At 45.7% G+C, this 57,671-nt stretch carries 46 protein-coding genes (2 of these 46 only partly in view); 15 read left to right on the top strand and 31 right to left on the bottom strand.

Going from position 1 to position 57,671, the window contains the following annotated elements; genetic code table 11:
- The 3 genes in view from ACRD67_RS20445 to ACRD67_RS20435 are tightly spaced (at most 55 nt apart) and all read right to left on the bottom strand, a layout consistent with a single transcriptional unit that may run on beyond the window.
- A protein-coding gene (locus ACRD67_RS20445; protein ID WP_430969152.1) for a 4Fe-4S dicluster domain-containing protein crosses the window boundary here: on the bottom strand, window positions 1-725 show its 5' portion. It extends 601 nt beyond the left edge of the window; 725 of the gene's 1,326 nt are visible here — the first part of the coding sequence; its start codon is at window positions 723-725; the stop codon falls past the left edge of the window.
- Window positions 726-1,694, bottom strand: a complete 969-nt coding sequence (locus ACRD67_RS20440; protein WP_430969151.1) for an MlaD family protein — start codon at window positions 1,692-1,694, stop codon at window positions 726-728.
- Between the two features lie 55 nt (window positions 1,695-1,749).
- Window positions 1,750-3,084 carry an N-acetylmuramoyl-L-alanine amidase family protein gene (locus ACRD67_RS20435; RefSeq protein ID WP_430969150.1) on the bottom strand — a complete coding sequence of 445 codons (1,335 nt, stop codon included), beginning with the start codon at window positions 3,082-3,084 and terminating at the stop codon, window positions 1,750-1,752.
- Between the two features lie 131 nt (window positions 3,085-3,215).
- Here ACRD67_RS20435 and ACRD67_RS20430 point away from each other — a divergent pair, with 131 nt between their 5' ends.
- Window positions 3,216-5,918 (top strand): putative LPS assembly protein LptD, encoded by a 2,703-nt coding sequence (locus tag ACRD67_RS20430; RefSeq protein WP_430969149.1) that lies wholly within the window; start codon window positions 3,216-3,218, stop codon window positions 5,916-5,918.
- A 43-nt stretch (window positions 5,919-5,961) separates the two neighbouring features.
- Complete coding sequence (locus tag ACRD67_RS20425) at window positions 5,962-6,348, top strand: RidA family protein (protein WP_430969148.1); 387 nt, start codon at window positions 5,962-5,964, stop codon at window positions 6,346-6,348.
- Between the two features lie 21 nt (window positions 6,349-6,369).
- Here the strand turns inward: ACRD67_RS20425 and ACRD67_RS20420 are convergent, their stop codons facing one another.
- From ACRD67_RS20420 to ACRD67_RS20405, 4 genes are all read right to left on the bottom strand, one after another.
- Window positions 6,370-7,221, bottom strand: coding sequence for an N-acetylglucosamine kinase (locus ACRD67_RS20420; RefSeq protein ID WP_430969147.1), 852 nt, complete (start codon window positions 7,219-7,221; stop codon window positions 6,370-6,372).
- An 81-nt stretch (window positions 7,222-7,302) separates the two neighbouring features.
- Entirely contained in the window at window positions 7,303-8,304 is a 1,002-nt protein-coding gene (gene gap, locus ACRD67_RS20415; RefSeq protein ID WP_430969146.1) for a type I glyceraldehyde-3-phosphate dehydrogenase, read from the bottom strand.
- Window positions 8,305-8,327: 23 nt separating this feature from the next.
- Window positions 8,328-9,314, bottom strand: a complete 987-nt coding sequence (gene pfkA / locus ACRD67_RS20410; RefSeq protein ID WP_430969145.1) for a 6-phosphofructokinase — start codon at window positions 9,312-9,314, stop codon at window positions 8,328-8,330.
- A gap of 144 nt (window positions 9,315-9,458) precedes the next feature.
- The gene (locus tag ACRD67_RS20405; RefSeq protein ID WP_430969144.1) at window positions 9,459-13,892 is read right to left on the bottom strand and encodes a translocation/assembly module TamB domain-containing protein; all 4,434 of its coding nucleotides are present in this window, start codon (window positions 13,890-13,892) and stop codon (window positions 9,459-9,461) included.
- Window positions 13,893-13,989: 97 nt separating this feature from the next.
- Here ACRD67_RS20405 and tsaD point away from each other — a divergent pair, with 97 nt between their 5' ends.
- The 3 genes from tsaD to ACRD67_RS20390 are packed head-to-tail and all read left to right on the top strand — an operon-like array spanning window position 13,990 to window position 16,076.
- Complete coding sequence (tsaD, locus tag ACRD67_RS20400; protein ID WP_430969172.1) at window positions 13,990-15,012, top strand: tRNA (adenosine(37)-N6)-threonylcarbamoyltransferase complex transferase subunit TsaD; 1,023 nt, start codon at window positions 13,990-13,992, stop codon at window positions 15,010-15,012.
- Window positions 15,013-15,024: 12 nt separating this feature from the next.
- Window positions 15,025-15,351 carry a TfoX/Sxy family protein gene (locus ACRD67_RS20395; RefSeq protein ID WP_430969143.1) on the top strand — a complete coding sequence of 109 codons (327 nt, stop codon included), beginning with the start codon at window positions 15,025-15,027 and terminating at the stop codon, window positions 15,349-15,351.
- 17 nt (window positions 15,352-15,368) lie between these two features.
- Window positions 15,369-16,076, top strand: a complete 708-nt coding sequence (locus tag ACRD67_RS20390; RefSeq protein ID WP_430969142.1) for a 16S rRNA (uracil(1498)-N(3))-methyltransferase — start codon at window positions 15,369-15,371, stop codon at window positions 16,074-16,076.
- Between the two features lie 71 nt (window positions 16,077-16,147).
- Here ACRD67_RS20390 and ACRD67_RS20385 read toward each other — a convergent pair whose 3' ends face one another.
- On the bottom strand, window positions 16,148-16,939 hold the full coding sequence (locus tag ACRD67_RS20385) for a DUF1223 domain-containing protein (protein WP_430969141.1): 792 nt from the start codon (window positions 16,937-16,939) through the stop codon (window positions 16,148-16,150).
- A gap of 41 nt (window positions 16,940-16,980) precedes the next feature.
- Between ACRD67_RS20385 and ACRD67_RS20380 the strand changes: the two genes are divergently transcribed.
- Genes ACRD67_RS20380 through ACRD67_RS20370 form a run of 3 tightly spaced genes read left to right on the top strand, consistent with a single transcriptional unit; the run spans window position 16,981 to window position 19,918 of the window.
- Window positions 16,981-17,631 carry a DUF4159 domain-containing protein gene (locus ACRD67_RS20380; protein ID WP_430969140.1) on the top strand — a complete coding sequence of 217 codons (651 nt, stop codon included), beginning with the start codon at window positions 16,981-16,983 and terminating at the stop codon, window positions 17,629-17,631.
- Window positions 17,632-17,634: 3 nt separating this feature from the next.
- Window positions 17,635-18,723, top strand: a complete 1,089-nt coding sequence (locus ACRD67_RS20375; RefSeq protein ID WP_430969139.1) for an AI-2E family transporter — start codon at window positions 17,635-17,637, stop codon at window positions 18,721-18,723.
- A 7-nt stretch (window positions 18,724-18,730) separates the two neighbouring features.
- Window positions 18,731-19,918: a THUMP-like domain-containing protein gene (locus ACRD67_RS20370; RefSeq protein ID WP_430969138.1), complete on the top strand. Its 1,188-nt coding sequence runs from the start codon at window positions 18,731-18,733 to the stop codon at window positions 19,916-19,918.
- A 9-nt stretch (window positions 19,919-19,927) separates the two neighbouring features.
- Here the strand turns inward: ACRD67_RS20370 and ACRD67_RS20365 are convergent, their stop codons facing one another.
- Window positions 19,928-20,662, bottom strand: a complete 735-nt coding sequence (locus ACRD67_RS20365; protein ID WP_430969137.1) for a M15 family metallopeptidase — start codon at window positions 20,660-20,662, stop codon at window positions 19,928-19,930.
- A gap of 137 nt (window positions 20,663-20,799) precedes the next feature.
- Here ACRD67_RS20365 and ACRD67_RS20360 point away from each other — a divergent pair, with 137 nt between their 5' ends.
- Window positions 20,800-22,197 carry a GH1 family beta-glucosidase gene (locus tag ACRD67_RS20360; protein ID WP_430969136.1) on the top strand — a complete coding sequence of 466 codons (1,398 nt, stop codon included), beginning with the start codon at window positions 20,800-20,802 and terminating at the stop codon, window positions 22,195-22,197.
- Here the strand turns inward: ACRD67_RS20360 and ACRD67_RS20355 are convergent.
- The 3 genes from ACRD67_RS20355 to ACRD67_RS20345 form a co-directional block, all read right to left on the bottom strand.
- Window positions 22,186-22,902, bottom strand: a complete 717-nt coding sequence (locus ACRD67_RS20355; protein WP_430969135.1) for a gluconate 2-dehydrogenase subunit 3 family protein — start codon at window positions 22,900-22,902, stop codon at window positions 22,186-22,188. The genes ACRD67_RS20360 and ACRD67_RS20355 overlap by 12 nt on opposite strands.
- A 3-nt stretch (window positions 22,903-22,905) precedes the next feature.
- Window positions 22,906-24,624, bottom strand: a complete 1,719-nt coding sequence (locus ACRD67_RS20350; RefSeq protein WP_430969134.1) for a GMC family oxidoreductase — start codon at window positions 24,622-24,624, stop codon at window positions 22,906-22,908.
- Window positions 24,625-24,696: 72 nt separating this feature from the next.
- A complete protein-coding gene (locus ACRD67_RS20345) occupies window positions 24,697-25,575 on the bottom strand; it encodes a helix-turn-helix domain-containing protein (RefSeq protein WP_430969133.1) in 879 nt (292 codons plus the stop codon).
- 581 nt (window positions 25,576-26,156) lie between these two features.
- Here ACRD67_RS20345 and ACRD67_RS20340 point away from each other — a divergent pair.
- The 4 genes from ACRD67_RS20340 (at window position 26,157) to ACRD67_RS20325 (ending at window position 35,681) form a co-directional block, all read left to right on the top strand.
- Window positions 26,157-29,369 carry a SusC/RagA family TonB-linked outer membrane protein gene (locus ACRD67_RS20340; RefSeq protein ID WP_430969132.1) on the top strand — a complete coding sequence of 1,071 codons (3,213 nt, stop codon included), beginning with the start codon at window positions 26,157-26,159 and terminating at the stop codon, window positions 29,367-29,369.
- A gap of 5 nt (window positions 29,370-29,374) precedes the next feature.
- Window positions 29,375-31,060: a RagB/SusD family nutrient uptake outer membrane protein gene (locus tag ACRD67_RS20335; protein WP_430969131.1), complete on the top strand. Its 1,686-nt coding sequence runs from the start codon at window positions 29,375-29,377 to the stop codon at window positions 31,058-31,060.
- Between the two features lie 109 nt (window positions 31,061-31,169).
- The gene (locus tag ACRD67_RS20330; protein WP_430969130.1) at window positions 31,170-34,496 is read left to right on the top strand and encodes a VCBS repeat-containing protein; all 3,327 of its coding nucleotides are present in this window, start codon (window positions 31,170-31,172) and stop codon (window positions 34,494-34,496) included.
- A gap of 141 nt (window positions 34,497-34,637) precedes the next feature.
- On the top strand, window positions 34,638-35,681 hold the full coding sequence (locus ACRD67_RS20325) for a glycoside hydrolase family 26 protein (protein WP_430969129.1): 1,044 nt from the start codon (window positions 34,638-34,640) through the stop codon (window positions 35,679-35,681).
- Between the two features lie 12 nt (window positions 35,682-35,693).
- On the opposite strand, the gene ACRD67_RS20320 is transcribed toward ACRD67_RS20325, so the two are convergent.
- From ACRD67_RS20320 to ACRD67_RS20280, 9 genes are all read right to left on the bottom strand, one after another.
- Window positions 35,694-37,811 carry a thioredoxin domain-containing protein gene (locus ACRD67_RS20320; RefSeq protein ID WP_430969128.1) on the bottom strand — a complete coding sequence of 706 codons (2,118 nt, stop codon included), beginning with the start codon at window positions 37,809-37,811 and terminating at the stop codon, window positions 35,694-35,696.
- Between the two features lie 111 nt (window positions 37,812-37,922).
- Entirely contained in the window at window positions 37,923-39,566 is a 1,644-nt protein-coding gene (locus ACRD67_RS20315) for a glycoside hydrolase family 9 protein (RefSeq protein ID WP_430969127.1), read from the bottom strand.
- Window positions 39,567-39,649: 83 nt separating this feature from the next.
- The gene (locus tag ACRD67_RS20310; RefSeq protein ID WP_430969126.1) at window positions 39,650-40,396 is read right to left on the bottom strand and encodes a carboxylesterase family protein; all 747 of its coding nucleotides are present in this window, start codon (window positions 40,394-40,396) and stop codon (window positions 39,650-39,652) included.
- Window positions 40,397-40,508: 112 nt separating this feature from the next.
- Entirely contained in the window at window positions 40,509-41,144 is a 636-nt protein-coding gene (locus ACRD67_RS20305; RefSeq protein WP_430969125.1) for a hypothetical protein, read from the bottom strand.
- Between the two features lie 86 nt (window positions 41,145-41,230).
- On the bottom strand, window positions 41,231-41,800 hold the full coding sequence (locus ACRD67_RS20300) for a hypothetical protein (protein ID WP_430969124.1): 570 nt from the start codon (window positions 41,798-41,800) through the stop codon (window positions 41,231-41,233).
- A 1-nt stretch (window position 41,801) separates the two neighbouring features.
- Window positions 41,802-42,845 carry an ATP-grasp domain-containing protein gene (locus ACRD67_RS20295; RefSeq protein ID WP_430969123.1) on the bottom strand — a complete coding sequence of 348 codons (1,044 nt, stop codon included), beginning with the start codon at window positions 42,843-42,845 and terminating at the stop codon, window positions 41,802-41,804.
- Window positions 42,842-43,570 (bottom strand): NRDE family protein, encoded by a 729-nt coding sequence (locus ACRD67_RS20290; RefSeq protein WP_430969122.1) that lies wholly within the window; start codon window positions 43,568-43,570, stop codon window positions 42,842-42,844. Before ACRD67_RS20290 ends, ACRD67_RS20295 begins: the two co-directional genes overlap by 4 nt.
- Entirely contained in the window at window positions 43,558-44,043 is a 486-nt protein-coding gene (locus tag ACRD67_RS20285) for a DinB family protein (RefSeq protein ID WP_430969121.1), read from the bottom strand. Before ACRD67_RS20285 ends, ACRD67_RS20290 begins: the two co-directional genes overlap by 13 nt.
- A gap of 4 nt (window positions 44,044-44,047) precedes the next feature.
- On the bottom strand, window positions 44,048-44,740 hold the full coding sequence (locus ACRD67_RS20280) for a LysE family transporter (protein ID WP_430969120.1): 693 nt from the start codon (window positions 44,738-44,740) through the stop codon (window positions 44,048-44,050).
- 308 nt (window positions 44,741-45,048) lie between these two features.
- On the opposite strand from ACRD67_RS20280, the gene ACRD67_RS20275 reads away from it, so the two are divergent.
- Both ACRD67_RS20275 and ACRD67_RS20270 read left to right on the top strand, forming a co-directional pair.
- Window positions 45,049-45,507, top strand: a complete 459-nt coding sequence (locus ACRD67_RS20275; protein WP_430969119.1) for a YHS domain-containing (seleno)protein — start codon at window positions 45,049-45,051, stop codon at window positions 45,505-45,507.
- Between the two features lie 190 nt (window positions 45,508-45,697).
- Entirely contained in the window at window positions 45,698-46,015 is a 318-nt protein-coding gene (locus ACRD67_RS20270) for a hypothetical protein (RefSeq protein WP_430969118.1), read from the top strand.
- A 78-nt stretch (window positions 46,016-46,093) separates the two neighbouring features.
- Here ACRD67_RS20270 and ACRD67_RS20265 read toward each other — a convergent pair whose 3' ends face one another.
- The 10 genes from ACRD67_RS20265 to ACRD67_RS20220 form a co-directional block, all read right to left on the bottom strand.
- A complete protein-coding gene (locus ACRD67_RS20265; RefSeq protein WP_430969117.1) occupies window positions 46,094-46,462 on the bottom strand; it encodes a DUF7009 family protein in 369 nt (122 codons plus the stop codon).
- Window positions 46,463-46,487: 25 nt separating this feature from the next.
- Complete coding sequence (gene dsrP, locus ACRD67_RS20260; RefSeq protein WP_430969116.1) at window positions 46,488-47,732, bottom strand: sulfate reduction electron transfer complex DsrMKJOP subunit DsrP; 1,245 nt, start codon at window positions 47,730-47,732, stop codon at window positions 46,488-46,490.
- A gap of 498 nt (window positions 47,733-48,230) precedes the next feature.
- A complete protein-coding gene (locus tag ACRD67_RS20255) occupies window positions 48,231-49,310 on the bottom strand; it encodes a 4Fe-4S dicluster domain-containing protein (RefSeq protein ID WP_430969115.1) in 1,080 nt (359 codons plus the stop codon).
- Window positions 49,311-49,340: 30 nt separating this feature from the next.
- Window positions 49,341-49,955: a cytochrome c3 family protein gene (locus ACRD67_RS20250; protein ID WP_430969114.1), complete on the bottom strand. Its 615-nt coding sequence runs from the start codon at window positions 49,953-49,955 to the stop codon at window positions 49,341-49,343.
- Complete coding sequence (locus tag ACRD67_RS20245) at window positions 49,948-50,643, bottom strand: cytochrome C (protein ID WP_430969113.1); 696 nt, start codon at window positions 50,641-50,643, stop codon at window positions 49,948-49,950. Before ACRD67_RS20245 ends, ACRD67_RS20250 begins: the two co-directional genes overlap by 8 nt.
- A 111-nt stretch (window positions 50,644-50,754) precedes the next feature.
- On the bottom strand, window positions 50,755-53,085 hold the full coding sequence (locus ACRD67_RS20240) for a molybdopterin-dependent oxidoreductase (RefSeq protein ID WP_430969112.1): 2,331 nt from the start codon (window positions 53,083-53,085) through the stop codon (window positions 50,755-50,757).
- Window positions 53,086-53,090: 5 nt separating this feature from the next.
- Complete coding sequence (locus ACRD67_RS20235; RefSeq protein WP_430969111.1) at window positions 53,091-53,330, bottom strand: hypothetical protein; 240 nt, start codon at window positions 53,328-53,330, stop codon at window positions 53,091-53,093.
- A 1-nt stretch (window position 53,331) separates the two neighbouring features.
- Complete coding sequence (locus tag ACRD67_RS20230; protein ID WP_430969110.1) at window positions 53,332-54,597, bottom strand: alginate export family protein; 1,266 nt, start codon at window positions 54,595-54,597, stop codon at window positions 53,332-53,334.
- A 246-nt stretch (window positions 54,598-54,843) separates the two neighbouring features.
- A complete protein-coding gene (pckA, locus tag ACRD67_RS20225) occupies window positions 54,844-56,478 on the bottom strand; it encodes a phosphoenolpyruvate carboxykinase (ATP) (protein WP_430969109.1) in 1,635 nt (544 codons plus the stop codon).
- A gap of 26 nt (window positions 56,479-56,504) precedes the next feature.
- A protein-coding gene (locus ACRD67_RS20220) for an SLC13 family permease (RefSeq protein ID WP_430969108.1) crosses the window boundary here: on the bottom strand, window positions 56,505-57,671 show its 3' portion. The gene runs 672 nt beyond the window's last position; only the last 1,167 of its 1,839 coding nucleotides appear in the window; its start codon lies beyond the right edge, outside the window; its stop codon occupies window positions 56,505-56,507.

Here is a 57,671-nt window from a genome sequence, read left to right as displayed (position 1 = left end):
AAAGCCAATAAAATATGAAGGTGCTTGGAGTAATACAGGTAATTTAAGAAGAACAATATGCCCATGATATGCAACCACCAAGCGCTGCGTTCCACAAGGATCAGATCGCCAATGGACATCCCCTGGAACAAGGGCGCCAAAAACTGGCTTACGGGAAAGGAGCCTGCCTGTACGTAATGTGCCGCCCCTTTCAGCTGAAGTTGGTAATCCGCGGCGTTCATCACCAGGAAAAGACCCATCAATATCAGTTCAAAATAAAGAATAAGATTGGCATCCCTTTTTGGCCAGCCTTTCATTTCCGGTTTTATAAAGCGCTGCAGGCGAATAATGTTCCTGCGTACCCAAAAGGCAAGGATACCAACAATGACCAGTACGGCCAATATTTCGAAAGCCGCTATGAGCACATCGTACAGGACTCCTAAGGGTGAAAAAACCCTGTGGGTACCCAAAATACCATCGATAATGATTTCCAAAACCTCAATGTTGATAATGATGAACCCCAAATACACGATGATGTGCAGGATTCCGGCTATGGGCCGCACTACCATTTTGGTCTGGCCCAGTGCAATCCGGGCCATGTTTTTCCATCGCAGGGGTTTATTATCGCTTAGGTCAATGTCCTTACCCAATTTAATACTCTTGCTTAGCCGTTTCACATTCCTGGCAAAAAAGCCGATACCAGCTATAAGCACTATTCCGAATAAAATATTGGGAAGGTATTCCATCTACTGCTTTTCGGTTTTTTCCGCGGGATCATTGTCCGGGAGGGTATATTCTTTTTGTTTCTTGCCAAACACGGATACGTTCACATATCGCTTGGGATTTAAGCGGAAATCCTGCAGCAATAGGTCCAACTCCTTTGAGGCATTGGAAAGATTGTTGTACAGCGCCTCGTCCTTGACCAATTTTCCCAAGGAACCTTCCCCCTCGTCAATTTTTGCAAGCACCTTGTTAAGATTCCCAATGGTAGTTTCCAGATTTTTCACGGTACCCGCCAGTCCGGCATTGGCTAGGGAATCGGAAAGTTTTGAAAAATTCCCTGTGATATGGTTTATATTGGTAATGGAACTGTCCAATTGCCCTTTGTTTTCGGCCAACAGGTTGTTCAACGTATTGGCGCTACCCTGAAAACTTCTGATCAGCTGATTGAGTCCGGCGATACTCTGTCTCAGATTCAGTTTGGTGTTGTCATCCAGTATTTCATTAAAATTGACCAGCAGCGAATCGGCATCGGAAACGGCGCCTTCGATCTTTAACTGTAACGGAGCCAGGTTTTGCTGCACCAATTCGGTCAAACCGGGTTTGGAGGTGGTGGCCAGCGTATCCCCTGATTTTACCATCGGAGCTCCATCAAAGACGGGCTGTATCTGGATGCCCTTTCCTCCTATTATCCCCGTATCGTACAACTGGGCCTTACTATTCCTTGAAAACTCAAAACTGTTGTTCACGGAAAAGGTGACCAACAAATTTCCCGCGGTATCCTTAAATTGGATACTCTGCACCTTCCCGACCGCAAAGCCGTTGATCGAAACTTGGGTGCCCGGTTGCAGTCCCCCCACATGGTCATAGACCGCGTAAAGGATTTTACTGTCATCAAAAAGTGGGGCCGATTTTAAATAGCTAAAGCCTAAGATAAACAGGAAGATACCACCCAAAACGATAATCCCTGTTTTAATTTCCCGAGATAGTTTCAAAAAGATCAGTTTACGGTTCCAAACAAAATTAGAAATAATTTTGAGAAGAGGGCCATTATTGGGAAACGTATTTTAGCGCTTCGGGCATAGGGATGCGCTTACCGTCTTTATACGCAACGATGTATGAAGAAGTATACCCTTTTGCATCGGCGTTGGACTTCAATAGTTTTGCCTCAAAATGGGTGCTGACATTGCCGTACATGTATCGGAAAAGGTTTTTGTACGGTTCTTTGGACAGTCTATTCAGACCATGGAAATCTTCGGCCCTTAACGGTAAATCTTTGGAACTGGCCAATATTTGCACCTTAAAAATGATATCATGCATCTTTTCTGCCGGCGCCTGTTTCCCGTTGGTGGCCATCTCGGTAACTTCCTTTTTTTCTTCGGGAATACCAGCCTCCTCCTTTGGCGGTTTTATGGCCTCCACGGCTAGGGCGACCTCCTTTTTAGGCAGGTCCTTGATCTCCTTGGCCTCCATTTCATCCTTGGCAACCGTCTTTTCCGTTACCGTTTGCGCGACCTGCTCCTCCTTTGTGGGCGTGGGATCCTCCTTTACGGGATCGGGTTCTTCCTGGTTTGAGACAATCTCGGCAGGGTTTGGGATATCGACCACTTTTATGTTTTCCTTGTAGTTTAGAATAGCTTCGGCAATGGCCCTGCCCATTTCTGACTGTCCGGTCCTGGAGTTAAGGTAGCTTCCCTCTGATTTGTTGGTCAAAAAGCCCGTCTCTATGAGCACACTGGGCATAAAGGTTTGATGAAGCACGATAAATCCTGCCTGTTTCACCTTTCTATTGTTCCGTTTTAACTTCTTGGAAAAATTATCCTGCATTAATTTCGCCAGCAGGATGCTCTGATCCAAAAACTCCTCTTGCATAATGGTAAGGCCGATGACCGATTCAGGAGAATTGATATCATATTCGGCATAGCGGGATTCGTAATTGTCCTCCAGATAGATTACTGAATTTTCCTTTTTGGCAATCTCAAAGTTCTGTTTGTTGGCATGTAGTCCCAATACAAAGGTACCAGCCCCATGGGCATCGGAGGTATGCGAATCGCAATGTACGGACACAAAAAGATCGGCATTGGCCTTATTGGCAATCTCCCCCCTCACGTACAAGTCCACAAAGGTGTCGTCCTTGCGCGTATAGATTACCTCTACTCCGGGGTTCTTGGATAAGATTTCGCCCACTTTGAGGACAATGTTCAAGGCGATGTTTTTTTCCAGGTACCCGTTTCCCAAATTTCCAGGATCGTGCCCCCCGTGGCCCGCATCGAGAACAACGATGAATTTATCCGAATCCCGATTTTCGGCATCATTGTCGACGAAAGATGTCAACAACCACATGAGCAACAAAAAGGGAATAAAAAAAATCTGCTTCATTTTCATGTCAACCAAGGTGTTTTGATGCTTTTATTATGGTTAAATTTATTGTAATACGCTACAGGCGGAATAAAAAATATATGTAAGTTTGGTCCCAAAAACTAGGCCAAACCTTTACAAAAATAGGATATAAAGCTTTGCAATCAAACAAACATTATCTACTTTTCCTATTGCTGCTCTTGTTTGGCACCCTTTTCATATTTGCTCAAGAAGATCCCATTAAGCCCCTCCCTATTAAAGCGGTGAACGATAGCATCGTAGCACCACTACTCCCTCCGGATATCATCAGGGATAGCACTGCGGTAGACTCCACAGAGGTAGATTCCTTGAACGCAAAGCAACCTTTATTGCTCGATAAAATAAAATACAAGGCCAAGGATTACGTGAAATTGAGCCAGAAAGACCAAAAGATATATTTGTACAACGAGGCCGAGATCTATTACCAAGATACAGAACTAAAGGCCGGGGTCATTGTAATGGACTACATCAACAATGAGGTATATGCGGGGCGTATTAGGGACTCTTTGGGCAATTATACACAAATCCCGTATTTTAAGCAAGGTACCAACGAGGTCTACCCCGATTCCATCCGTTTTAACTTTGATACCCAAAAAGCGCTCATCTGGAATTCCAGGACAGAGCAGCAGGCGGGCCTGGGCCAATTGGGCAGTGATGCCATGAAGGTATATGCGAAAATCACAAAAAAAGAGAACGATTCGGTCTATTTCCTAAATGAGGGCAAACTTACTACCTCAAAGGATACGGTTGACCCGGACTACTATATCCGGGTAAAAAAGGCAAAATTTGTTCCCAAAAAGAAGGTCATCGCCGGGTTCAGCAATTTGTATATCGTGGATGTTCCCACACCCATTGCCTTGCCCTTTGCCTATTTCCCTTTGACCACAGGGCGCACCGCAGGGCTTATATTCCCTACTTTTGGTAACGACCCCGATCGCGGCTATTTTCTGCAGAACGGTGGCTATTATTTTCCGTTCAGCGACTATGCCGATCTCTCGGTGCTGGGGGATTTTTACACGAACGGTAGTTATGGTTTTCGCGGGGAAAGTGTCTATGCAAAACGTTATAAGTTTAGAGGAAGGGTATATTTCAGTTTTGAAAACATCATTAACAGCCAAAAAGGTTTTGATGATTTTAGTCGTACCACCAGTTACCAAATACAGATAAGCCATACACAGGATCAGAAGTCCAATCCCAATTCCAGGCTTTCCGCCTCGGTCAATTTGGGAAGTAGCAACGTTTTCAGAAATTCGCTCCTACAGCAAAATTTGCCCAATACACAGATCAACAACCTATCATCTTCGATCTCTTATTCCAAGACATTCCCGTCCTATCCATCGGTAAATTTGAGCCTAACCGCTACACATAATCAGAACACCAATACAGAAATCATAAATCTCACCCTGCCTACCCTGCAGGCCAGTATGGAGCGGATCTATCCCTTTGCCAAAAGGGACGGAATAAAAAAGGGAGTAGTTCAGAATATCAATTTTCAATATGATGTCAATGCCCAAAACAGTATACAGACCAACGACGATGACTTTTTCACCGCAAAGATGTTCGATGATGCGCGGGTTGGTGCAAGACATCGCATCCCTTTCAATACGAACTTTAAATTGGCCAAGTACTTCAGCGTGAGTTTGGGAGGGTCTTATGAGGATGTTTGGACACTGGAGACCATTGACCAGAGTTTGGACCCTAACACCTTAACAGTGGTTAGGGATACCATTAGCGGATTTGACCGCTTTAATCAATACAACTTTAGCGCCAGTGTGGGAACCACGCTCTATGGAACCTTCAATTTTGGGGAGGACAAAAAATTTCAGGCGCTACGCCATGTAATGCGGCCCAGTGTCAGCTACGGCTACGCGCCCTCTTTTGAGCAATTTTATGACGAATACTTGGATGCAAGCGGTAATTCCGTGCAGTTTACTAGGTTTCAGGGCGGGATATACGGTGTCCCTAGGCTTGGTAAATCCAATTCGCTGAGTTTCTCCCTGGCCAACACCCTGGAAGCCAAAGTGCGCGACCGCGATTCTACGGCTACTGAGCCCAAAAAAATATCGATCTTGAACAGCTTTAATTTATCCTCGGGCTATAACTTCGAGGCCGATTCCTTGCGGATCAGTCCGGTGAGCATCACCGGTGGAACCGTTTTGTTCGACAACAAAATGAACATTAATTTCGGGGCCAGCCTAGATCCCTATGCCATTGACAACAACGGCAGGCGCATCAATACCTTTAATATCGACAATGGGGGAAGCCTCTTTAGACTTACTACTGCGCGATTAAACGTGGGCTATTCCCTAAGCAGCGAATTGTTCAACAAGCAAAAGGGGAAGAAGGATGAGGAAGAAATACAGGACGAGTACTCGGCTACCAGTGGGGGCCGAACGGACGATCTTTTTGGACGGGCGACCAATTTTAACGATAGTAGAAACTTCCGAACCAGAAAGGATGATGACGGGCAGGTCGAAAATCCGGTCTATGGTACCAAAATCCCATGGGACCTGAGGTTGCAGTACGCGGTTACCTATAGCAACTCCAACAGACAAAATGAATTTACCAACCATTCCCTGATGTTTTCGGGAAATGTTACCCTATCCCCCCGTTGGGAAGTGGGGGTCTCCTCCGGTTACGATTTTAGGAACAAGGGGTTTACCCTTACCCAACTTCGCTTTGCGCGCGACCTCAAAAGTTTTAGGCTCAACTTTGATTGGACGCCTTTTGGAAACTTTGAGCGATGGTATTTCTTTATTGGCATAAAGAGCTCCATTCTCAGTGACCTAAAATGGGAAAATAGGAGTCAGCCCATACGTTAGTAGGTATTTTTAAGTTTAATTTTATTCGCTAAACCCAATATCAATGAAAAAAATTATCACCACCCCGAACGCTCCGGCGCCCATAGGACCTTATAACCAGGCCGTACTAAGCGGCAACACCCTTTATATTTCCGGTCAGACGCCAATAGATCCCGCCACGGGAGAATTGGTAAAGGATAATATAAAATTAGAGACCAAACAGTGCATGGAAAATTTGAAGGCTATCCTTCTGGCGGCCGGCATGAGCTTTGAACATGTAGTTAAAACTTCCATTTTTGTAAAGGACATGCATCAGTTTGCAGCGGTGAACGAGGTCTATGGCGCTTATTTTAATAGCGATACCGCACCAGCAAGGGAAACCGTAGAAGTGGCCAATTTACCTATGTTCGTACATGTGGAAATTTCCATGATCGCGGTAAAGGACGAATAATATAGGGGTTCCCGATCCGATCTAAACGTTCCCCTTGTGAAATTCCATAAGGCCTTCTATGGGTCTTTGCCGGATTACCCCGAGTATTAGGTCGTTCCTTTCGATTACGGCCGTGAGTTCTTCCCTGAGATAATGGGCTATACTGCCTACAAAATTGATAGGTACCTTGGTGGCCAGTTCAAACTGCATGATGTTGTTGTTCACAAACTGCTGAAACCCCTTGTCTATTACACCCTTGCAGTAAGGATGGTCTTTGTTTTCCACAATAAATCTGGCAAAAGTGGCCAAATAGGTATTGGGGTTCGGCTGCTTGTACAGATTTTCCTTAATGACATCGGGACCTAGATCATACTCGCTGGCAAACTTTAAGGCCAGCGTCTGGGGCATTTTGTGGAAGTAGTAATCGCGTAGCAGCTTTCTACCAAAAAAATTACCGCTGCCGTCATCCATAAGAATATATCCCAATGCGGTCACTTTTTGAAAAAGCTGATGTCCGTCGTAATAACTACAGTTGGATCCTGTACCCAAAATGCATACAATGCCCTGATGACCGATTTTGGTTGTGGCGAACACCGCTGCATAGGTGTCTTCCTTTACCTCACATACCGCCTTGGGGAAGAAGTTTTTAAAAATATCCTTCAAGAACTGCTTCATCCTATCCGTACCACAGCCCGCACCGTAGAAATGCACGTGTGTTACCTCCATTTTGTTCTCGGAAAGTTCAAAATTATTGGCCAAGCGATCTTCTATGACCTCACGGGTCAGCACTTCCGGACTTAATCCCAGGGTACGGGTAAGGAATAGCTGATTTCCCTGGTCATCCAGGGCGATCCAATCCGACTTTGTGGCACCACTATCAACGATTAATATCATATATGCGCATTTAAAAGCGCTTCCTGAAAGGAAGAAACTCGAAAATCTCTCGCTTTCAGGAAGTTAGCTCAAGCAAAGGTTTTATAACTCGTTTACGTACTGGGCAAGGTCTACCAGTTTATTGGAATATCCTGCCTCATTATCATACCAGGATACCACCTTGAAGAACTTGGAATTCAGCTCGATCCCCGCACCGGCATCAAAAATGCTGGTCCTGGCATCGCCTATGAAATCCTGGGATACCACGGCTTCATCGGTGTATCCCAAAATACCCTTCAATTCGCCTTCCGAAGCCGATTTAATGGCCTTTTTTATGCCTTCATAGGAAGTATCTTTCTGCAAACGCACGGTTAGATCCACCACGGAAACATCGGCTGTTGGTACCCTAAGGGCCATCCCGGTAAGCTTTCCTTCCAATTCTGGGATAACTTTGGTCACTGCCTTGGCAGCACCGGTAGACGCGGGAATAATATTCAAAAGTGCACTCCTTCCTCCACGAAAGTCCTTTCTGGACGGTCCGTCCACGGTCAATTGGGTAGCGGTAGTGGCGTGTACGGTGGTCATCAAAGCCTCTTCGATGCCAAAATTGTCATTGAGCACCTTGGCCAAGGGGGCCAAGCAATTGGTGGTACAGGACGCGTTGGAAACAATGGTATCGGAAGCTTTTACCTCCTTGTGGTTTACGCCCATAACAAACATGGGAGCGTCCTTTGAGGGGGCGGAAATTACGACTTTCTTGGCGCCGCCATCAATATGGTACTGCGCTGTTTCCAAGGTGGTAAAAATACCGGTGCACTCGGCTACAATGTCCGCACCTACTTCGTCCCATTTTAGATTTTTCGGATCTCTTTCCGCCGTAATGCGAATCGTTCTTCCATCCACAATCAAATTCCCGTCCTTTACGGTTATGGTACCATCAAATTTGCCATGTACGGAGTCGTATTCCAATAAATATGCAAGATGCTCCACATCCAAAAGATCGTTGATCGCCACGACATCTACGTCATCCCTTTTCAGGGTAGACCTGAAAACCAATCGTCCTATTCTTCCAAATCCGTTAATTCCTATTTTTAAGCTTGACATTTTTCTTTGTTTTAGTTTTAAAATTAAGTGGTCATTATATCGGATACCCTAATGAGTTCCTTATCAATTTTCGTATGCCCTTTTATGGCCTGGGCTATCGGGGTCAGGATAATCTTATTGTCCTGTATACCCACCATCAGGTTGGTTTTTCCCTCCAACAGGGCCTCTACTGCCCTCACACCCATTCGGCTGGCCAACACCCTATCGAAACAGGAAGGTGCCCCACCACGCTGCATGTGGCCCAGAACAGAAACGCGAACGTCATAAATAGGAAGATGTTCCTCTACATATTCCTTGAGTTCAAAAACATTTTTTCCAATTTTATCGCCTTCGGCTACCACCACGATACTGGATGATTTTCCCGATTTTTTACTGCGCTTTAGCGAATCGAGCAAACGTTCCAAGCCCAGGTTCTCTTCAGGAATTAAAATTTCCTCGGCACCTGCCCCTACCCCTACATTTAGGGCAATATGGCCAACATCCCTCCCCATTACCTCCACAAAAAACAGGCGGTTATGGGAACTTGCGGTATCGCGTATCTTATCAATGGCGTCTACCACCGTGTTCAGGGCGGTATCGAAGCCAAGGGTATACGTGGTTCCGAAAATATCGTTGTCTATGGTCCCTGGAATTCCGATTACCGGGAAATCAAATTCTTTGTTGAAGGTCAATGCTCCCGTGAAGCTTCCGTCACCTCCGATGACCACAAAGGCATCCACTCCCTCTTTTTTTAGCTGCTCGTGGGCCTTTTGCCTGCCTTCCGCCGTTCTAAATTCCTCACATCTGGCCGATTTTAAAATGGTACCTCCCTTATTGATGATGTTATTAACGCTCCTGGCGTTCATGGGTTTAAAATCGCCATCGATCATACCATCATAACCCCTATAGATCGCCACGCACTCTACCTTCATATAAGCACAGGTACGCACTACGGCCCTAATGGCTGCATTCATACCCGGAGAGTCCCCACCAGAGGTAAAAACCGCTATTTTCTTTATGTTCGTCGCCATTAAAAATTTTAAGAAGGTAAAACTAGCAAACTTATTTTAATTACGTGAAGTAGGCCCACCCTATTTTAGGGTTCCTTGAAACTTCAAACGTTTTCGTTAATAATTTTTATCCTACCAGGCGAAAAAAATAACAAAAAAGGAGTGTTAAGGACGATTATTCAGCGTTTTTGGCTTCTGCGTAAATTGGATGAGACTATCCTTCCCCATAATGTTTTGAGGTTTGAGATCAGGTTCGGGGGCTTGAACTTCCGGTTTGGGTTTCTTTTTAAAAATTTTCCCCATCAACTCCTTAAAATTATTGAAGTCTACCTCGTACGAAAGTCCCACACCCTGGGTATACCCCTGTCGGTCCGCCAAAAACTGCTGTATCTCATTCTCGCGGTTAAAAATCTTGGCCCGTAAGGTACCATCCTCGTTAAGCAATACCTGAACTTCCACATCGCCGGCCACAATGGTTTCGCTTACTCCGCCAACAGGCACCCCAAACTCCCCGTTCAAAAGGATACGGTCACTTATTTGGGTAGATACGGTTACGCCGATGCGGTTCTCGGTCTGCACATCGGCACTGGGGTCCAGATACCCCTGCTCATAGGACACGCCAAGGTCAAATTTACTATTGTCTCCTGCCAAAACCTGATTCAAAAGGCCCGAAGCGGTCTGTATAAGGTTCCCGGTAACAGCTTGCTGGTTAATACCGGTGCTTTCATTGACAAAGGTACCCTGGGCCAGCAGAAAAAATGCGTTTCTTTCCTCTACCGTAGGGTCCTGTAACCGATACTCCAATTCGGATTTAATGATCGAATTGGTCCCTGGAAACTCAATGTTGAACTCAAAATTGGGCCGTTCCAGTTCCTCTGTCAGCCTTACGACCACATCGGTGGGTATACGGCCGGTAAAACCTGCGTTATCCAATAGCGGGGATGGATTCGCATTTAAGGAATATACCGCTTCCATATTCAATCGGGCCGCCAAGGGATCCCCTTCCCATAAAATGGTACCTCCAGGCCTAACGGTAAAAGTCTTGTCTATAACGCCCCCAAACCTATAGTTGTACTCTCCGGTCACCGCCACGAACTCACCGTACATATTGAACTTCCCGTTGGTGTTAATTTCGATGAGCAGGATACCCTCTCCGGTTCCCTTGAGGGAACTGCCCGTTTTCTGATCTACCACGATCTCTACTTCTGCATCTGGTGTAACGTCCAGGTCAAACACCAGTTCCAGTCCCTCATAGTCGCGCAGCACCCGCTGTTCTTCTATGGTCCTTATATCGTTCCGTTCAATAAAATTGATAAAGGAGTAATCCCCTACACTTGCAATATCGCTCAACGGTATTTTCAGGGATGTTCCCGGGGCTGTAGATCCGTCCACATTAATGGTCAAAGCGCTCGTTGGGCCAAATATCCTACCGGTACCGTTAAAAAACCCGGTACCGTAGTACAGTACCTCTTCCTCAAATTCCGTGTTCAGTATCAGAAACCTATCATTATTGGAATCCAAGTCCAGATCCAAGCGCCAGTCGCCAAAACCGGTGTGGCTTATCGTGCCATCAATATTGGCCTTGGTATCGTAGGCCACGTCCGTTAGCCCTATATTCTCAAAATAAAAGGTTTGATCAAAAAGTCGCACCCTGGAATTGGGTGCAAAAGCATAGTCCACATTTAAATACGGTATCCCCAAACCAGCATCGTTCAGGGTCAATTGGCCGCTAATATCCGGGTTTTTGATATCCCCTATGATCCTGGCGCTGCCGTTGATATATCCCCTGATATTTGTAATTACCCCCTCGCCCAAGGGACTAAAGGGCGCCATTTCAAAATCATTGAAATTGGCCAATAAGTTGGCCTTGGGATTATTGTTCTGATTGGTGATATTGCCTATGACACTTAGCTTCTCCCTGCCATTATCCGTAATTTGGGTATTCACCACAAAATCCGTTAGGTCCCGATTTCCGACAATGCCTATGGCCAAATTGCCCAGTCTTGCCTTATTGACCGAGAAATCCGTAATTGCCAAATTGGACGAGGGCAAATAGACATCGTCTTTTTGCAGGATATTCAAGGTACCGTTTACTTCACCTTGTAGCTTTAGGCTATCTATGGCCGGGGTTATCTTATCAAGGGATACTATTTTAAATTGGAGTTCCAAATCCTTATAGGTAGAATCGGCCAGTTGGCCCCTAAGTCTTATTTGTTCTTTTCTGTTATTGTTCATTACGATTTCCTCGATCGTAATGCTATCCAAGGTCTTGTTTAGGATTACCTTGTTCTTTGTGTTCCCCTCCCTATTGAGAACCCATTTGTTCCCTTTAAAACTGATATCGGACGTTTTTAGGCCAATAACAGACTTGTTCTGCTTGTTAAAGGTGTGGTAGAAGTTAAGGTTATAACTATCATCGTACTCACTCCCGCCCTGAAATTCCGTTCTAAAGAACAGTGTATCCTTAAGGGTGGTATTGATCAGGCTAAAATTCTTGACGTCATAATAAATGGTGGAAACATCTTCTACCGATACAAAGGTGTTGAACAAGGGGTTCTTGTTGTCTACCTTTACATCTATATTGTCCATTTTATTTCCGAAAGCTGCAATACTGGGGGATTTAAAGATGAGCTTAAAGTCGCCCTCATCTGCTATGATATTGCCCCTTATAAAAGTATTGGGGCCAAAAGTGACTTCAGGAAAGAACACGTCTACGATCTTGTTGTAGATATTGAAATTAAAATCGAGACGCTGCCCCTCCGATATTTCGTAAGGTTTGTAGTTGGTATAAATACTACCGACGGAATTTTGCATTAATTTACCCAGCTCCCCCACTTTGAAGTATCCTTTCATATAACCGGTTATGATATCCGGCGAGTTGATTTCTATGGTACGGCTCGAATCGGCCTCAAATTGGGATGAGATCTTAAAATCATCAAAGTAATAGGTGTCGTTCTTGTTTTGGTAATTGGTCTCGGAAAACTTAATCTCGCCCACGATATTATCCATGGTATTCCCGGTAATATCCATATTTACATGGCCCTTGAATACGGAAACACTGTCATTTATAAAATTCAACTTCTTTAGATCCGCATAATCCACCGACGCTATAAAGTTGAAATTGTTGCTATCCCCTTTGCCAAAGTCTGCCAATCCCTTAAAGTTGAATTTAAAGTTCTCGTCATTGCTAAGGAGTGAACCATCGAACAATTGTTCCTTTAGTATCCCGGACACCTTTAGGCCCTTGTAATCGTAGTTGTTGAACGTGAGATTGTACACTTCCCCGATGACCTCGGTATTCAGGTTTTCTTGCACAAAACCCCTGCCGTCCACATTAAAATCCAGGGAGGTCTTACCAAAGTTTTTATCCTGCAGGAAGTTCCCGATATCAAAATCGATAAAGGACACGAACCCCTTATAGGAAGCGTTGTCTATATCATCTATTTCCGTTAATTCCAAATCGGAATAACTACTGCCGATCGCCGTATTTATGTTCACCTTGGAAACAATGGAGGTTTCGGAAATCAACGCGTCTCCGCGAATGGTGAACCGCCCCAATCTTTGAAAGGAAGAAGGCAGGGAGTTTCCCAAAATATTGGGTAATAGGGACCGCAATTGATAATAACTGGTGGTGAGGTCCTTAATATCGGCATCCAACTCGAACGGCGCTTCCCTGCTGAAAAGATTTTTAAAGTTAAAATCCCCCCGAATCCCCGTCTGGTCCGATTGCACAAAGAGTCGTTCCATGTTCAGATCGTTCAAAACACCGTTGACATCTGAGGAAAACGACACTTCTTTTCCCTTGCCGAATTGATCGTAAAGTAAGTTGATCTCGTCCAGGGCTATGGTAGACTCGGCAAATGAAGCGGTGAGGTTCACCTTGTCTGTAAAGTTTGCAAAATCCTCCCTGTTGTAATTGAACACCAAATTGCCATTGAGGCTGGATTCGGGTGTATCTATATGCAAGGAGTCAAAACGCATCTGCTGTTTGGTATATTTAAACCCAGTGGCGAGCCGCTGTATCTTTAACCCTTCCTTACTGTGCAATGACAAGGCCTCAATTTCAGTGGTTACCTCAGGTCCCAAGATCTGAAAATCCGAAGCTTCTATATTTAATTCCTTAAAATCCAAGGTTTTAGGCTGTTCCAAATTTTCATCGATCAGTCTAAACCTGCTCTCTTCAATCGTTACATCAGAGCTGGAAAAAAAGAAAGGAGGCGTTCCCGGCGCCCTAGGTTTTCCATCATCGAGCTTGTCCACAAAGATGCCCAGATTACTGTCCGGGGCATCCTTATACGTCTTCATCTTAAAATCGAGTTTTTCGATGTCGATATCGCCAAACTCAAGCTTGCCCCGTGCCATGTTGCGCATGCTGAGAATAGAGGTAGTAAGTTCATCGATATAAATCAGCGTATCCTTTTTGTAATCCTCCACGTAGATTCCCTCCATGGAAGCGTCCAGGGTAATCAGCGAAATGCGTAACCTGTCTATATTGATATTGGTTCCAAATTCCGTATTGATGGAATCCGTCGCAAACCTGGCAAATCGAGTTTGTACAAAGGGCAAGGAAAGTACCACCGTACCCAAAACAATGATCATGAGGACGACCAAGAGGGTTCTAAGCAGTATTTTTCTTAATTTTTTGATAGGGCTTTATGTTTTACCTTTGTACAACCAATTTTTATTCCAAACCCAGGTGGACAAAGAAAATATTTACATTCTTGCCATAGAATCTTCATGTGACGACACTTCTGCAGCAGTTTTACACAACACTAAGACACTTAGCAATGTGGTGGCCACGCAAAAAATCCATGAGGAATTCGGCGGAGTGGTGCCCGAGTTAGCTTCCAGGGCACACCAGCAAAATATCGTTCCAGTGGTACATCAAGCGTTGGCCAAGGCAAATATCGACAAAAAACAGTTATCCGCCATAGCTTTTACACGTGGACCCGGCCTCATGGGTTCCCTTTTAGTAGGGACCTCTTTCGCCAAATCGCTGGCATTGGGATTGGATATACCCCTTATTGAGGTGAATCATATGCAAGCCCACATTTTGGCTCATTTTATCGAAGAGGAAAACGTACGTCCCCCCGAGTTTCCGTTTTTGGCCATGACCATTAGCGGGGGCCATACCCAGATTGTTCTGGTAAAGCACTATTTTGATATGGAGCTCCTGGGGCAGACCTTGGACGATGCGGTTGGCGAAGCCTTTGACAAAAGCGCTAAAATTTTAGGGCTTTCATACCCCGGAGGACCACTGTTGGACCGTTTGGCACAAAATGGAAATCCAACAGCCTTCCGTTTTCCAAAACCCAAGGTGGCCGGGTTGGATTTCAGCTTCAGCGGACTGAAAACGAGTGTGCTCTATTTTGTACAAAGACAGTTGAAGGAAAATCCCAAATTTGTTGAGGAGCACCTGAATGATGTCTGTGCTTCCATACAACACACTATTGTCACTATTCTTATGGACAAGCTCAAACTGGCCGTAAAGCAGACCGGGATAAAGGACGTTGCCATTGGCGGCGGGGTCTCGGCCAATTCTGGAATCAGGAAAGCACTACAGCAAGCGGAGGATGAACTGGGTTGGACAAGTTATATTCCTAAATTTGAATATTGTACCGATAACGCGGCGATGATAGGTATTGTAGGTTACTTAAAATACAAGGAGGGCACTTTCTCCGATCAAGGAGTTACCGCAAAGGCAAGGTATCATATTTAATCACTGGGAATTATGGCATACGATGAGGCTTTGGCAAACAGGATACGGGCGGGGATAAAACTATTTCCGGAAAACTTTACCGAAAAGAAAATGTTCGGCGGCCTATCCTTTTTATATCAGGGAAAAATGACTGTTGGGGTAGTCAAGGAAGAATTGGCAGTGCGTGTGGTAGCCGAAAAAATGGATGCCGTCCTAAAAATGGATGCGGTTCGCCCCATGGACTTTACCAAACGACCTATGAAGGAATTCATTTATGTGGCAACAAACGGTTTTGATTCGGAGGAGCAGTTGCACCATTGGATCGAATTGGGCCTTGAGCATGCAAAAAGTAAACTGTAAACGATTAATCAACGGTAATGCAACTTTTTTATAGTCCAAACATAGATCATAGCGCCTCCCTATTTGTCTTCCCCGGGGAGGAAAGCAAGCATATTGTAAAAGTGCTGCGTAGAAAAATAGGGGATGTCCTAAGCATTACCAATGGCAAGGGGTATATTTTCCAGGCAAAAATAGTGCTCGCGGATGCCAAGCGCTGTAAGGTGGAAATCATTTCGAGCGAAAAGAAACATCCCAAAAAGCATTGGTTCCATATGGTGGTGGCCCCCACCAAGATGAACGATCGCTTCGAGTGGTTTTTGGAGAAGGCCACGGAAATAGGCGTACATGAAATAACACCGGTCCTCTGCGAGAACTCAGAACGGAAAGTGATCAAAAAGGAACGTATGGAGAAAGTTATCCAATCCGCAATGAAACAGTCCTTGCAAGCGTATCTTCCCAAGCTCAATGATCTTATCCCCTACAAGGATTATATGGCCGTACCCCATGAGGGTCTTTTGTTTATAGCACACTGTGCGGAAGGGGAAAAAATGGAGTTTAAAAGACGTGTCGCGCCAGATAAGGATATCACCATTTTAATAGGCCCGGAGGGCGATTTCTCAGCGGGGGAAATTGAGGAAGCAGTAGAAAAGGGCTTTCTACCGGTCTCCCTCGGGCAAAACCGTTTGCGAACGGAGACTGCTGCGATTGTGGCCTGTACGGTGGTCAATATGATCAACAACGGCTAACAAAAAGTTCCGCACCCCTAACCGCTGAACAAAACAGCTAGAAGTGCGGAACAACAATAAACACCAAACACTTATCTTTCAACACTGCCCTTGGCAGCCCCTGTAATATCGTACGTGTCGTTCTCCACGAGTAACATCAACTGTATTTTTTCATTGGGCCCTACACTGTCGGGAATCGCGATGTAGGAAGAAGCCTTTCCTTCCTTTGCCGAGATTGTTTTTTCCGCCACAACAATGTTGCTGTTGCGCAAGGTCCGGTTTCTATTCTCCCCACGTTTTACCTCCGTGATCCTTTGGTCCAACACCAAAATGGCCCTTAGACGCTTTCCTTTGGTACTGCCCTTTATTTCATATTGGAACCCAACGCTGTTGTCGGCAGCCTGCAATTGGGAAATGCCCACACGGTTTCCGGCTTTCACCTTTTGGTAAGTATTGATCTTCGAATACATTTTAGAGGCGCTCGATCCCACAAAATGTTCCTGCCCGTTGACCACCACCTGGGGTGTATAATTGCTCCTATTCCTGAATTTTATATTGTAGGCCCGCTGCTTTTCGGCATATTCCGATTTGCTAAAAGGGTCCTTCCAACCAATGTAGTTCCAATAGTCAACATGATAGGAGAGGGCAAACACATTTTCTTGATATTCCTTTTTCACCTTATCGAGCAGGGCATCGGCCGGAGGGCAACTAGAGCATCCTTGGGAAGTATACAGCTCCAGTACCACAATGGGTTCGTAAACACCTTCCTCCATTGCCTCCGCTGTATTTGCACTGTCGTTTTCCGGTGCTTGGGTAAAGCCTGTAAAGGCCATAAATCCAAGGCTGACCAGAACAATTACAGCTCCTATGATTTTTTTGAACATGATAATTATTACATTTGATTCAATTAATTGTTCGAATCCCTATGAAACAACTTACGTTCCTTCTTTTCATTTTAACTTTTTTTGTGAAATCCTCGCTTGTGGGACAGGAACTGGCCATTCTTAAATATGGCGGAGGAGGCGATTGGTATTCCAACCCTACGGCCCTGCCCAATCTTATCAAGTTCTGCAATGAGAACATTGGTACAAAGATCAACCCTAAACCCGAAACGGCAGAAGTAGGCAGCAACAGCATCTTTCAATACCCCTTTCTCCATATGACCGGGCACGGTAATGTGTTCTTCTCGCAGGAGGAAGCGGATAACTTGAGGACTTACTTGTTATCTGGCGGGTTTATCCATATCGATGACAATTATGGGATGGAGCCCTATTTGAGAAAGGAATTGACCAAGGTCTTCCCGGGCAAGGAACTGCAGGAATTGGGCGTGGACCATCCCATCTTTTCGCAACGGTACAATTTTCCGGAAGGACTGCCCAAAATTCACGAACACGATGGCAAACGTCCGCAAGCGTTGGGCATCTTTCATGAAAACAGATTGGTGCTCCTCTTCACCTTTGAAAGTGATCTGGGCGATGGCTGGGAAGATGCATCCGTACACAATGATCCGGAAGAAGTACGACTCAAGGCCTTGCAAATGGGCGCCAATATTGTACAATATGCTTTTAACAACTAAGACATGACACCAAAGAACATTTCTGAAGGTATTCTACGGGCGGTAGGTATTATGGCAGGAATTGTACTGCTCTGTTATTTTCTGTACCAGATCAGTTCTGTGCTGGTATACATTACCATCGCCGTAATTGTTTCCTTGATAGGGAGACCCATAGTGCTTTTTTTACGGAGGCGACTCAAGTTCAGGAATACCTTGGCCGTAATCGTAACCATGCTCCTTTTGGTGGGCATATTGGTGGGTATTATCGCGCTCTTTATTCCGCTACTGGTACAGCAAGGGCAAAATCTGTCGCTCCTAAACATTGAGGCTATGCAGGCCAATGTGGAAAGCCTGTACCGGGAAGTCACGGATTATCTCGGGGTAAGCACCTCGGACATAGAGGAAAGTATAAAGGAATCGAAAATTTTTGCGAACCTCGATTTTGGTTTTGTCCCCAATTTTTTGAATTCCTTTGTGGGCGTTTTGGGCAGTTTTAGCGTAGGCCTTTTTTCCGTGCTCTTTATTGTGTTTTTCTTTCTAAAGGACAGCAAACTCTTTGAGGATGCCCTTATGGTCCTGGTGCCCGATGGGAAGGAAAGAAGGCTTAAAAGTTCTATAAATACCATAAAAGATCTGTTGTCCAGATACTTTGTGGGGCTGGTGCTGCAAATCCTGATCCTCTTCATTATCTATACCGCCGTCTTGTTGATATTTGGAATAGAGAACGCAGTGGTCATCGCCTTCCTATGTGCCCTGCTGAACCTCATTCCCTATATAGGCCCGATCATTGGTGGGGTGCTCATGTTGACCTTGACCATGACGAGTAATATTGGTTCGGATTTTAGTACGGTAATCTTGCCCAAAACCCTCTATGTAATGATCGGTTTTGTCCTGGGACAATTGGTGGATAATTTCTTTTCACAACCCCGAATATTTTCCCAAAGTGTAAAATCGCACCCCCTGGAAATCTTTCTGATCATCATAATCGGAGGGCTCCTCTTCGGGGTCACCGGAATGATCGTAGCGGTACCCGGATACACCGCGATCAAGGTGGTTCTGAAGGAATTTCTTGCCGAAAACAAGATTGTAAAGTCCCTGACTAAAAATTTATAGTTTTACTTTGAATAAAAAGTTATTAAATACTGGTGTACAGGATTTTATAAATAAAAATTTAAACACTGACATCCTGTCAGTTTTACTAAAAAAGGTTCCTTTTGAGGGCATTAGCGCCCACGAGTTGGCCCAACAGCTCGAAGCAAAGAAAAAGTGCCGGGAGAAGCTTCCTCTTTGGTTCGGTACCGCGGGAATCTACTATCCCAACAAATTGCATATTGCGCAAAGTTCATCGGAAATCACAGCACGTTATAAGGCCGCTATCGTTTCTGGGAAATCGCTCCTGGATGCCACAGGAGGGTTTGGGGTGGACAGCTACTTTTTTGGACAAAAAATGAAGGAGGTCGTGCACTGTGAACTTAAGCCGGAACTCTCGGAAATTGCCGCTTATAACTTTGGTGTTTTTGGTATAAAAAACATCCAAACAATGGTGGGCAATGGAATCGATTTCTTAAAAAAAACGGAGCTGCATTTTGATTGGATCTACCTTGATCCTTCACGCCGAAACGAGCAAAAAGGAAAAGTGTTTACCTTGGTGGATAGCCTCCCCAATGTTCCTGAACATTTAATGCTTCTTTTTTCAAAATCGGACCGTTTGTTGATCAAGACCTCTCCCCTGCTCGATTTTTCAATCGGAATACAAGAACTTCAATTTGTAAGGGAAATCCATGTGGTGGCGGTACGGAATGAAGTTCGGGAGCTGTTGTGGGTCCTGGAAAAAGGGTATGGGGACGCCATTGTCATTAAAACGGTGAACTTCACCAAAAAGGGACCGGAAAGTTTCAACTTTGGGTTATCTGAGGAAAAAAGCGTTCAGGCCACTTATGCTATGCCCATGACCTACCTCTATGAACCCAACGCGGCCATATTAAAATCCGGGGCATTTAAGACTGTGGGAAATCGTTTTCAGTTAAAAAAACTGCAGGAACATTCCCATTTGTATACGTCCGATCGGTTGGTTGATTTTCCCGGTCGGCGTTTTAGGATTACGAAAAGCCAGCCCTATGGTAAAAAAGCACTGTTAGGGCTGGATATACCCAAGGCCAATATCACTACAAGAAACTTTCCCATGACTGTGTCTGCCCTGCGTAAGCGGTTTCAGATTAAGGACGGAGGGGACCGATATCTTTTTTTTACGACGGACCAAGAGAGTCGATCAAGGGTGCTGGTTTGCACCAAAGTACCTGAGGAATAACGTATCGGCTTAGTTGCACTCCCATTTAAAGTCGTCCACTTTGTCGTTGGAGGCCGCAGCAAGGTTGTAATGCCACCATTCCGTGCGAATGGACCAGAACCCGTGTTGTTCCATGGTCTCCTTGAGCAATTTTCGATTTTGCAGTACCTGTGCCGGCAGATCCGTATTGTCGTGATAGGCCCGCTTACCAAAAAAATCAAAATCGGTACCCATGTCGAGTTCCTTCCCCTCCAAGCTGACCAGGGTGATATCTACCGCCCCGCCCTTGTTGTGGATAGAGCCCTTGACAGGATCGGCCACGTATTGGGGATTGGGCACAATCTTCCACATTTTGTGCTGCACGGAATTGGGTCGGTAGCAATCAAAAAATTTGATTCTATACCCCTGTTCCATAAACACTTTGTTGGCCTTTAACAGGGCCTTTGCGGTTTTTACCCGGGTATAACATTCCGCGCAGTCGTATACCTGGGCCTTCAAGAAGTTGTTGGTGGTGGCATAGCGCATATCATAGGCAAAATCCTTACTAAAATCTGCCAGGCGCACAAAGGTGGTGTCGGCCAGTCCATCAAATGATCGTATTTCTTCCTTTTTGAAATCCTCGGAAAGGGTTTCCAAAATGTTGCTTTGCTCCAAGGGCGGCGTATCGGACTTCCTGGTCTGGTTGCGGTCCCCACATGCGGAAAACAAAAGAATCAGTAAGGAAAAGAAGAACCCCAAAGCACGGGGTGCACACTTCGTTATCATGCTGCTGGATTTTAGATTTAGGGAAAAATACGGCAACTTTTTCAATTCCCGGGTCAGTTTGTACAATTTAGGCTAGTAATTATCTACAATTTATTTCATCTTTACAGCCACTAAAACGAGCTAGAATACCGTATACGATGATACAATTTCCGAAAGATTTTATTTGGGGCTCGGCCACGTCCAGCTACCAAATTGAGGGAGCGGCCATGGAAGGTGGCCGAGCTTGGAGCATTTGGGACGCCCATGCCCATATCCCCGGAAGAACGGCCAACAATGACCATGGTGATGTGGCCTGCGACCATTACCACCGCTACAAGGAAGACGTAAAACTTATGGCCGATCTGGGGCTTAAGGCCTATCGCTTTTCCATTTCATGGAGTAGAATCCAACCCGATGGTCAGGGTGCGGTGAACCCTGAAGGGATTCAGTTCTATTCCAACCTCATCGATGAACTGCTCAGCTACGGGATTACGCCATGGATAACCCTGTATCATTGGGATCTGCCCCTGGCGCTCCATACGGAAAAGGATGGGTGGTTAAATCCGGAAATTGCCGACTATTTTGCCAAGTATGCGGATATTTGTTTTACACATTTTGGAGATCGTGTACACCATTGGATCACCCATAATGAACCCTGGGTGGTTGCAATACTTGGTTATAGCGCCGGTGTGTTTGCCCCAGGAAGAAAATCCGAGGACGAGCCCTATATCGTTGCGCACAACATCTTGCGTTCCCATGCCAAAGCGGTACAACGGTATCGAGAAAAATACCAACCCGCACAGGAGGGTACCATTGGCATTACCAACAACTGCGATTGGCGTGAACCCCTTAGTGATAAGCCCGAGGATATTGATGCGGCCCAACGGGCCTTGGAATTCTTCTTAGGCTGGTTTACGGATCCCATCTATTTTGGGGATTACCCGGCGGTAATGCGTGAGCGCCTAGGCGACAGGTTGCCACAATTCAGCGAGGAGGAGAAAAAACTTTTGATCGGTTCTTCCGATTTTTTTGGATTGAACCACTACTCTACCCTCCTGGCGGCTGACGCCCCTTCTGGTGTGGAAGTGGAAAACAACGTCTATGGCAATGGGGGTATCTTCGCGGATCAACGCGTGTTGTTGACCGCAGATCCGGAATGGAAGACCACTGCCATGAGATGGCCCATTGTACCCTTGGGGTGTCAAAAGCTACTGGAGTGGATCAGGGATCGGTACGACAACCCGCCCATTTATATCACCGAAAACGGTTGTGCCTTTGATGATGCAAAGGATGAAAATGGTGAAGTTAGGGATACAGACCGTATCCATTTTTTGGAAGGGTATATAGACGCCTGTCACCAAGCGATTGAAAATGGAGTGGCCCTAAAAGGGTATTTCGTCTGGTCTTTGATGGACAATTTTGAATGGGCCCAGGGATATTCCAAACGTTTTGGCATTCACTATGTGGATTATGAAAGCCTGGAGCGTACGCCCAAACATTCGGCCCATTGGTACCGAAAGCTTATTGAAAACAATGGTTTTAAGTTAAGTCAGTAAATTTCCCGCTTCGTCCCATTCCGCAATGATGCCCCTTTTGCTCTGGTCCACGCACTTGGCCAACCAATCGGGATCATAGGCCACACCGTGCTGGGCCAATACCTCATCGGGTACCCCGTCCCAAACGTTGGGCATATTACCTTTGTACCCCAAGTCGGTTATACCCATTTTTGAGGTATAATAACCGGTGAGGGTCAAATTCCGTATCAGCGAGAAAAATTGAATTTCCAAGGGGTGTTCCTCAGAAGGTACCTCTACATCGGGATAGGCTATGGTGTCCAAAATCTGTTTTTGTTGCTCCTCTGCCGCAGTTTTGAACTCGGTGCCAAATTCCGTGTTGCATTTGTGATCTAACCACATGAATCCGCCCCTTAAATCGGTTTGCATCTCCGGAATATCCTTCGCCATAAATTCAATGAAATCGGGTACTCCGGCATCCGTAGCACTACCAAACTCGGCATTGGCCGGCAATATCAAATCGCATAGGACACCTAGGGTTTCCAGTTCGTGGACATTAAAGAATTGTTCCGCATTCAACTCCTGAATCAGTTCTTTTTCTTCGGGTGTTCTTCCAAAATGGTGCTCGGAAGTCAAAAGGGCATCACCGTCCGCGGCCGCTTCGGCTTCCGGTTTGCATCCGTGCATGGCCAATCCACCGGCTACGGAACCCAGAATAATTGATTTTATACTTTTTCTTCTGTCCATGATCTAGATGTTTTGCTGTTTTAATTGTTCAATAATATAATCCGACGTGCGCCAGGAGAGCGCCAGAATGGTCCAGGTAGGGTTCTTATCGGCCTGTGAAACAAAGGGTCCCGCGTCTACAATAAAAACATTGTCCGTATCGTGCAACTGTTGAAACTTGTTCACCACAGAAGTTTTGGGGTTATCCCCCATTCTAGTGGTACCCACTTCATGGATGATCCAACCTGGGGGCGAAATCCCGTGCTTGGCTTCCTTGGAGGGCCGGTCGCCCAAAATTTCCCCTCCCATGTTGTGGGCGAGTTCTTCAAAGGTATCCTGCATGTGATTTACCTGCTTGTGCTCATAGTCTGTCCATTGGTAGTTGAACCGTAACACCGGAATACCAAATTCGTCCACTTTGGTCGGGTCAATTTCGCAGTAGTTGTCCTGCTGGGGAACAGATTCCCCACGACCACCGAAACCAAGGACCGATCCGTAATACTTTTTAACGTCTTCCCGAAGGCCGTTACCATAACCCCCGACCTTTAGTCCAAAGAATTTATTGAATTCGTTGACATTGAAACCAAACCCATAACTGGGCATCCCCATGCCGCCCCACACTTCTATGTGATAGCCCCTGGGGAAGTCCAACTTCTTATTGTCTAGCCACCAGGGTGAATATACGTGCATTCCCCCAACGCCATCCTCGTTATAGGTTTTTCTGTTCATGAGGTCGGGAACAAAAACGGCCCGACTCACCCCTGTGCTATCATGAAGGTACTTGCCCACCACATTGCTGCTATTGCCCAATCCGTTGGGATGCTGTTTACTTTTGGAGTTGAGCAAGATACGTGCGGAACTACAGGCAGAAGCAGCTAAAACAACTACTTTGCCATGTAATTTGTACTCTTTTCGGTCTTCCTTGTTGATATAGGAAACCCCGGTGGCCCGGCCTTCTTCGTCCGTGGTTACCTCGCGTACCATACAGTTGACGAACAGATCGATCTGCCCTCCGCTCTTTTGGGCCGGGAAGATGAGGCAGGTGCCCGATGAAAAATCGGCATATACCTGACACGCCCTGGAACATTGGCCGCAGTAGAAACAAACGCCTCTTTCCTTGTTTATTTTTTTGGTCAACATGGACATCCGGGAAGGGATTACGGGGATGTTCGACTTTTTGGCCCCCTTGATATAAAAAAGCTCGTGCAACCTAGGTTTTGGGGGTGGAAGGAAAAATCCGTCCGGATCATTGGGCAGGCCTTCATTGGTGCCGAATACCCCGATCAGTTTGTCTACCTTATCATAATACGGTTTTACGTCCTCGTAACCGATCGGCCAGTTATCGCCCAAACCGTCTTGGTCCTTGCGCTTAAAATCCTTGGGACCAAAGCGCAGTGAGATTCTGCCCCAATGGTTGGTTCTCCCGCCCAACATCCGGGAGCGGAACCATCTAAAATTGCTGTCCTCGGTATTGGTGTAGGGCTCCCCTTCTATATCCCATCCGCCATAGGCACTATCAAAATCACCAAAATGTCTGACGGTGGAGGCTCCTCTTCGAGGGGATTCCCAAGGCCATTTCAATTGGGTCTGCTGTTCTGGATTTGCGGGATCAAAAAAAGGTCCGGCTTCCACCACTGCTACCTTAAGGCCTTCATCGGCAAGTATCTTGGCGGCCATGCCCCCACCTGCTCCGGATCCCACGATAACAACGTCGTACTTGGTTGGAGATTCAATTATCTGCATAAATCATTGGTTTAGTCTGTTATTTAATTTTTATGGTCTGGGTGCACTTGTTGTCAAAAGGATCCATTCGCCTCAAAGTACTCTCTTGATACCAGAAAAATCCTTTCTCCATTGGGATGGGGTGCGATTTTTGCTTTTCTTAAAAATCCTGTTGAAATTGGCAATGCTGTTAAACCCACAGCGAAAGGCAATTTCGGATATACTAAAATCCTTTTCGATCAACATGGTGGAAGCATAACCGATACGCACATCATTGAGGTATTCCACAAAAGTCTTTCCTGTCCGTTTCTTTATGAACCGATTAAAGGACACACTGCTCATGTTCACCAGGTTGGAAACGTCGGCCAGGGTAATCTTGGTGCCATAATTCTCTTGCACGTAGTCATACACGGCCTTCAACTGCTCGCTATTATCAAAATTTTCCAAGTGGATGGTGGCCGTGGAAAGCAGGCGCTGATTCCTGGAGATGGCCAAATCGTATAGGATGGACATCAACTCCAAGAAATAGTCCATACTATCCAACTTGGAAACCTTTAACAATCTGGGTGCCACGCGGCGTATGGCCTCCTCGGAAAACAAGATGCCATGAACAGACCTGCGGAACATATCCCGCAAGGGTTTCATAATGCTTCTGCTCAAAAAGGCCCGATCAAACAGGTCGTTGTGAAATTGAATGGTCACCTCATGCACATTTTCGCTGGTACATTCGTGCAGTTCCCATCCGTGGTACAGGTTGGGGCCTACCAAAATAAGTTCCAATTCGGTGATATTTTCAATACTGTCCCCTACGATTCTACGTACCCCTTTTCCATTGGAAATAAAATTCAGCTCCATTTCCGGGTGAAAATGCACCGGATAATCAAAAACCTTCTGCTCCCTGTCCAAGACCAAAAAACAGTCTTTTTCGGACAATGAAGTGATTTCCCTTTGGATGTTTTTAAGGATTTCCAAGTGTTAAAAATTTATGATACGATTTAATCAGGTCACTGATAAGAAATATTCACAATATTAATGAAAATTTCCATTTTCTCGTAAAAAAAGAAAGCCGTGAACAAAAATTCTTGTTAAATAAATACCTTTTTCTTAGATCATTGTTAGTCCCTCCCCCTAGGTAATTTAATGGGGCATTTTTGCGCGACAAGGGATGTCAGCTTCTTTAATTTTTCGTAAGTAACTTAAAATCAATTGATTGCTTATTTTCAAACTTTCACCCCATCATCACATCCCTAAAAAACAAAAGGCCTTTCCCCTACGCTGGGCACCGGCCACCAATACTATTTTAACATTTAACTTTTTTTTTAGGAACTGCTGATATACTGATGTTTTACTGATAATGCATATTATATAGGTTAAGGATAATATCAACAATTGATAAAATATTTGAATATATCTATGTATATTTCATATAGCTTTGTTAATTCAACATTAAATTTATGATTTCTTTACATTGACTCTAAACTAAACGTTTTATTACAGTTAATTTCAGGAATCATGGCTGACACTTTAAATAAAACTAACAAACACTAATGATTATGCTTAAAAAAACTACTTGTCATTCGTTAAAACCCAAGAAATGGAGGGTGATCTCCAGGTTCATGGTTTTATCCGCACTACTTTGTTTTGTTGGGAATTTTGCCTATGCAAAAGCTCCAGCAAGCGATGAAAAATCCGTCTTAGACGAGACACTCCAGACGACCATAACCGGTACGGTTACGGATTCGGATGGCGCACCACTACCGGGGGCCAATGTTGTGGTCCAAGGTACGACCAATGGAACACAGACCGATTTTGATGGTAATTATACCATTACGGCAGACGCCAATGCTACCTTGGTCTTCAGTTATATTGGTTTTGCCACCCAGTCGGTGGCCGTAAATGGACAGACCACTATTAATGTGACCATGGCCGAAGATGCCAGCCAGCTCAGCGAGGTGGTCGTTCTAGGGTATTCCAGCCAAACCCGGGGCGATCTTACTGGTTCTGTAGCGTCCGTTGACATTTCGGAAGCCACCAAGGCGCCTATTGTAAACGCTGCTGAAGCCCTGGAAGGTAGGGTTACCGGAGTTTCCGTGACCAATGCGGGAAGTCCAGGTTCCTCACCTCAAATTACAATTCGTGGTTTTGGTACCAGTAACAACACTGATCCGCTGTATATTATTGATGGGGTACAGACCGATAACGGTAATATCCTTAATAGTATCAACCCAGCGGATATTGATCAGATCAACGTACTGAAGGATGGTGCTGCCGCTATTTATGGAGCAAGGGCATCCAACGGGGTTGTGATCATTACCACTAAAGGAGGAGGGTACAACCAGGCCAAGCCTGTAGTTTCCTTTGACCTTTACACTGGTATTTCAAGGGCCTCCAACATTCCGGATCTGTTAAATGCTCAACAGCATGGGGATATGATCTTTGAAAGTTTGGCCAATGATGGAGCAGCCGTTACCCACCCACAGTACGGGAGCGGTGCTACCGCAGTAGTGCCTTCCAGTCTTCAGGGATATACAAGAGTGATTTCCTATGATCCCATTGTACGCGCACCTGCCAATGCCACGGTTAACCCGCAGGGTACCGATTGGTTCGATGCCGTTACCCAGGACGGGCAGACCCAAAATGCATCTGTATCCATACAGAACGGAAACGAGACCGGTAAGTACTTCCTGTCCGCTAATTATTTGAACAGGGAAGGTATTTTTATAAATACCGGATTCAAGCAGGGTACTACTCGATTGAATTCAGAGTTTAAAATAAAGGATAAAGTGGTTATCGGGGAGCATATGAATGTTTCTTTTTCCAATACCAGGACGGGAGTATTTGGTTCACAGACAGGAACCGATGGACAGCTTAACTCCAACCCTGCCGCCTTTGTCCCTGTCAATGAGGCCTTGCGAAGCAGCCCCCTGATCCCAGTTAGGGACGATGATGGCAATATAGCAGGTACAGGTGCTCCAGGTTTAGGAAACTCCCGTAGCCCATTTGCCAATTTGGTGCGTAGCCAAGATAACTTCAACAAACGTTTTAGAATGTTCGGGGATATTTACCTGTCCGCCCAACTGCATGAGAAGGTGACCTTTAAGACTACGGTCAGTGGAAGTTTGGAATCTTTTGATAGTAGACGTTTCCAAGCGCTAGATCCCGAACATATAGAGCCATTGGGTACAAACACCTTGGTGGAGCAGAACATTGATAATTTTGCATGGACTTGGAACAACACCTTAACGTACGTCAATGTATTTGGTGAGCATAACGTTAATGTACTATTAGGTATAGAGGCCGTTGAAGAAGGAAGTAAGGGCAAGCAGATCAGCCGTAACGGGTTTCTTTTCGAAACGCCTGATTTTTACCTATTGAACAATGGTAGTGGTACCCCTAACGTAGACGGTGCCTTTGACGGTGGCAACACCCTGTTCTCCCTTTTTGGGACAGCTACCTATTCCTATGCTGGAAAATATTTCGGTACAGTGACCGTAAGACGTGATAAGACTTCCCGTTTCCTTGGGGACAACCAAAGTGACGTCTTCCCATCCTTCAGCGCAGGTTGGTTGATCAGCCAGGAAGATTTCTTCCCTAAAGATGGTTGGGTAAACAGACTTAAGCTCTTTGGCTCATGGGGACAGTTGGGTAACCAATCACTACCTGTTTCCAATCCTACGATCAACATTTCACAGTTGAACGAAGGTTTAGCCAACTATTCTTTTGATGGCAGTACCATCGCAACGGGAGCTATCTTGAACCAAGTAGGTAATCCGGATCTTCGCTGGGAAACCAGTGAGGCCACCAACATTGGATTGGAGTTTGGATTGTTCGACAGTGCACTGAACTTATCCGTGGAATACTTTAATATTGATACCAAGGATTTGATTACCAGGGACAACAGCTTAATCAGTACCACCGCCATCGATGCCACCGCACCTTTGGTAAACTTGGGAGATATCAATAACACAGGTTTCGACATCAGTCTTAACTACAACCACGATACAAGCTACGGTTTAAACTACGGTGTTCGTGTCAACTTCTCCACCTATGAAAATGAGGTGGAAAGTTTGATCAGCGACTTCCAGGTAGGTAGAACAGATCTACGTGGTGGTGCGGTTACCCGTACACAAGTGGGCAGACCTATATCGTCCTTCTACGGACGTCAGGTGACCGGTTTTGACGGTAACGGACGTTTTACCTATCTAGATGTCAACGGTGATGGTGCTATTGACGATGATAACGACCGTACCTTTATTGGATCTCCACATCCAGATTTCACCTATGGTATCAACCTTACTGCCAACTACAAAGGTTTTGATATCTCTGCCTTCTTTTCAGGGTCTCAGGGGAACGATGTGTACAACTATGAGAAAATCTTTACCGATTTCCCAACCTTCTTTAACGGAAACAGAAGTACACGGGTATTGGATTCCTGGACGCCCAACAATACGAATGCTTCGCTTCCTGCTTTGAGCCAAACGATTCAAAACGCAGAAACGCAGCCTAATTCTTATTTTGTGGAAGACGCATCCTTTTTACGAATGAAGAATCTACAAGTTGGGTATACATTCCCAGAAAATATAGCAAGTACATTGGGCATGGACCTTTTAAGATTATATGTCCAAGGTACTAACCTGTTTACCATCACTGGTTATGACGGATTTGATCCTGAAGTTATTTCCGCAAGTAACTTATCTTTAGGGATAGATTTTCAGACTTTTCCAGTCGCACAGATATTTACTGTAGGTATTAACACAAAATTCTAAAAAAAATGAAAAAGAGATTAATTTATTATGTGAGTTTTTTCTTTGCTATACTAGCGTGTAGTGATGACTTTACTGAAGTGCCCGCAATTGGGGCATTAAGTGATAGCGCTCTTCAAAATGCAGAAGGAGTGAATCTATTATTGGTTGGTGCGTACTCCACTTTGGATGGGATACGGAACAACCAAGGGGGAGCCGATTGGACCGTTAGTGGAGACAACTGGTGGTTCGATGTTATCTCGGATGACGCCCATAAGGGTAGTACCGATGGTGACCAGGCCGATTTGTTCCTATTGGAAACTTTTGATTGGACTTCCGCCAACCCATACTTGACCGTATGGAACGGTAGGTTTGCCGGTGTCAACCGGGCCAATGCCGTAATTGCGTTAATCAATTCCATTGAGGAAGGTGATTTTTCCGCACAGCTGGCAGAAGCACGTTTCCTAAGGGGGCACTATAATTTTGACCTTCAAAAAATGTTCGGTAACATTCCTTATATTTCTGAGACGAATTTTGCCGACACGGATTTTAACGTTGCCAATCCCGGACCGATATGGGCCGATATTGAAGCTGATCTTCAATTTGCCATAGATAATTTGCCTGATACCCAAGGTGATGTCGGAAGACCCACCTCCTGGACCGCTAAGGCATTCTTGGGCAAGGCCCGCATATTCCAAGGTGATTATGCCGGTGCACTTGCACTTTTCCAGGATGTAATCAACAACGGACCCTATGCACTGAACCCAGAATTCTTGGCCAACTTTAGCCTTGCAGGGGATAACAGTACCGAATCTATTTTTGCGATTCAGTTTACCACGGATTCCGGACAGTCGTTGAACGGAAACAGGGGGGGTACTTTGAACTTCCCCAACCCCGGACCCTTTAGTTCTTGTTGTGGTTTCTACCAGCCTACCCAGGATTTGGTAAATGCCTATAGGACCGATGCCACAGGCTTACCGCTATTGGATACCTTTAACCAGAGCGATGTTGTCAATGACTATGGTGTGGAAAGTGCCGATCCGTTTACTCCAGATGCCGGTAATCTTGACCCAAGGTTGGATTATACCGTAGGAAGAAGGGGTATCGATTACAATGGGTATGGTACCATGATCGGTAAGGATTGGATCCGTGCCAGTTTTGCGGATATCTCAGGACCTTATCTTCCTAAAAAGAATGTATACCAATCCGGTGAGGATGGTAATATTGGTGCCGGTGCTTGGGGGCAGCAGCACTCCGGAATCAACTACCATATCATGCGCTATGCCGATCTTTTGCTGATGGCAGCGGAATGCGCTGTTGAAGGTGGTGATTTGGCTACAGCCCTGGACTACGTAAACCAAGTTAGGCAAAGAGCCATTAGTTCTTCCCAGGTACAGAACGAGGCCGGAACCGGTCCTGCCGCCAATTACGTAATTGGATTGTATGCAGCGTTCCCGGATGCCGACTTTGCGAGAAAAGCGGTGCGCTTTGAGCGCCGTTTGGAATTGGCCATGGAAGGACATCGCCTTTTCGATCTTAGGAGATGGGGCGTTGCCGCTGATGTAATCAATACCTATGTGACCAATGAGGCACGTACCATTGCCAACTTTGGAACCAAGGCCGGGACGTATATGCCCAATATGGATGTAATGCCAATACCAATAAACGCCATTGATTTAAGTGGCGGAATTTTGCAACAAAACCCTGGATTTTAAGTTTAGTTTAAGGAGTTAGTTTGGAAGACGGGGCAAAAGCGTATTGCCCCGTTTTTTTTTGCATCACATCCGGGCTAATTCTTATCTTTATTGTTTCAAAATTGCAATCATGAAGAGGAGCTTTTTTTTAATAGCACTGGGCCTTGTGCTTTTTTCCTGTAGCCATCAAGAGCAAGCCGAGACACGTATATTTCAGCAGCTTGGCCAGGACCATACCGGCATCACATTTTCAAACGTCCTTACCGAAAACGATTCCCTGAATTACTTCACCTATTCCTATCTCTATATGGGAGGGGGAATAGCTGCCGGGGATATCAACAATGATGGACTGATCGATCTGTATTTTACCGGCAATATGGTCCCTAACAAATTATATCTCAACAAGGGAAACCTGCAGTTCGAGGACATTTCCGAAAAAGCCGGTGTTTCTGGAGATTCCCGCTGGTATACCGGCGTTACCATGGCCGATGTGAACAACGATGGTTTATTGGACATTTATTGTTCCGTAGGCGGAAAATTTCAGCCCAAGGAAAACCAGCTTTTTATAAACAACGGGGACCAAACTTTTGCCGAAAAAGCCGCAGAGTACGGGATAGCCGATGTTGGGAACAGCGTGCAGGCTACTTTCTTTGACTATGACAAGGACGGGGACTTGGACATGTATCTCGCCAACTACCCCCCTACCCCCTTCAATGCACCCAACCAATTTTATCTGTTCAAGACAAAATTTCCCAAGGAGAACGAAACGGATAAGCTGTACCGAAACGATGGGGAAGTCTTTGTGGATGTTGCAGAAGAAGCGGGTTTAAAGACTTTTGGCCTGTCGCTAAGTGCCACGGTAGGCGATGTAAACAATGATGGCTGGCCCGATCTTTACGTATCCAATGACTTTAGCACGCCGGACTATCTGTTTATCAACAACAAAAACGGTACGTTTTCGGAACAAGTAAGGCGGGTTACCAAAAACACTTCCTTTTACGGAATGGGCGTGGATATCGCCGATTTTAACAATGATCAGCTCCTGGACATCCTACAGGTAGACATGACCGCCCAGGACAATCGCCGGTCAAAGGCGAATATGGCCAGTATGAACCCCAGTTTATTCTGGAGTACCGTAAACTCGGGCTTTCATTACCAGTACATGCAAAACAGCCTGCAGCTTAACAATGGGCTGGTACATGATACGCTTCCCGATTTCAGCAATATATCCCGATTGGCAGGGCTTTCGTCAACAGATTGGAGTTGGGGGCCCCTATTTGCCGATTTGGACAATGACGGTTGGAAGGATATCTTCATTTCCAACGGTACCCGAAGGGAAATCAACAACAGGGACTACTTTCTGGCTTTGGAAAACCGCAACAAACCCATAGACAGCACTTTGGAACGCAGTCTGGCCATTCCTTCGGAACGTATTGACAATTTTGCCCTAAAAAATAACGGGGACCTTACCTTTAGCGAAATGAACGAGGCTTGGGGCATCTCTTTTAAGGGATTCTCCAACGGCAGTGTCTATGTAGATCTTGATAATGATGGAGATCTGGAAATAGTGACCAACAATATAGACGATCCGGTTTCGCTTTTCGAAAACAAAAGTGCGGAACAAAGTAATTTTATGACCCTCCGGTTCCAAGGAACCGATAAAAATCCCTTTGGTGTCGGGGTAAAAGTATCCCTTAGTATAAAAGGCAGTACACAATTCCAGGAAATGACGCTCACCAGAGGGTTTCAGTCCTCCGTAGCGCCGCAATTGCACTTTGGACTGGGCAAGGCCTCCGAGGTGGACTCCATACGCATCCAGTGGCCCGATGACCGGGTTCAACATATGGCCGCGGTAAAAAGCAATCAGTTGTTGGTCATTGCGCATTCGGATGCCAAAGCTGAAACTCCCAAACCTGAAGAAAAGCTCGAAAAACTGTTTGCCACAGAAACCGATACCACGCTTATTGCCGAACATCAACATTTGGAGAACTACTATGACGATTTTGAAAAGGAAATCCTTTTACCGCACCAAACCTCTATGCTGGGCCCCGGACTGGCCGTAGGCGACCTAAATGGGGACGGATTGGACGATTTTATGGTGGGAGGCTCCGCTGGCTACGAAGCCGGACTGTTTTTTCAAACAAATACCGGTTTTGAAAAGCAGGATACAGAAACGATAGCCATTGACAAAGCGTACGAGGACATGGGCATCCATATGTTTGATGCTGATAATGATGGGGATCTGGACGTATATATGATAAGTGGTGGCAACGAATTTGACAAGCAATCCATACTGCTACAGGACAGATTGTATGTCAACGATGGAAAAGGCCACTTAAAAAAATCCCTTGCAGCCCTGCCGGAGATGATCAGCAGCGGCTCACGGGCTCAAAGTTTTGATTTTGACAAGGATGGGGATCTGGACCTATTTGTCGGGGGACGCCTTGTCCCGGGCAACTACCCCTTCCCCGCCAACAGCTATATCTTGGAGAACGTTAGTACGGCTGGTGCCCCAAAATTTGTGGATATCACCAAGAAAGTGGCCCCGTTCCTAGAAGAATTGGGCTTGGTTACGGACGCGGTTTGGTCCGACTTTGATCAAGATGGGTGGACCGATCTGATCGTGGTAGGTGAATGGATGCCCCTTACCGTTTTGCGGAATCAGCAAGGTGTGTTCAAAAATGTAAGTGAAGATCTTGGGCTAAAGGATACCAACGGTTGGTGGTTTAGCATTCAGCAGGGTGATTTTGACAAGGACGGAGACCTGGATCTGGTAGCTGGCAATTTGGGCCTAAACTACAAGTATAAGGCCAATGAAAAAGAGACTTTTGATATCTACTTTAACGATTTTGATCGGAACAACACCAATGATATTGTACTCAGTTATTTTAATGGAGGTAAAAAATATCCGCTAAGAGGCAGGGAATGCTCTTCCCAACAAATGCCCGGAATAAAGAAAAAGTTTGAGGATTACGCCTCCTTTTCCACGGCTACACTGGAAGATGTGTACACCGAGGATTACCTGGAAAACTCGCTGCACTATCGGGTAAAATCTTTTGCCAGTGTGTATTTGGAAAATGTGAACGGCCAGTTTGTCCGCCATGAACTGCCCAATTTGGCACAACTTTCCAGTATCAACCAAATACTGGTGGATGACTACGACGGTGATTCGCATTTAGATATGGTCCTTGCGGGCAATCTGTACGGGGCAGAGGTGGAGACTCCCAGAAATGATGCGGGAAACGGTTTGTTCCTGAAAGGCGATGGCGCCGGTCATTTTGAAGCCATTACAGCAACAAAAAGTGGACTTTTTGCCCCGGGCGACGTTAAAGACATGCGTACCATAGGTCTAGCAGGGTCTGGTTACATTCTTTTGGCGAAAAACGGTGATTTTATCCAGTTCGTTAAAATTAATACACCCAAAAATCCGGTGATAGCACAATCCGTTATGCGCTAAGGGTAAGTCTAATCCATGATAGGTAAACAGCAAGCCCGGTTTTCCCGGCCCGGTCAAGATGTAAGGACACGGAAATATTTATTTTTTGCTGTTTTTCCCTTGATTTTAAGTCTATTAGCTTCGTGCAAATCCGTAGCTCCCGTGATTCAAAAAAATACAGCCAACTTCACAATAAACAGAAACCCGGCCGCACAGGGACTGTATACAAGAATACAGCACATTGCAGAGAAGGGGTATGCCTTTGGACATCAGGATGCCACGGCCTATGGCATATCCTGGAAAAATGATGGCACCCAATACAAAAGTGATGTAGGCGACGTTGCCGGGGACCACCCTGCGGTCCATGGCTTTGAAATTGGACATATAGAATTGGGCAACTCCCACAATCTGGATACGGTTCCCTTTTCCCTAATCAAGACCTTGGTCAAAAAAGGACATAAAAAAGGTGGCATCATAACGCTGAGCTGGCACCCGGACAATCCAGTTTCCAACAAAAGTGCTTGGCATACGCGCAAGGCCGTAAAACATATCCTAAAAGGGGGGCGCCTGCATGAAAAGTATAAGGATTGGCTGTCCAGGGTGGCCCAGTTCATCAATGCGTTGACCGATGAATCTGGAAAGCCCATTCCCTTGGTTTTTAGGCCATTTCATGAGATGAACGGTTCCTGGTTCTGGTGGGGCAAGGGGCACTGCAGTCCGGAAGAGTACCAACGTTTATGGCGGGAAACCGTATCCCTAATGTATACGGAATTTGGGGTTTCGCACATTCTCTACGCCTATTCGCCCAACACCTTTAGCGATGAGGCAGAATATCTTAGCTATTATCCGGGTGATGCCTTTGTGGATATCTTGGGGGTAGATATCTATCAACACTGGACCACGGCCAATTTTACAAAGAACCTGCAACAAAACATAAGCATTTTAGGACATATCGCCAAAACAAAGGACAAACCCTATGCCCTTACCGAAGCCGGATTGAACAAAGTGCGGGTAGCCGACTGGTGGACCCGGGTTTTGGACAAGCACATAGCCCATTCGGGCATTGCCTGGGCACTCTTCTGGAGGAATGCCAGGCCCAGCCATCATTTTGCACCCTATCCAGAACAAAAAAGCAGTGCCGATTTTGTAAAATTCAGGCAGCTGCCCCATGTGCTTTTCCTAGAGGATATCAAGGATATCAGGTAAGGTTACTGGTTACTAAAAACTACCGAGTTGATCCATGGCTTCCGCAACGGTCTGGACGGGAAGTTTACACGTGCTGTTCCTGCACACATAAATAAAGGTCTCCCCGGGCACATAACGTCCTTTGAACAGGGGGAGCTCGCTTTCCGACAAACTGCCAATCACCAGAGCATTGGGAATATGTTGTTTGTGCAGCGATGCTACCAGATCGGTACCCCGGTCCCCTACCACCGCAATTTCATAATAGGGATATACCTGGTTGAGTAAGAGGGCGTTCCACTGCGCATAGCTCGGAGCATTCTCCACAAGCAACGGTACCATGGAAGAAAGCATACTTTTGGATCTGTCCATGGATGCCGTATCGTAATTGAGGTGCCCCAATTGGAATAGGTTTTGTGCCATCACCGCATTGGGGGAAGGCAACACTCCGTCATCGGTCTTTACAATTTTGGAAATAAGTTTATTGCTGCTGTTGTACCTGTACATTCCCGATGCACTATCGGTAAAGTGGGTTTCCACGGTTTTCGCCAAACTGTTGGCAAAATCAAGGTATTCTGCATCCAGGGCAACCCCGTACAGGTTTATGGACGCTTTGATAAGAAAGGCATAGTCTTCCAGAAAACCATCGATCGGCCTTCCCCCCTTTTTATAGGAATGCAACAAACGGCCTTCTTTATAGCTATGGGCACGGATAAAATTGAATATGCCCTTGGCCCTATCCAAAAAAACCGGGTCCTCAAAAGTCCTATAGGCATCCACATAGGCACTGATAAGCAAGGCGTTCCAGGACGTAATAATCTTGTCATCTATGTTGGGCCGTATGCGTTTTTGCCTGGCATTGAGCAGCGCTGTACGCCATTTTTTTTGATACTCCTGCAATTCCGATAAGGAGATGCCATTTTCAGCGGCAAAGTGCTCATCGTCCTGTGATTTGAACAAAATATAGGAGGAATTCTCCCATACATGTTGGCGCTCAATATTGAAATAGTTCGAGAATAGCGGAAAATCATCGGCCAACAAGCCCCTTAATTCTTGCTCTTCCCAGATGTAATACTTGCCTTCTTCCCCTTCGCTATCCGCATCCATTGCGGCGTAATACCCACCATCTTCATATTTCATTTCCCGCTCCAGAAAAGTGATGGTTTCAAAAACCACTTGTTTGTACTCTGTTTTCTTAAACAGTCCATAAGCCTTGGAATACAAGCTTATCAGTTGGGCATTGTCATACAGCATTTTCTCAAAATGGGGGACCTTCCACCGGCTATCGGTGCTGTACCTATAGAAACCACCACCGATTTGGTCGTAAACCCCGCCCATGGCCATTTTATCCAGGCTAAGCCGCACATGTTCACTCGCATCCTTATCTTCGGCCAGGAGGCTAAAATTTAGTAAAAAGTCCAAATTTATGGGAAGCATAAATTTTTGTTGTTCCCGATTGCCGCCCCATTCGGGATCCCACCTTGTTTTCCATCTTTCTACGCTGGTAAAAAGGGCATCCCGGGTCAACGCCCCGAAACCATCGGATGGCTGTACCACATTGACTTCCTGTATCCCTGCCGCCACGCGGTCTGCATACTCATTGGCCCGTTTGGGATCTTCGGCATACATCCCACTTATTTCGGTCAATACCTTATTCCACTGCGATTTGGTATGATAAGTACCCCCGTACAAAGGTTTTCCATTGGGAAGCACAATAACGTTCAACGGCCAGCCACCATCCCCTTTCATGAGCAATAGGGCGGTCATATATATCTGATCCACGTCCGGGCGTTCTTCCCGGTCTACCTTGATGCTGATGAAGTTCTCATTCATCATTTTCGCAATCTCCTCATCCTCAAAAGTTTCTTCCTCCATCACATGGCACCAATGGCAGGAAGAATAACCAATACTGACCAACACCAGCTTGTTTTCCTTTTTGGCGGTTTCCAACGCTTCCTCACTCCAGGGTCTCCAATTCACGGGATTATGGGCATGCTGTAACAAATACGGACTGGTTTCGTCGATCAGCGCATTGGTATACTTATGCCCGCTGTCCTGTTTCCCTGTTTGTTTACAGGAAAAAAAGGCCATAAGGGACAAAAAAAGCAAGCTAATCTTAAAATGTTGTATGCTTCGCCGGGTGCTATGGGTCATAGAAGTAAAATAAGGCCTAAAAGTACTATAAATATGGATAAAAGTCTGTTAAGAAAATGGCAACTATGCCCGTAAGGAAGTGTCTGCTTATTTTTATTTTTCGGTAGTTGCTCAGTGTGATTCTTGTTCCAAAAATCCAAGGATATAGGTCAAGGGAGCGTTCCAGTTGAGGCATATTTCGTTGCTGGCGAAACTGGGTTCCTGATCGACCCAGCTTTTCATGGGTGCCGGGTCTTCGGGATAGACCACACCGCTGGAGGCATCCTGCAACCTGCTGTTGGGTCCGCCGGAAAGTAGGCCGGGTACCGGTTCCTCAACCGCGTCACCGGCACTTTGCCTGTGGTGAATGAACATGGGTGTTTTGGTGCCGAAACCGGTAAGATAGCTATACCCCATGGCGTTGTTTCCCAAAACATAATCAACGGCCTGCTGTACGCCTTTTAAATAGACCTCCTTGGGTTCTAGCTGATAGGCTTGCGCCATAATCATGGCCGTATTTAATACGTCGCTATTGGAACCCCACTGAAAATCGTCTATCGGTTGGAAATAATCCAGGGCTGCCGCTTTTTTGACCAAGGCGTCGGCCGACCCCAAAATACCTGCTTTTAGTTCTTCATAGAACCCATCGGGCAAGGCATCTTTCTGCTTTACCAGCGAAAACATACCCAAAAATCGCATATAACTCGCCCAGCCATCCCCGGGCTTGTAAGCGAAATTAAGATTGTCCTTTTTAAGATTGTCCAAGTAAGTGGTGTCCCTGGTGGACAGGTAGAGTTCGGCCCCTGCCCAAAAAAACTCATCATCAAAATTGGTGTCACCGTATTGTCCGGTAATAATACCCTCGGGATTTACAAAGGAAACTTCAGGATTTGAAATGGCCCAGGCATAGGCCTTTTTTGCTGCGTCCAAACAGTTTTGGGCATAGGTAGCGTCCTGAGCTAAAAAAATGCGGTAGGCCTTGGCTGCGGCTGCCGCAAAATCCAGGGTAGCCGCAGTGCCTTTTCCAATGATGTAGCGCTGTTTTACCGACTTATGTGGCATGATCATATCTTCAAAACCAAAGGCCGTCAATTTATGGAACAGGCCCCCGTCTGTATCCTGCATGGTCAAGACCCAATCCATTTCGTATCGGAGTTCGTCCAGATAATCGCTCTGTCCGTTTCCGCTTTCCGGAATATTTAACTCGTTATCGCCAATGATTTCGGGATAATCTTCCTGTAGCTGGAAAAACTGTCCCAACGGAAAACTGGCGTTTAACACGTACTTTCCATAATCACCGGCGTCATACCAGCCCTTGGGCGATGCCATATAACCGGTATCTTTGCCCGAAGAAGGGTGAAAAAGAATGCTGTCATCGGGGTGACCCATGGGCCTGTGCCATTTTCCGGCGTATTGCTCCTCCAAAGCCATGCCCGCTCGCTGATAGTACAAGCCCTTTACAGAACCTAAAAAGGCTTTGCGCAGCACCTTCTTCCCAATGGAAAAAGGATATGAATACCCTATGCCATCAACAAAAATATGGTATTCGCCCTCGGTATTTAGTTCAGAAAAATCAGCCACCTGCACCTGTTCGCCGGCTAGTTCCCAGGTCATGGGTTCGGAAAGACTCCCCTGAAACACCGCCTCCTTCGTAGTTGCATCCACCACACTGAATTTCCCTGCGTTCTTACTTTCCACGATTACCGCCTTTTTGGTGGCTTTGGGATAATAGCCAATTTGATTTAAACGGATCATATCACTATAGATACCGTCCATTGGAGGTACAGATTTCCTGCAACTTGTCATCAGTAGCAGTATTGCCAAACTTATTACGCTTAAGAATTTGCCCATCAGAGTTCCTATTTTTTTGGTTTAGTGTCTTCGTCCTTTCTTTTCTGTGCCGCAAACCAGTCGTACAATCCATCCGTGTTATACGCCCTTACCCACGAATTATGTCCAACCCCGGGATATCTGGTAAACTGCACCGGGTGCCCCAATTTTTGCAAGCGGGCCACCATTTCTTCCGATTCGGATATGGGAATGGACCTGTCTTCCTCCCCGTGAAACACCCAAATGGGCATCTCCTTGTCTATCCATTTGGCGTATGGAGTGGGTGCCATACCACAAACTACGGCCATAGCGGCAAATTTTTTGGGATAGTGTACGGCCAACTCCCATGCCGCACTCCCTCCCCTACTTAATCCGGTAAGGTAGATCCTTTTTTTATCCACCCTGTTATGGGCAACAATGGTATCCAATAACTGCATCACCGATCGGGTGTTCCACCATTGCTTTTCGTGGGGATGCTGCGGGGCCAGAATTAGAAAAGGGAACTGCTTGCCGTCTGCAATCAATTTGGGCGGACCACTGGATTTGATCCTCGAAAGGCTATCGCCCGCGTCGCCACCGCCATGAAGAAACAACAAGAGTCCAAACTCCTTGTCCTTATCCGTTTCATAATCCGGAGGAAAATAGAGATAGTACCGCAGTTTTTCCACATTAACGGTCTCTACTTCATCGGCAATCAATTGGGACTGTGCACCACAGGCCTGAAAAAAAAGCGCGTAAAGGACTAAGGATAAAAAAATGGACAAGGGTCGTTTCACAAGCTAGGATATGACTTACTCCTTAAAAGTATAAAAATTACCACAGACCTTACCATTTATGGGGGAATACGTGGCATGAAAAAAAATCCGATAAAAAAGAGCTACGGCCCGGTCAGTTATTTTCGTAAATGGGGTAGCTGTCCATATACCTTGTAATGGTTTCTGGGTTCATGTAACGTTGGTCAATGGCCGGGCCCTCTTCTGCCAACAGATCTTCCGATGCACCCCGCCATTCACTAATGTTCAAAACCTCACGTACATAACTGCTCCAAGCGTAAAGTTGGTACCCCAATCCATGTTCAATACTGATGCGATCGGTATTAAATTCAAAGGCATCCGTGTTTTTCGATTTCAACAATTTAAAGGGCAGGCTTATCAATTGCAAAGTGTTCTTACTACTGTAGTAGCGTGTATGCCCCAATTCATGTCCTAGCACCCCGATCTGTGCATTATAGGGTAGTTTGGAAAATAAAATAGGCGTAAGCGCTTCGCTGGAACGGGTGCTGATCGTAATAATGTAGGTTCGGTTTTTCCTTTTCTTGAATACGCTCCAAACCTGTGGTCTGGAGGCGAGGGGGGTCTTACGTTTGCGCAAGCGAAAGATTATTTTTGTCTCCCGCAATTCGGGATAATGCGACAGGGCAATCAGCGCCTGTGGGCGGATTTCGCCGGGTATTTTTTTATTCGTTTCAAAGGCCGCGTATTTTAAGGAATCAAAGATATCCTTTTGGAAGTGTTTTACCGGCATCTGAGCGGTCAGATGGACGCATATGCATAGGAAAATCCCAAAAATACAATATGTTCCAGCCTTGCGCCTTTGCATACAAAACGGGCTTAAAGGGAAAAATAATACTGTAATGAAATACTGGCGATAAAATCCTGGGCCACGTCATCACCGTTGGTGACCACGTTTATTTCCCGTCCAAAGCCCGCGGTAATACCGATTCGTGAGGAGGCATTGAGGTCCAAAAAGTAACCGGCTTCCAACCAGGGTTGTAAAACCAGTATGTAGGTGGTCCCTGAACTTGGATTGGGCGTATTGATGCCGTCGCGCCAATCGATCCATAAATTCCAGATATCTGTGTTAAACCCAGCGATTATCTTTCCCTTCCCTACTGGAAAATGTTTGCGATACCCGAAAGAACCGCCAAAGCCTGCCCCTTCCTCCTCGTCATTTTCATCGCTAAAATCCTGACGGTCCGTGATGTTGGCCCCCAGGCGAAATAAAAGGGAAGATTCCTCAGAAAGATAGTGTTCCGCATTTATGGTAGGGATTATTCCCGCAGGATAAGCCTGAACGGACAGGCCCAAATCCGTTCTTTTGCCCGGATCCGATTGTGCATAAAAGGGCAGTGTGCATAAAAAACAGAGGACAAAAAACCAAGTGGTGGGTAGATGGCGCATATCAAATCAATTTTAGATGTTCTTCCAATTCCTTATTTGCCCGCATCATGGCCCTGCCGTCCCTGTAACTAAGGTATCGGTGCCCCTTTCTATTGTTTATGGCACTGATCTCGTACATGAGCCTCCAATGCCTGGTAATTTCGCGCCAAGCAAAGAACAGGGAATGCTTGGGGTCATAAATATGTGTGGGCTCGCTACCCGCTCCGTTCACCTCTATTACACTAAAGTCCTTCCCTGCCGCCAAAGCGTCAAAGGAGGAATACAGAATGTCTAGGCGACCAAAATAGAAATCGGGTATTTGCTTGCAAATGGTATCTATGGTATCCAAAAGCTGTTGGTTCTTCAAATGCGATTTGTCAATGAATTTGGCCCCCCTGGTATGGCTGCCATAAGGTACGAGAACAAATTGCTCACCCTTGGCCAAAACCCGATCCAAGGTAGCTCCATATCGGCGCATTAAAATTTTGAGCTGAAAATGGCTTCTCGGGGTTTGTTTGATTAGATCCTTTATACTGTGTTGCCCATCACCAATGACCGATAAAAACTCCTTGGAAACAATGCCCGTAATGACGCCTTTTTCAGCATCGGGTTTCCGTGCGTAAAAAATACCTACCTCCTTGGGGTAATCCACAAATTCCTGTACCAAAAAATTGTCGGCTATCTTATCCAGATATCCTTTAAGTTCGCCCTCGTGGTTTATCTTATCCACCGCAAAGGCCTTTAACCCGATATCGGGTTTTGCGATCATGGGAAAATGGATTCCCGCTTGCACCACGGATTTCATGGCCTCCTCCAGGGAAGCCCCTTTGTTTATAAGCACGGTTTTTGGAATATACTGGGGCGGGATGATATCATAAATCTCTTTTTTTGACTCCATGGCCATACCCCCATTTTTAATGGATGGGTTGGCAGCACTAAAAAAGAAAAAAGAGCGGGCCTTTATCGCATAATATAACCAAACGGGAAAAATAGGGTAATAAATAGCCTCCATGGGCCAATACTCCCAATGGAATAACTTGTGCAATTTTAGCCTTAAATAGCTCATTTTGAATGATTGGACATATGCCTCGTTGCCATCGAAATAAAATACTCCTTTTCGCGCAACAGATCCATATGGTTTAAGCCTATTTCATCTTCATCCACAATTGCTTGGGTAATACTGAGTGTTTTTAGGGAATCGTTCCGGTTGATCACAAAACCATTTTCAAAATCATCATGGTTATTGGAATGAAACCCGATAATGTCCTCGGGCCGAACGACCGTGGTCCTCTTCAAAAACCCGTCAAACAAGGTCTCGCGCTGCCTCCTCACCACTGCGTCGTACAGCGTGGCAGAAGACCAAATATACGCTTGTGCGCTGTCCAATTCCTTAAAATACTTCCGATGGCCATCCCAACGAAACTCCAGCAATTCCCGATTTACAAAAAGGATAATGGTAAAAGGTTCTATCCGTTGTAGATCTATGGTCCTCAATTCAAAAACCGGTGTTGCCGCGCTTATCACCTTTAAGAGCACAAGGCCCCTGCTCATAGCATAGTTTCCTTGGGAAATATGCTTTTCAAAAGCACCGTTGAGCAACACGCATACGTTTCCATTTTCATTGACCGCGAACCAGGTACCTCCCGCCTTTGGATCCTTGGGATAAATTAACCTGCAATTATGGGTCACTTCTTCGACGGGCTCAAAGGCTACGCTGCGCGAAGGCTGTTCATCCCGATTGGAGGTGATGAAAAACCGATCTTTACTAGGAAGAAAACTTACTGTGCACATTGCGTTCTAAATTGCATGGTTGATGGTGCAACCCCAAAGGATTCTGGTAAGGGCATATCCGTAAATTGCCGAATTCCGACCTTGATCAAGGCTTGATGATGTATGGTGTGTTCCAAATTGTACATGACCTCCCTAAAATAATTTGATGTAAGGGCTACCTCGCTATTATCCAGGTCATAATTGACCCGTAGTACTTTGTCCGGACGCTCCAAGGAATCCTGAATTTCCTGAAGTTGGTCCAAGGCAAAAGTTAGTTCCTGCTCAATTCGCCTATCCCTTTTTCTCTTATCGTAAGATACTTCGGCACAATCATACCCCTGTAAGAGACATTGGTACAATTCAATGATGTGTCGGGTATGCTGGCCAATGCTTGCTTCTGACAACATTTGGCAAGGCCGGGTGTAACAATCTTCCGGGAGCTGCGATAAGATCTCCTTGAATTGCTCGATTGTTTGAATGGAGGATTTGAACATAAGCTTATGAAATTTTTAATTTTAGATGCTTCTTATATAGTAGGAAAAGTAAATAAAACGAAAAGCCAAGATATAAGCAGCCCATAATCCAGGCGATTATGGAACTATATTGCTGGTAATTCTGAAAAATGTACTTTCCCAAAAAAATGAATATCAACAGGGCACCCAAGGTTCCAATGCCAATTCCGACCATATAGGAAGCATACGAACCTAGGCTATTGTGCAACAGTCTTTTTGAAATCAACAGACGATTCCATCCTATCCAGAAAGGAATGTGCAGGGGGTTCAAGCTACTGAGCAATACGCCCAACAGGATTGAAGATTGTATCATCGGGAAAACGGTAGCGCTTGTCACCAATTCTTGGGGTGCACTGGCCGACATAAAACTGGAAATGGCCAAATACAAAAGCAGCGCCACGGCAAATGGTAGTATGTAAAAGGAAAGCTTTCCGTTAAAATTTATTTTTTTGTCTCCCATCAAGGTAAACCGCACAATAATCAGCTCGACAAATACGGCGGCAAACGAAAACAACAAGGCTTCCCCAACATTTTGCGAGGCGGCTATGTTGAAGGCGGTAATGTTCAGGGTTCCCAAAGGCAACGCCCCCACAAAGCTGATCAAAAGGCCATATATGCCTATCAATCCAACCCTGGTTGTGCTGTTTTGCGCCCTAAGCGCAACTGCTAATTTCTCCACCTGCTCTGTTCTAGTAATTTTTTTGTGTGTGATCGTTAAGGTGTCCCATTTTTACAATAGTCTCCAAATTTTGAAAAACTAACAAAAATCGTTCCCGTTTCTACGACTTCCCCTATTTACGTTTTTCGGACAAACATAGTTTATTCCCTACCCTTTTAGACGTCGTTTTTCCGGGAAAAACCTTAAAACTATCCTAAGATTTATACAGGAAGCCATGGGATTACCTCTTTTTGGTTACTTTTAGTAGTGCTGTAATGATTGGCATGATTGTAGTACTAATAGGGAAAGACTATAAAGAACAGCTTATTATGACACAAAAGTTTTTCATTAGGTTCCTCATTTTGTTTATAACGATCAATGCCTTTGGACAAAACGCGGATTTCAACAAAAAAAATGGGTATGCAGCCGAAGGATATGATGTTGTGGCCTATTTTGACCAACAGGTACAGAAGGGCAAGGAAGATTTGGTGTATGTGTACCATGGAGCAAAATTCAGCTTTTCCACTACATCCAACCTGAACAAATTTAAATCAGCTCCCGATAAATATGTGCCCCAATATGGAGGGTGGTGCGCCTATGCCATAGGCAAGAGTGGAAAAAAGGTGAAAATTGATCCGGAAACCTATGAGATCCGGGACGGAAAACTGTATTTGTTCTATAATTTTCGGTCTACCAATACGCTGGAAAAATGGATTAGCGAGGGACCCGAGACACTCCGGGACCGAGCGGACAGGAATTGGACCAAAATTGTTGACAAAGGAAAATAAAACGAAACACAACTGCCTAGAGGAGGATGTGGCCTTCAGAACCCTCAAGAGGCCATAAAGAAAGAACTCTGATATGGGCAGCTTGCTGTAAGTTTTGTGCTTGGGTTACGTCTATTCTTAAAAGAATATGCGTATATATCAGTATTAAGTCATAGCCCTCTCAATACATTTTTTCATAATCGTGTAAGCTATGGAAAGAATTACGAGATCTCTGGTTTGTTTTTTAGGCCCCTTGGCGCTTCTTTTTATCTTTCCCCAGGTGGAGCAGGTCTCTGCCAACATTGTATATGGCATAGGGGGAATGGCCTATGTAAGTCCTTTCTTTGTGTATCTCACCTGTTGGCTCATCTTTTTGTATTTGGCCAAAATGTCCCATCACTACATGGCAACCACAACAGGTATTCAAAAAGTCTATGTCCGCATTAGTACGGTACTGGCCATGTTCTTGCTGGCAACGTGCATCATAGCACTGATCGTTTCAACCATACTAGTAGTAGGTTCCTTTTAATGGCCTTACCATAAAACAAGCAGGCAAACGCTCGATTTTGGGAACAGCATATTTATATAACCTGATATGCAGGCGCCCTTAGCATTCGGCCAGGGGATTGGGATAATTGTCGGACTGGTCTTCCATGGTATTGTCCAAACAAACAAAGTCTTTTTCTACTAAAAGAAATAATTCCTCGCCATTGTCCAGGAGTACCGTATGTTGAAAGCCCACGGTTTCATTCTCGGCCCAACCTTCACTTTTTTCAACGGAAAGGTGGAGTGTTATGGTATCACCGCTAAATTCCGCCGCAAGCTGCTCAATGGTGTCCGAAGCCTTTAGCGCATAGCTAAGGGTCCGGTCATTGAATTGTGTTTTTTCCTCGTAATACCCGGTTTCGCAGAACGTTTTTACCTCTGTTTTTGTAAGCCTATAGCGTACCGAATTTCCTCTTATTCTTATTTTCATCCTCCTATAGTATTCAAAATTTAATTTAAGCGGATTCCGTGTCCACCACTTTTTTCTTCTTGTACCGCAATTTTCCCAGCTCAATACCAATGGCGGTCTTGGCCAGCATGGTAAAGATAAAGGCACCCATGGCCCAGATGCCGAGCGTTACCCCGATTTCTATCCCTGTAGGTGTGTATTCGGCTATTTTCCCATAAGGTCCGGGTATAAATCCGGGAACGATGAGGCCAAATCCTTTTTCGATCCAAATGGCCACAAACAGTAAAAAGCACGAAAAGTACAGGACTTTGGGGTTGTTTCGCAATTTGTTGATCGTCAGAAGCACGGTAGCTAAAACGTTCAGGGGAATTGCGGTCCATATCCAAGGCAGTAAGGCTGTTTTCCCCTCCAACCCGAAGAAGAGATAATAGGCACTTTCGCTATGATGGGTGGGCGCATAAAACTCTTTGAACAGTTCCGATACCAGCATAATGATATTTATTTGGGCCGCTACCACCACAATCATTGCAATTTTTTTAATCGTTTTGTCTTCGATTTTAAAAGGAGTGTGCACCCGGATTATTGCCAGGACAAGTATAATCAAAGCCGGACCGGCCGCAAAAGCCGATGCCAGAAAGCGTGGACCCAAAAGCGCGTTGTTCCAAAACGGACGTGCCTGAAGCCCTTCGTATAAAAAGGCCGTTACCAAATGAATGCCCACCGCCCATAAAACCGATAAAATTGCTCCGGGAATATAGACCTTGGGGTTGGCATCCTTTCCTTGATAATGCCTAAAAAGAATATAAAATGGAATACTGATGTTGATAAACAGGTAGCCGTTTAGGACAATAACATCCCAGGCAAGCATGGAACTGGGAAAATTAAAGACGCCTATGCCTGGTATCATATGCCATAATACGGAAGGTCCTCCCATATCGGCAATAACAAAGGCAAGGCACATCAATAAGGCGGCAACGGCAAGGCCCTCGCCAATAAGTACGGCCTGTTTAAAATCAATGTCGTGCAACACATAGGTGGGCATCACTAGCATGACGGCAGCAGCAGCTACTCCTACCAGAAAAGTAAAGTTGGAAATATAAAGTCCCCAGCTCACCCTATCCGTCATTCCCGTGACGCTCAAACCCTCTTCTATCTGTATGGAATAGCAATACATGCCAATGAGCATTACAAAAGTCAGAAAGGCCATCCAAATGTGGTATTTCCTTGAACCATGGGTGATATGGTCCAAGCTGTCCCTCACTAAACTTCCAAAAACCTTAAGTCTTTTCATATCCTGTTCCTATAATTGCGCATTTAGAATTGTTCACTGTCCACTGCTTGAGATTCTTCGCTTCACTCCCTTTCATTCTGAATGACAACAGATATTGATTTGTCATTCCGAGCCTGCGAGGAATCTCCGGCCCCATCGCCCAATGAGCGAAGAGGGAATAGGCAATAGCGAATAGAATTCATAATTCATCAACTTATAACTCTTACCCCATCACCCAACACTGCCTTTTGCCAACTGCTTACTGTTCAAAGTTTCTCGTTTCTGGTAGTAGTTAATCGCTCATAACTTAACCCACCATCCGCCATCGACCATCAACCCATTACTGCCCACTGCTAATTGTTTATTGTTAATTGTTTACTGTTTATTGTTCAAGGTTTCTAGTTTCTGGTAGTAGTTAATCATTCATAACTTCTAACCCATCATTGCCCGCCATCCGCCATCAACCCATTACTGCCCACTGCTAATTGTTCACTGCTTACTGCCCACTGTCTACTGTTCTTAATCCATATAATACCAGAACTTGGGCTCCGTACCCAGATCTTCCTTTAGGCGGAATACTTTTTTATTTTCCAGTACCCAACGGATGGTACTATCCGGGTCCAAGAGGTTTCCAAATACCCTGGCTCCTGTAGGGCAAGCTTCTACACAGGCTGGATCCTTCCCCGATCTGGAACGTTGTACACAAAAGGTGCATTTTTCCATCACGCCTTTTTTACGCATCCGGTTGCCCAAATAGTGCTGATTTTTGTTGACCTCCTCCTCCGGCACCTCGGGTTTGCTCCAGTTAAAACGCCGGCCATCGTAAGGACATGCGGCCATGCAATACCTACATCCAATGCACCAATCGTAGTCAATGACCACCAGTCCGTCCTCCTCACGCCACGTAGCTTCCACAGGGCATACGTCAACACAGGGAGGGTTATCACAATGAAAACACTGTGTGCCCATGTAAAAATGACCTTCCGCAGGCACCTCATGGTAGTAATTATCATCGGCCTCATTAAACTTAAAGCCTTCCCCATCCTTCATTTCATGGATACGGATGTACTGCATTTCCGAATTTCTATCCTGATTGTTCTCCTTGACACAGGCGCTTACGCAGTCCATATATCCTTGACATTTGGAAATATTGAAGGCATACCCGAAGAGTACATCCTCCGGGGCATCCGTGGCGGTCATGGTGATGTTCTTCTTCTTGCGCAATTGGTAGGACCGCACCAAACGATCAACGGTGGCCTTGCGCTCTTCCTTGGACATTAATTTATAATTCCCCTTAAACTGCTCTTCCCAATCAATCTGTGCTTTTTCCTTGGTTTCCTCTCCCGCAATCATACTACAGGAGGTACTTACCGCGCCCGCACCGATCATTAAACTGGCCGTCAATTGTTTAAAAGCAGACCTGCGGTCCATTTTAACATCAAACACCTGTTCGAAGCCGTCCTTTTTGGCCTCTTCGCCTATGCTCTTTTGGTGGGAGCCACATCCACCGGAGGTTTTTCCACACCCACAGCCAGAATGCGCAGTTTCTTTTTGGGAACTGCCAAGATTTAAGGAATACCATTTCTTTTTATCGCTCATGACCTTTTTTTTAAATCTAACGCCTGTTGTTCATTCTCTTTCCTGTACTTTCCGGGTGTTGAACCGCACAGGCCATTTGGATGCTATTTGTGGCTGATGCGGGTTATGACAGTTTACACAGGTCATGGCCGCCCTAGGCGGAGCCCAGCCTCCGATATTTTTCCCGTGGGCGCCCCCTTTCCAATCCTCGAACTGATTGTTATGGCATTGACTGCACAGTTGATAACTTTGGTTCAAATCGACCATCTTTCCCGTAAGGCTTTGTAAATTATTCATATTGCTCCCATCATGGCACGTAATACAGTTCATGGCATTTTCATTGGCATGCACCAATTTGATATCCCAATGCGCCTTCTTAATATCCTTTCCCTGCAATTCCTCCAAAGGTTTGATGTGACATTCCAGGCAGGGATAGGATTTGATCTGGCCTTTGCGTTCAGGTATCAGAAAAGTATGGCCTCCTTCGGTAATTTCAATCGTCTTGATATCGCCCAGATAATCCTCGGAGGAAATGGACGTCCCGTGGTACTTCTTGCTCTCTTCCTCTATTTTCTCCCCTAAGCTATGATATTCGCTCTCTTTATGCTTGCAGGACAGCACGCCACACAATACTAGGAAACCCACCAAGATCTTTACGTTATTCATTTACATCGGTATTAGCTCTTATAAACAACATAGCAGCCTGCGTTTCCCCAGTTTTGGGCACATGGCATTGTCTGCAATTGATACGTTCCGGATGGTCAATCCGAAGTTCCTTCACCGCACCGGGCCCCGCGTGGCAGGCAAGACAATTTTCCCGTAACTGCAGTGGATGCGGGACAACAGGCGGGCTGCCATCAAGCGCGTTGTTAACGCCCACTGCAGGAGCGGGTTTTTTATAGAAGGTGTTGGCCGCAAACGTTGATTGCGCCACCTGGGTCACATGACACTGCCTGCAATTAATCATCTCCGGGTGGGGCGTAACCGGGGCGTAGGCGTTGAATTTTTCCACAAAGCCCCCGTTTTGATGGCATTGCAGGCACACCTTGCCTCCCATACTGCGTTCCTCTTTGACCGGGTGTGGAATACTGGGAGGTGCGCCGGTGTACGCCCTATTGCCGTAATACGTATCCAGGGTTCTTTGATGATTTTCATCAATGGGCATATTCAGATACTCCAAAGCAAATTCCGATCGTTCAAAGACCGCACTTTCCGATGGGATAATAGGAACCTCCCTTTCTTCCGAAATAGGGATATAGGCCTCCTCAAGACCCTTTTCATAACTGTAGTTCCAAATGACCACAAAAGCCACGAACAAAATGGCAAACAGCGATAGGATTCCTAGTCTTTTCATTTGTTTTATTACTTGGTTGAAAGTTCAAGTTCAAAAATTGATAATTGCTAATTGTTCATTGCTAATTGTTCATTGTTTATTGTTCATTGCTAATTGTTCATTGTTTATTGTTCAAGCTTTTTCCACTTTCACCGCGCATTTCTTGTAATCCGGTTCCTTTGAAATGGGGCAAAAAGAATCCAAGGTGATATCGTTGATCAACATATTTTCATCAAAAAAGGGCACAAAAACTTGCATGGGCGCCGGCACACCTCTTTGGTTTACCGAGGCGGGTAGGGTGATTTCGCCCCTTCGGGTGGTTAATTTCACCTTATCCCCCGTTCTGATCTGCATTCGTTTGGCATCCCCGGGATTTAACTCCACATAGGCATGCGGCATGGCCTGATGCAGTACCGGTATTCTACGTGTCATGGATCCCGTATGCCAGTGCTCCACTACACGGCCTGTACCCAACCAAAAGGGGTAGTCCGCATCTGGTTCTTCTGCGGCGGGTTCATATGGTCGCTGCCAAATAATGGCCTTCCCGTCCTTCTTGCCATAAAAATGAAAATCCTTGCCGTTGGAGCAGGCCGGATCATATTTGGCATTGAACCGCCATTTGGTCGATTTTCCATCCACATAGGGCCACATGGCCCCGGGTTGCGATTTTAAGACCTCAAGCGGTGCCATATTGTGTTTCTTCCCTTCATGGTGCCTTCTGTATTCGTTGTAGATTTCCTCAACATGTGTTTCTTCCTTGTAATAGAACTGTTTTTCGTAGCCCAAGCGCTTGGCGACCTCAATCAACTGCCAAGTATCGCTCATGGCCTCCCCGGGCGGTTCCAGCATTTGTTCAAAGTACTGTGTCCGCCGTTCCGAATTACCGTACATGCCTTCGCGTTCGATCCACATCGCGGAAGGCAATATCACATCCGCAATATCGGTGGTGGGCGTGGGATAGATGTCGGAAACGACAATAAACCGGCCTTCCTTTTTAGCCCCGTCCCTGTACCGCTTAAGTTTTGGCATGGTCACCATGGGATTGGTTACCTGAATCCACATGAAGCGGATATCGCCCCGATCCAACGCCCGGAACATTTCAACGGTATGGTAGGTGGGCTTGGCCGGAATATTCTCTACGGGAACATCCCATATTTTTGCGGCAAATTCGCGATGTTCCTTGTTCATCACCACCCCATGGGGCAATTTATGGGTCAGTGTACCTACTTCCCGTACCGTGCCACATGCGCTGGGTTGTCCAGTGAGTGAAAACGGACTATTGCCCGGTGTGGAAATTTTACCCGTAAGCAAGTGAATGTTGTATACGATATTGTTGATCCAGGTGCCACGGGAATGTTGGTTCATGCCCATACACCAAAAGGACATCACCTTTTTATTGGGATCGCCAAAATGTGCCGCCATATATTTGATGTCCTTTACGGATACCCCTGAAAGCTTAGCAACTTTTTCCGGGGAATAGTCTTCCAGGAAGGTCTTATACTGCTCAAAATTGATTTTTTCCGGCTTGTCGGTAAATTTATAGTGGTCCTCCAGGCCGTACCCCATCTTGGTGAGTCCCTTGCTAAAATTGCAATGTTCTTCCACAAAGGCCTTGTTCATCCACCCGTTGCGGATAATCTCATAGCAAATGGCATTGCCAACGGCCAAATCGGTTTGCGGATTGAATAGAATGGATTTATCGGCCGCCATGCTGGTACGCGTTGTCCGTGTAGCAAAATCAATAATCTTAACTCCGCGTTTTAAACGTTGATCCAATAATCTGGAGAACAATACCGGATGCATTTCGGCCATATTATTGCCCCACAGGAAAAAGGTATCGGCATAATCAATATCCTCGTAACATCCCATGGGCTCATCCAGCCCAAAAGAGGTTAAAAATCCGGTGACCGCCGTTGCCATGCAAAGTCGTGCGTTGGCCTCTACGTTATTGGTGCCGATACAACCTTTGAACAGTTTGGAGGCCACATAACCATCCGGGATGGTCCATTGTCCCGAACCATAAATTGCTACCGCATCCTTGCCATGGTCGTTTACGGTCTCTTTCATTTTGGAAGCAACAAGGTCCAAGGCCTCTTGCATGGAAGTTTCAACGTAGGTACCGTTCTTTTTTACCAAGGGCTTTGTCAATCTATCTTTGCCATATAGCGCCATAATGGAATGGTAGCCCTTTACACAGCATAGGCCTTTATTTACCGGAGAAGCCGGGTCTCCCTTTACGGCAACCGCCTTCCCGGCTTCCGTACCTATAAGGACACCGCATCCTACGCCGCAAAACCTACAGGGCGCTTTTTTCCAATCCAGATTGGCACCCTCGGGAATGCCCTTTTCCTGCTCCTCCGCAAATATGATTCCGGGAAACATGGCTGCTGCCGTGGTCATTGCCGATAAAACGGCCATTTTCTTTATAAAACTTCTCCTATCGGTGTATATAGATCGGTACATAGCGCCTATTCGTTTTTTGGAGTTTCAAATCCGGAAACCATCGCCAGTAATTTTAGGCTGGGAATCTTTTCCAATTTTTCCTTTAAAATATCTTCTTCCTGCTTGTTGTTTGTTTCGGTAACAAGAATTAGTACATCCTCATTATTCGCAGGTAGCACCTCGCAGGCCTCAATGTTGGACAAGGCCTCTATAAGGTACTCTTTTTTTCCTGTGTGCGGATGTGCTAAATAACTTTTGATCGGCATTTTAATTTATTGGTGTTGTAAAGAGCGTAGGTTTTATGGTGATCATCGCCCACGCCCAATAGTTGGTATTGTCGTCAAAGTTGTTCTTTAGGATTTCCATCCCTTCGGACGCAAAAAGATGGGAGTATCCGAGCTTTATGTTGACGTATTTCACAAAGTCATACGAATACACCAAATCCAACTCTGTGCCCAGTTGTTTGGAATCTCCAGCGGCCAAATCTGCCGCAGCAGAGAAATTGTGCAACCTAATGTTCAGGTTCGATTTTTCATTGGTCTTAACCACAGATCCCAAGTACAGATCAAACAGCCCCACATTATTGATATGGTTCCCCACAAAAAAGTAATCCATCAATCCATTGAATTTATGGTTGGTACCATAAAAAGGGGTAAAGGCATCGTTCTCACCACCGGATGGAGCTCCATTATCATTGCCGCTTTGCCATTCCCCACCAGCTATCACCCGCCATTGTTCTGTAGCCTTGTAGCTTCCTTCAAGTCCCAAGAGATAAGCACCTATATCATTGTCATTTACGTCCTTTCCAAACTGATAATACAGGTTGGATACCAGACCCACACGGTCCCGATTGTATTTTATATGGGTACCTACGGTTTGGCTATATCTGGTTTCATTGTTATCCGCATTGAGGTCATCTATAAATTGTAATCCATTGTTCAGGAAAAGGAGGCTCCCTGATAGGTTTTCCCAATCCTTGTGCAACCATGCAAATTGGATGCTCTTATAGGTCCTTGGTACGGTCAAGGTGGTTCCGGTGAGTGCCTCCCCATTCTGGTTAAAACCCGCCCCCAAATGGAATACTAAACCATCTTTAGTATACTTAAAGAGGGCCACATCATGGCTTCGTGCCTGTTGCGCCCAGGCAACACCACCAAAAATCCGTTGATCGTCATAGTTCAATACTTGTCGCCCCAATTTTAATGTGACCTCTGGACTGAAAAGCAATTCGCCCCAAGCCTGGTGCAGACTAAAACCGTTGTTATCTGCGGTATTCAGCTGTGGCACATCGCCCCATACCCTGATGTCCTGAACGCTGATATAGAAATTTAGTTTTTCAATGTTAAGACCGGTGTTCAATCGGGTCCTTTGGGAAACAAAAGTGGCAGCATCCACATTATCTGGAAAAAGCGTTTGAAATCCATGCCTAAATTCGAAACGGGGGCGTACCTCCGCATCAATTTTCAATTGCGCACTTGCAAAGTTTATCCAAAACAAAAAACATAACGTGCTATAAAGTATGGTTTTATACATGAACAGTGGGTTGGCCTTACACTCTCTTAAATTACAAAATTTCATTGGTTTATTTCTTTAAAGTTTGATGGATTAAAGTTCAGGTATCACGTCTTAAATTCCAGGTTTGGGGAGTAGCTTTGATTGTAAGGTATGGCTCACCGCTGACCACGAAGCGTCAAACTTCCTGTGTCCAAGCTGTAACCCCATAACCCATTTCCTCATTGCTATTCCCCAATCTCTCAAACCTAATTCATAAATGCCGACTTAAATATTATGATCTATAATCTGATGGGCGTCGATCAAGGGTCCACCGTGCATAATTTCATCGGAAGCCTGATTGATAAACTTGTCAAAGTTCAAATGAAAGGAATGCGCGAGCTGAATAGACTTACTGATATAGACCCCTTTCTGCAGCCAGGTGTTCATGGGATCCAACATTTCTGAAGGAACGCCATGACAGTATTTGGGCATATACAGTCCAAAAATAGGGTGTTGCTCATAGTCCACATCGTCCAGTTTTCCATTCATGGCCTCGGATATCATGGCCCTTGTATATTTAAGTTTGATACGGGAGCCCACGCCATAGGGACCTCCGCTCCAACCGGTATTGATCAACCAGACGTTTACCCCGGCCTCTGTCATTTTCTTGCTCAACATCTCGGCATATACCGTGGGATGCAGGGGCATAAAGGGTTCCCCAAAACAAGCGGAAAAGGAGGGTACAGGCTCGTTTACCCCGGCTTCGGTACCTGCTACCTTGGCCGTATAACCCGAGATAAAATGGTAGGCGGCCTGGCCCGGTGTTAATTTTGATATGGGAGGAAGTACGCCGAAGGCGTCACAGGTAAGAAAGAAAATGTTCTTCGGATTGCCCGCATAAGAAGGTTCAACGATATTGTCGATATGATGTATGGGATAACTGACCCGTGTGTTCTGGGTGATGGAGGTGTCCTCATAATCCACTTCTTTGGTACCTTCCTTGAACACTACATTTTCCAACATGGCACCTGGACGAATGGCACGATAGATATCGGGTTCATTCTCCTCGGACAAGTCCACCACCTTGGCATAACAACCGCCCTCAAAATTAAATATGATGTTTTCCGCGGTCCACCCATGCTCGTCATCCCCGATCAGTTTACGGTTGGGGTCTGCAGAAAGTGTTGTTTTACCAGTGCCCGAAAGGCCAAAGAAAATAGCGGTTTCCCCATCTTCGCCTACATTGGCAGAACAATGCATAGGCAGAACATTATGTTCTACCGGAAGTACCAGGTTCATCGCTGTAAAAACACCCTTCTTCATTTCACCGGCATAGGCAGATCCACCCACCAGCGCTATCTTTCTTGTAAAATCCAGAATGGAGAAGTTTCCCTGTCGTATTCCAACAGCTTGGGGATCAGGCGCTTCATAGCCAGGAGCGCAGAGCACCAACCAATCCTCATTAAAATCCGCAATTTCCTCTTCCTCAAGGCGAAGGAACATACTATTGACAAAATAATTGGACCAAGGGTACTCCGTAATGGTGCGCACATTCATGCGATATTTGGGTGCGGCGCCCACATAGCCATCGTGGACATAAATCTCTTTGTCCGATAGGTATTTGACCACCTCGTCGTACAACTTCTGAAAGTTATCGGGATCCAAGGGTTTGTTCGTCCGATTCCAAAAAATCTTATCGGCCGTGTAGGCATCCTTTACCAAAAATCGGTCCTTTGGCGAACGCCCGGTAAATTTTCCGGTATTGATGCACAAAGTACCATTTTCCGTTTCGGTTCCCATACCCTTGTTGACCGTAATGCGTTGTAGGGTTGCGGCATCCAGGTTCCAGTGTGCCGTTGCGTTTCGAATTCCGTACTTCTCCAAGTCCGTATTTTTAGGGGGGTTAGACATAATTTCCATGATGCTAGTTTTTAAATTGTTATTGTTCAGAAAGGCCAAATAATCGGCACGAGTATTAAAGTTGTTATGAAAAACAGGAGCAACAAAGGGGCCCCTACTCTTACATAATCGATAAATCTATAATCGGCTGCAGCCATCACCATAGCGTTGGTGGTGGTCCCCACCGGGGTCAAAAAAGCAGTGGAAGCGCTAACGGCCACAGCTATCATATACGGTTTGGGAGATACGCCCAAAGTGGCCGCTGCGGCCAGGGCTATGGGGGCCATCAACACGGCGGTTGCCGAGTTGTTAATGGTCTGGCTAAGGGCCGTGGTCAATAGAAAAATCCCACCTAGCAGTACAATTGGGTGCAGGGATCCCAGGTAATCCACCAAGCTATTGGCCGTCCATTTGGCAATTCCCGTTTTTTGCAGGGCCAGGCCCATGGGAATCATGGCGGCGATCATGACCACACTGGTCCAGCTGATTCGCTTGTAGGCCTTGGTAATGGGTACGCAGCCCGAAAGCATTAAAATTCCGGCGCATAGCAAAGCGGCCACGGCTCCAGGCATGAGTTTAAACACCAGCAACACAATCATAAGCAAAAGTGTGCCCAAGGCAATGTATGACCTGGGTGTAAGCTTATCCACATTCTTGGCCATAGCTTCCGGACTCCCTGAAATCACCAAATGCTCGTAGGCTTTTTGCAGATCTTCAATGGCCTTCCAGGAGCCGCGAATTATAAAGGCATCACCGGGTTTAATCGTAATAAAGGTATCCTTAAGGGCAGTATTATTTCGAGAACCGCCCAATAACTGTATGCCCGCCTGGTCCAGGTACATCCCCAAGGGTACGGTATTCCCCACGAAAGCCGAATTTGGGGTAATGATCATTTGGGACAGGCCCACTTCCTGGTTGATCAATTCTTCCTTGAGTTCGTCATTGGTAGGCTTTAAGGGGATAACCCCCAGTTTATAGGTCAACATCATTTGGTCCACATCTTCTGCTTTGCCCTTCACGGTGATAATATCATGATAGCGCATTTCGGTATCCGGGGTAGGGAACTCTACAAAAAGTGGGATTTTTTTCAGGGGATTGGGGTGTCTTCTTCGCAACCGCATAATTGATACCTTGTGCTTCTTCTCAAAATCCCAATCCCTTATCTTGGTATTGATCAAGGGCGACATAGATCGGATACGAAAACGATACACATT

The sequence above is a fragment of the Eudoraea algarum genome, from assembly GCF_050589645.1.
In the GTDB taxonomy this organism is placed as follows: Bacteria; Bacteroidota; Bacteroidia; order Flavobacteriales; family Flavobacteriaceae; genus JBNGOQ01.
This window is presented reverse-complemented; position numbering and strand designations above follow the sequence as displayed.

What these genes read in the sequence shown, in the direction of transcription:
- dsrP (WP_430969116.1), bottom strand. Translation starts at nt 47,732, where the DNA reads ATGAAAAGACTTAAGGTTTTTGGAAGTTTAGTGAGGGACAGCTTGGAC.
- ACRD67_RS20285 (WP_430969121.1), bottom strand. Translation starts at nt 44,043, where the DNA reads ATGTTCAAATCCTCCATTCAAACAATCGAGCAATTCAAGGAGATCTTA.
- ACRD67_RS20300 (WP_430969124.1), bottom strand. Translation starts at nt 41,800, where the DNA reads ATGCGCCATCTACCCACCACTTGGTTTTTTGTCCTCTGTTTTTTATGC.
- ACRD67_RS20395 (WP_430969143.1), top strand. Translation starts at nt 15,025, where the DNA reads ATGGCATACGATGAGGCTTTGGCAAACAGGATACGGGCGGGGATAAAA.
- gap (WP_430969146.1), bottom strand. Translation starts at nt 8,304, where the DNA reads ATGTCAAGCTTAAAAATAGGAATTAACGGATTTGGAAGAATAGGACGA.
- ACRD67_RS20270 (WP_430969118.1), top strand. Translation starts at nt 45,698, where the DNA reads ATGGAAAGAATTACGAGATCTCTGGTTTGTTTTTTAGGCCCCTTGGCG.
- ACRD67_RS20420 (WP_430969147.1), bottom strand. Translation starts at nt 7,221, where the DNA reads ATGATATTAATCGTTGATAGTGGTGCCACAAAGTCGGATTGGATCGCC.
- ACRD67_RS20425 (WP_430969148.1), top strand. Translation starts at nt 5,962, where the DNA reads ATGAAAAAAATTATCACCACCCCGAACGCTCCGGCGCCCATAGGACCT.
- ACRD67_RS20245 (WP_430969113.1), bottom strand. Translation starts at nt 50,643, where the DNA reads ATGAAAAGACTAGGAATCCTATCGCTGTTTGCCATTTTGTTCGTGGCT.
- ACRD67_RS20240 (WP_430969112.1), bottom strand. Translation starts at nt 53,085, where the DNA reads ATGTACCGATCTATATACACCGATAGGAGAAGTTTTATAAAGAAAATG.
- ACRD67_RS20365 (WP_430969137.1), bottom strand. Translation starts at nt 20,662, where the DNA reads ATGATAACGAAGTGTGCACCCCGTGCTTTGGGGTTCTTCTTTTCCTTA.
- ACRD67_RS20390 (WP_430969142.1), top strand. Translation starts at nt 15,369, where the DNA reads ATGCAACTTTTTTATAGTCCAAACATAGATCATAGCGCCTCCCTATTT.
- ACRD67_RS20315 (WP_430969127.1), bottom strand. Translation starts at nt 39,566, where the DNA reads ATGGACGGTATCTATAGTGATATGATCCGTTTAAATCAAATTGGCTAT.
- ACRD67_RS20320 (WP_430969128.1), bottom strand. Translation starts at nt 37,811, where the DNA reads ATGACCCATAGCACCCGGCGAAGCATACAACATTTTAAGATTAGCTTG.
- ACRD67_RS20380 (WP_430969140.1), top strand. Translation starts at nt 16,981, where the DNA reads ATGAAACAACTTACGTTCCTTCTTTTCATTTTAACTTTTTTTGTGAAA.
- ACRD67_RS20360 (WP_430969136.1), top strand. Translation starts at nt 20,800, where the DNA reads ATGATACAATTTCCGAAAGATTTTATTTGGGGCTCGGCCACGTCCAGC.
- ACRD67_RS20350 (WP_430969134.1), bottom strand. Translation starts at nt 24,624, where the DNA reads ATGCAGATAATTGAATCTCCAACCAAGTACGACGTTGTTATCGTGGGA.
- ACRD67_RS20235 (WP_430969111.1), bottom strand. Translation starts at nt 53,330, where the DNA reads ATGCCGATCAAAAGTTATTTAGCACATCCGCACACAGGAAAAAAAGAG.
- ACRD67_RS20435 (WP_430969150.1), bottom strand. Translation starts at nt 3,084, where the DNA reads ATGAAAATGAAGCAGATTTTTTTTATTCCCTTTTTGTTGCTCATGTGG.
- pckA (WP_430969109.1), bottom strand. Translation starts at nt 56,478, where the DNA reads ATGGAAATTATGTCTAACCCCCCTAAAAATACGGACTTGGAGAAGTAC.
- ACRD67_RS20305 (WP_430969125.1), bottom strand. Translation starts at nt 41,144, where the DNA reads ATGCCGGTAAAACACTTCCAAAAGGATATCTTTGATTCCTTAAAATAC.
- ACRD67_RS20375 (WP_430969139.1), top strand. Translation starts at nt 17,635, where the DNA reads ATGACACCAAAGAACATTTCTGAAGGTATTCTACGGGCGGTAGGTATT.
- ACRD67_RS20255 (WP_430969115.1), bottom strand. Translation starts at nt 49,310, where the DNA reads ATGAGCGATAAAAAGAAATGGTATTCCTTAAATCTTGGCAGTTCCCAA.
- ACRD67_RS20330 (WP_430969130.1), top strand. Translation starts at nt 31,170, where the DNA reads ATGAAGAGGAGCTTTTTTTTAATAGCACTGGGCCTTGTGCTTTTTTCC.
- pfkA (WP_430969145.1), bottom strand. Translation starts at nt 9,314, where the DNA reads ATGGCGACGAACATAAAGAAAATAGCGGTTTTTACCTCTGGTGGGGAC.
- ACRD67_RS20250 (WP_430969114.1), bottom strand. Translation starts at nt 49,955, where the DNA reads ATGAATAACGTAAAGATCTTGGTGGGTTTCCTAGTATTGTGTGGCGTG.
- ACRD67_RS20335 (WP_430969131.1), top strand. Translation starts at nt 29,375, where the DNA reads ATGAAAAAGAGATTAATTTATTATGTGAGTTTTTTCTTTGCTATACTA.
- ACRD67_RS20355 (WP_430969135.1), bottom strand. Translation starts at nt 22,902, where the DNA reads ATGGACAGAAGAAAAAGTATAAAATCAATTATTCTGGGTTCCGTAGCC.
- ACRD67_RS20265 (WP_430969117.1), bottom strand. Translation starts at nt 46,462, where the DNA reads ATGAAAATAAGAATAAGAGGAAATTCGGTACGCTATAGGCTTACAAAA.
- ACRD67_RS20275 (WP_430969119.1), top strand. Translation starts at nt 45,049, where the DNA reads ATGACACAAAAGTTTTTCATTAGGTTCCTCATTTTGTTTATAACGATC.
- ACRD67_RS20385 (WP_430969141.1), bottom strand. Translation starts at nt 16,939, where the DNA reads ATGTTCAAAAAAATCATAGGAGCTGTAATTGTTCTGGTCAGCCTTGGA.
- ACRD67_RS20290 (WP_430969122.1), bottom strand. Translation starts at nt 43,570, where the DNA reads ATGTGCACAGTAAGTTTTCTTCCTAGTAAAGATCGGTTTTTCATCACC.
- ACRD67_RS20295 (WP_430969123.1), bottom strand. Translation starts at nt 42,845, where the DNA reads ATGAGCTATTTAAGGCTAAAATTGCACAAGTTATTCCATTGGGAGTAT.
- ACRD67_RS20405 (WP_430969144.1), bottom strand. Translation starts at nt 13,892, where the DNA reads ATGATCATTGTTTTGGGTACGGTGGTACTTTCCTTGCCCTTTGTACAA.
- ACRD67_RS20230 (WP_430969110.1), bottom strand. Translation starts at nt 54,597, where the DNA reads ATGTATAAAACCATACTTTATAGCACGTTATGTTTTTTGTTTTGGATA.
- ACRD67_RS20340 (WP_430969132.1), top strand. Translation starts at nt 26,157, where the DNA reads ATGCTTAAAAAAACTACTTGTCATTCGTTAAAACCCAAGAAATGGAGG.